Origin of the sequence: Amycolatopsis sp. CA-161197 (assembly GCF_050942255.1) — a bacterium.
Taxonomy (GTDB): domain Bacteria; phylum Actinomycetota; class Actinomycetes; order Mycobacteriales; family Pseudonocardiaceae; genus Amycolatopsis.
This window is the reverse complement of the sequence record NZ_CP192059.1, coordinates 5,742,566-5,797,331: the sequence shown is the minus strand read 5'-3', so window position 1 is coordinate 5,797,331 and position 54,766 is coordinate 5,742,566. Positions and strand designations below refer to the sequence as shown.

The window sequence follows — 54,766 nt, the reverse complement described above, 5'->3', positions numbered from 1 at the left end:
CAGCTGCGGGTTGGCGCCCGCGTCGACGGCGCGCAGACCCTCGCGCACGATCGCCTGCGCCAGCACGGTGGCGGTGGTCGTGCCGTCGCCCGCCACGCCGTTGGTCTTCATCGCCACCTCCTTCACCAGCTGCGCGCCCATGTTGGCGAACGGGTTGCGCAGCTGGATCTCCTTGGCGATGGTGACGCCGTCGTTCGTGATCGTCGGGGCTCCGGTGAGCTTCTCGATCACGGCGTTGCGTCCCTTGGGGCCGAGCGTCACCTTCACCGCGTCGGCGAGCGCGTTCACGCCCGACTCCAGCAGCTGGCGCGCTTCGACGTTGAACCGCAAGTCCTTGGCCATGTCTGTCCTTTCCGTACGGAGGTCGTGGTCGCGGCTGAACCTGCCGGCGGTCAGGGCACGAGGATCGCGCGGCCGCGGACGAGGCCGCGGTCCAGATCGTCGAGCGCCTTCTCGAAGTCGGTCAGGGCGTACGTGCTGGTGTGCAGCGCGACTTTTCCGCGCGCGGCGAGCACCATCAGCTCGGCGAGGTCCGAATAGGACCCGACGAGGTTGCCGACGAAGTTGATTTCGGTGGAGATGATGTCGATGGTCGGCACCGCCAGCGTCCCGCCGTAGCCGACCACGTAGTAGTTCCCGGCGCGCCGCAACATCTGCACGCCGGCTTCGATCGCGCCGCCCTCGCCCACGAAGTCGACGACGGCTTCCGCGCCTTCGCCGCCGGTGAGCTCGAGCACCGCCTGGGCTTCCGAGCCGTCGGCCACCACGAGGTGGTCGGCGTCGAGCTCGCCCGCGAGCTTCAGCGCCTCCGGCGACCGGTCGACCACGATCAGCTCGGCGGGGCTGATCGCCTTCAGCACCTGGATGCCGATGTGGCCCAGCCCGCCCGCGCCGATCGACACCACGCGCTCACCCGGGTGCAGGTGAGCCGCCGCCTTGCGGGCGGCGTGGTACGCGGTGAGCCCCGCGTCGGCCAGCGCCGCCACGGCCGCCGGTTCGAGCGAGGAGTCCAGCTTTACCACAGCCCGCGCGTTCGTGCGCAGGTATTCCGCGTAACCGCCGTCGCGGTCGATACCGGGGAACGCCGACTGTACACAGTGGACGTCGTCGCCCGCGCGGCACGCCTTGCACAGGCCGCACGTGGCGAGCGGGTGCAGGATCACCGGGTCGCCCACGGACACCGACGTGACACCCTCGCCGATCTCCGCGACCCAGCCCGCGTTCTCGTGGCCGAGCGTGTAGGGCAGTGTGACGCCCGACTTCTCCGCCCACTGGCCCTCGATGATGTGCAGATCCGTCCGGCACACGCCGGCGCCGCCGATCCGCACCACCACGTCCAGCGGCCCCTGCACGTGGGCGTCGGGCACCTCGACGAGCTCGGGGGTGCGGTCGTAACCGCGCAGCTGCACCGCTTTCACGACGGTACCTCCTCTCGCACCTCGTCGCCGGTCCGGTAGTACCGCGGTTTCGCAGTGTCCTCGAGGGATACCCGCACGCCCTTGGCGAACCGCAGCAGGCTCTCGCGCTCGGGGGACTGCTGCGCGTCGACCCGCCACCCCTCGTCCACCAGCTTGCGCACCGCGCGCTCCATGCAAGCCAGGTGCGCCTCGCGCCGGAACTCCGGCGGGAGCTCGGCCAGCTCACTGCCGGCCTGTTCGGGCACCGGGCCGCCGAACCCGGCGGCGGTGACCTCCTCGCCGGCGCGGCGGCCCTCCAGCACGATGTCGACCGTGTCGACGCTCGGCAGGCTCAGCACCGCGTCGTGCGCGTCGGCCACCATCAGGTACGCGAAGTTGGGCGCGCAGTAGTACGCGGGCAGCCGCAGCCGCACCGAAACCGAGTGCCCGCGGTCGTTGTGCAGGCGCACGTGGACGCCGGCGACGAACCCCAGGTCCGTGATCGGCTCGTGGAACTCGGGGTCCACGACGTCGGCCAGGGCGCGCCACACCCTGCTGGTCAGCGTCTCCGCCGTCGCCGCGGTCATGCCGGGACCTTCGAACCCGACCCGGCGGACGCGCGGGCACCGGCCATCCCGGCGGTCACCTCCGCGGGCACTTCCAGGTCGTAGAGCTGCGCGGCGTTGAGGCCGAGGATCTTCTTCTTCGCGTCGGTGGACAGCGTGCCGTAGTCGCCCTGCATGTCCTCGGGGAACTCGAAGTCCACGAAGGACTCGACGAGCCACTTCGGCTGCCAGATCGCGTAGTCGCTGGCGAAGGTGATGCGGTTCTCCCCGAGCCAGTACAACAGCTCGCCCACGACCTGCGCGAAGTAGCGCGGTCGCGTGTGGATGAACGGCATCGCCACCGCGAGGCAGGCGTAGACGTTCGGCTCCTGCGTGGCGATCCAGCAGAAGTCCTCGAACCGGGGCAGGCCCACGTGCTCGACGACGAAGTTCAGGTTGGGGAACGCGCCGGCCGCGTCGTCGATGTCGGCGACGTCGGCCGAGGCCCGCTCGCTCCGGTCGATCGAAGGTCCTTTGTGGACGTGGACGTTGCGGATCCCCAGCTGCTCACACTTCTCCAGGTAGCGGTAGGACCACGGGTCCGACAGCTGCCAGCCCTTCGACTCGCCCTTCCACTCCGCCGTGTACAGCTTCACGCCCTTGAGGTCCCACCGCTCGGCCAGCGCTTCGAGCTTGTCCAGCCCGGCCTCGCCGTCGCGAGGGTCGAAGGCGCCGTTGACGATGAACTTCCCGGGGTTGTTCTCCGCGACGGCCCCGTCCTGCTCGGTCGTGTTGAACCCGTTGACGTAGAACTCGGTGAGGTAGGTCGGCTGGAAGATGGCCTTGTCCACGTAGCCCGTCGTGAACAGGTCGTCGATCAGCGTCTCCTCGGAGTACTTGCCGAACTTCTCCAGCGACCACAGCCACTCGGCGGGGCTGAGGGTGCGGTGGTGGTCGTAGAAGTCCTCGATGAAGCCCTTGCCGTACCGGTTGGCCTGGTTGGCGGGCGAGCCGTCCCAGAAGTGCACGTGGCTGTCGACGATGAAATAGCTCTCGCCGTCCTTGCGGTACATGGGAGTCCTTTCGCGGAAGGGCGCCCGGGGGCCGGGGCCGGGACGGGTGTGCTCCGTCCCGGCCCGACCCCCCTCGGCGCGAACCGGTGGTCGTGCGCGGGCTACTCGACCGGTTCGAGATCGAAGTCGATGTACTCCGCGGCGTCCTCCGGGTTGGCGAACAGGACCGTCTCGTCGTCGAGGTGGACCATGCGGCCGTAGTGCGTCGACATGATCTCCTCGAAGTCCGGCTGCTCGAAGTCGAAGCCGATCGCCTCGGAGATCTCGTCCCAGTTGAAGACGATCTTGTTCGTGCCGTCCACGCGGATCATGGACGGGTACTCCGCCACCGTGACACCCGGCTTGCCGCGCATGACCTCAGCCACGACGTAGCCGTTCTGGTTGTTCATCAGGGTGACGCCGCACATGTTCGACGCGGTGCGGTCGACGGTAAACTGCCTGCTCGCGGTCATGAAAGCAGCCCTTTCGGTTCGTCGAGGGAGAGGTCGGACAGGAGGCTGCGCAGGTTGGTCACCGACGCGTCCCAGGACTCGGCGAAGGTCACGACCTTCTCCTGCGGCTGCGACCAGATCGGCTGCAGCGTGCGGGCGGCGGCCACGGAGACCGGCACCCACTTCTCGAGCCACGACGTGAGCACCTGCTTGTTGTGCGCGGAGTGCTCGGCGTCGCTGGTGAGCATGCTGAACAGGGCCCGCGTGTAGCTGCGGTCCCGCTCGTAGTCGTGCTCGCCGGCACCGACGACGGTCGGCGTGACGTAGTCGCCGTTGCGGGCGGCCACCTGCATCACCAGGTGGCTGCGGAAGAGCACGCCCACCAGGGACTCGAACACCACGTTGGCGGCGAACAGCGACTCGGCCCAGTCGCCGATCGCGGTCAGGCGCTCCACGTTCTCGCGAACGCCCTGCCACGCCGGGTCCTCGTGCCACACCGAACGGTGCACGGCACCGTCGAACTCGATGCCCGACTCCGTCAGGTCCAGGTTGTAGAGCGCCAGGTCCTGGGCGAAGCGCAGCTTGTGCGCGGTGTTCACGGCGATCGCGTTGTTGATCATGTTCGTCGGGGCCGACCGCTGCTCCGAGCAGAACACGTGCATGCCGAGACCGTGCTCGGCGTGCATCCACGCACCCAGGTGCCGCTCCACGAACTTGACCCAGCTCGGCGCCCAGTTGTCGTAGGCGCCGGCCTTCTTGGCGTTCTCGAGGTTGAGCTGGATCTGCCGGACGACGTTGGAGTTGTTCCGGTAGATCGTCTGTTCCCACTCCTCGTTGGGGTCGAGGAACTGGTGCCAGTTGCCGGACTTGAGCTCCGTCCACTCCTTCGGGTAGCCGCCCGGGCCGTTCGCGAAGCCGTAGATCCAGCCCTGCGAGAGGTGCCGCTCGGGGTCGGGCTGGACGTCGAAGGTCACGTCCTCGTACATCGTCGCGCGCAGCTTGCGCGGCTTGAAGTAGTTGTAGCTTCGGCTCTTCGAGCTCGGGAAGTCCAGCAGCCCGGCTTCGGCGCCCGTGAACTCCGGCTTCGGGAAGCTCTGCTGGGGCTTTTCCGTACTGACCATGAGCACACCTCTCTGTGTGTGGTGGCCTGCTTCGGGTGGGATCGGCGCGCGGTGGTCAGTCCTCCGCCGCGGCCGTGATCGTGAACTTGTCGTAGAAGACCTGATCTGACGGCACGCCCAGGCTTTCCAGCAGGGGCAGGGCCGCGTCGATCATCGGCGGCGGGCCGCACAGGTACACGTCGCACTCGGCGAGGTTGTCCTCCCGCCGTTCGAGCACCTGGGTCACGAGCCCGAGCTCGCCTTCGCCGTCACCCGGCCAGCCTTCGGGAGCGGTGTCGGACAGGCACGGCACGAACCGGAACTTCGGCAGCTGCCGGGCGAGCTCCGCCATCTCTTCGAGGTGGAAGAGGTCCCGCTCGGTGCGGGCGCCGTAGTAGTACACGACGTCGCGCTCGTTGCCGCTTTCCGCCATCTGCCGCAGCAGCGCCAGGATGGGGGACATCCCGGCCCCGCCGCCGACGAAGACCAGCCGACGGTCGGAGCTGACCCGCAGCGTGAACGTGCCGTACGGCCCGGTCACCTCCAGCGGGTCGCCGGCGGACAGGGATCCTTCGAGCAGTGAGGAGAACTTGCCGCCGGGGTAGCGCTTGATGATGAACTCGAGGATCCCGTCGGCCACCGTGACGTTGGCCATGGAGAACGAACGGTGCTCGTCCGTTCCCGGGATCTTGATGTCCACGTACTGCCCCGGGTGGAACCGGATGCCCGCGTCCTCGTCCACCTTCAGGCGGACGAGCGAGATGTCGTGGGTCAGGTCGGTGATGGACTCCACCGTGGTTCCCGCCGTGACGACCGGCAGGCCGGACCGGATCATGTCCTCGTCGTAGTTGGTCAGCTCGATCTCGAGGTCGGAGTACGCGTGCCCTCGGCAGAGCAGCACGAACCCTTCTTCGCTTTCGTAGTCGGCCAACGCGAACGTGGAGTACCGGTCCATCTGCAGGTCGCCCTCGAGCAAGAAGGACTTGCACGCCGAGCACTGCCCCTCCTTGCAGCCGTGCATGAGCATGACGCCCTGCCGGAAGGCCGCATCGAGGATGGTCTCGTCCTCGTCGGCCTCGATGTCGATGCCGACCGGTTCGAACCGGATCTTGTGCTTGTCGCCCATGGACGCCGCTCCTGGGGATGGGGGCACCCACCGGGGCACCCGGGATTCGAACCCGGGCACCCCGGCGGGAACCGTTTCGGGGTGCGGCCTCAGGCCACCGTGACGTTCGGGTTCGCCTTGTACGCGGCGATGTGCGCCTCGCGCTCGGCGTCCGACATCTTGTTGAGGGCGATGTTCGGGCTGCCGAAGGTGATCCCGCGGACGTCGTTGAGGGTCCACAGCTTCTTCGGGTCGTCGAGGTCGAGGTGCGGCTGCGGGATGAGGGTCTTCCCGTCGTCGCGGACGTAGCCGAGGTCGGAGATGATGTCGGCGAGGTCCATGCCGTCGTAGAGCGTCTCCCACTCGCGCTTGCCCGTGAGCCGGCCCATGTTCGGGGTCTCGCGGCCTTCGTACTCGCCGCGGAACGCCGTGGTGTCGGTCCAGGCGCAGGTCTCCGAGCAGTAGGTGCGCCACTGGCCGTCGACCTTCTCGGTCACCATGTCCTCGCGGATGAGGGCGGGGACCATGCAGGTCCAGCAGCGGTGCGGGTACTCGTAGCCCACGTTCTCGAACGCGATCGGCTTGTTCTTGCCCGGGTAGCGCAGGCGGTTGTACGCCTCCCACCACTTGCCGAACTGGTTGTACCAGCCCGGGTACTTCGACTCGAACCACTCGAAGTCGGTGTCGGTCATCGGGTCGATGCGCCAGTAGTTCACCGGCCAGCCGGTGGCGAAGAACTGCGCCACGCGGTGCACGTAGTGCTTGTTGATGATCCGGTTCCAGGCCTCTTCGACGAGGTCGTGGGGGATCTTCAGGCCGTACTTCTCGAGCGGGATGAGGTAGCTGCGGTAGTAGTCGTCGTAGATCCACCGGCGCCACATCTCCGCGTAGCTGTCGCGGTCCTTGCGGCGGTCCTTCGTGCCGTACTCGATGAAGGTGCCGATGGCCGCGTCGACCACGCAGTGGTTGTTCCACCACGCGTAACGCAGGTCGCGCTCGAGCAGCTGCCGGTTGTCCTCGTCCGCCAGCGCCATCAGCAGGATGGAGTAGCCGTTGCTGATGTGGCGGGACTCGTCGGACTGCACGGAGTGGAACACCGTGGGCAGCAGGTAGTCGCCGTTGGCCGCCGCCTCCGAGGGCATGGCGACGAACAGGGTGTTCGTGAACGCGGTCTCGGCCACCACCGTGAGGTAGATGTTGGCCGCGGTGATCGCGTCACCGGTGATGAAGCCCTCGCCGAACTGCCGGCCGATGGTGCCGGCGTAGTTGTTGGAGAACGCCTTCTCCGTGATGTCGAACCCGGCGGGGTCGATGTAGTGGTTCATGTAGAGACGCTTGAGGTTCATCTGGATCGTCGAGTGGCGAACCTCGTCGATCATCTGCACCGCGAGGCCGTTGTGCACCTCGGGGTTCGGCACCGCGTCGATCGCCATCGGCATCGCGCGGGCAGCCGAGATCTCCGGGAACGGGATGATGGACAGGAACAGCTTCTGCCACTCCATCCAGCGTTCCTGGACCTGGCGGAACATGTTGCCGCGGATGGCGCCGTCCATGGCACCGAACACGCGGTTGTCCTTTTCCTCCTCCATCGGGAAGTAGGACCGAAGGATCTGCTTGAGCGGGTCCTTCTTGGGGGCCTTGTCGAACTTGTAGTCGGTCCCGAAGCGCTTCGCGGGGGTCGCGAAGGTCGGTTCCCACGACAGTTCCGTGATCTTCTTGTGCGCCTTGCTCAGACTTTGTCGACTCACGCCGTGTACCTCCACCTGATCGGTCGTCGGCAGTTCCTGGCTCGGCTTGGTTCGCGCCGCTCGCGGGTGATGATCCGGTTCCCGGCCGCCTGGCCGCCGGGCACCGGATGCAGCTCGCACGTCGCCGTCCGGATGCAGGGAATGACACCGCGAGTACCCTGTGATGGTGGTCTCAATATGAGACAGGCAGTGGTCGACGCTGCGGTTATGGTGACTGGCACACGACGTCGTGTGCCTGGCCGGGGCGCACGACGCCCTACTGCCGGGAGGTGAGGCTTTGACCGACGCAGGCGCCTCCATTTCGTCGCCGGACAGGCTGGCGAACGCCAGGGAGCAGTTCTTGTCCACGGAGGAGGTCGACGCGGAAAGCGTCCGCAAGACGATCCTCGCTTCGTGGTGGCGGTCCCGGACGCACCGGGTGGCCGCCGACCACGTGAGAACTCCGTACGTGGCGGATCCCGACCTCGAGACGCCCCTGCTGCAGAGCGCGGGCGCGGTGCTCGACGCCCTGGAGGACAAGCTCAGCGACCTCGCGGTGAGCGTGGTGCTCACCGACGACCAGGCGCTGGTGCTCGATCGCCGGACCGAAGACCGCGCGCTCGAGCGGTACCTCGACGGGGTGCAGCTCGCGCGCGGGTTCAGCTACGCCGAGGAGTTCGTCGGCACGAACGGGATCGGCACGGCACTCGAAGGCAGGCAGCCGACCGCGGTGTTCGGTCACGAGCACTACGCGGAGAACCTCGACACGCTCGCGTGCGCCGGCGTGCCCATCCGCCACCCGATCTCGGGCCAGGTCCTCGGGCTGCTGGACCTCACGTGCTGGAAGAAGGACGCCGGCCCGCTGCTGCTGGCCCTGGCCAAGGCGACCGCGCACGACATCGAGACGGAGCTGACCAACCAGGTCGGCCTGCGCGAGCTGAGCCTGTTCTCGGCGTACCTGCGGGCGTGCCGGCGTGGGCAGGGCATCGTTCTCGCGGTCAACAACGACCTCGTGATGCTCAACGACCACGCCCGCCAGCTGCTCGTGCCCGAGGACCAGGCCGCGCTGCTGGCCCGCGCCGTGGAGGCGCTGAGCTCGCAGTCGGACCGCTCGCTGTCGATGGACCTGCCCAGCGGTGCCCGCGCGCGGTTGTCCTACACGCCGGTCTCCAGTGACGTCGGCCCGGCCGGCGGCGTCGTGCGGGCCCGGCTGCTGCAGGAGCCCGAGGTCGTGTCGGCGCGCACCGACACACGTCAGCCCGTGCTGCCCGGCATCGTCGGCACGGGGGCGCTGTGGGTGCGGGCGTGTCACTCGGTCGGCCGCTTCGCGCGCAACCGCAAGTGGACCGTGGTCGAGGGCGAACCCGGCAGCGGCAAGCTCGCCATGGCCCGCGCCGCGCACTCCGGCTCGACGGCGAGCGCGCCGTGCGAGGTCGTGGAGCTCGACGGCGTCAAGGCGGGGGAGTGGGAGGCCCCGGTGCGGCGGGCGCTGCGCAAGGGCCCGGGCACCGTGGTGTTCCGCCACCTGGACAAGCTTTCGCGGGACGAGCAGCGCGCGCTCGCCGCGGTGCTGGACGACGCGCGGCTCGACGCGCGCGTGTGGGGCGTCGCGACGGTGTCGGAGGGGGAGCAGGACGGACTCGACACCGACCTGATGCGCCACTTCCCGACGTCGGTCACGGTGCCGCCGCTGCGGCACCACATCGAGGACGTGCGCGTGCTCGTGCCGTTCCTGCTCGCGCAGCTGGGCAAGGGCCCGCTGCTGCACTGCTCGCCGGCCGCGCTGCAGCTGCTGCTGCGCAACGAGTGGCCGGGCAACGTCGCGCAGCTGCGGCAGGTGCTGCGCAAGGTCGTGCACACCCGCCGCGCGGGCGTGATCGAGCCCGAGGACCTGCCGCCGGAGTGCCGGACGGTGGTCAAGCGCGTGCTCAACCCGCTGGAGTCGCTGGAGCGCGACGCGATCGTGCGCAGCCTCCTGGACGCCGACGGGAACAAGTCCCGCGCGGCCCACTCCCTCGGCATGTCGAGGGCCACGATCTACCGCAAGATCCGCGACTACGGCATCGACATCCCGTCGTGAGCCGTCTCGCGCGGGACGCTGCGATCGGGTGCGGGGAGGACGGCGCATGATCGACCTGGAGCACGACCACGGCGTCGCGGTGGTCCGGATGCACGAGAACCCTTGCGGGAGCATGGTTCCCGAGACGCTGGACCGGATCACCGCCGCGCTGGGTTACATCGGCGGCTCCTACGCGGTCGTCCTCACCGGCGGGGACGACGTGTTCGCCCGCGGCTTCGCCGGCGCGGCCGACCGGCTGGAGCGGGCCGTGCTCGCGATCGCCAACCACCCGAGCCCGGTCGTCGCCGCGATCGGCGGAGACGCGCTGGGTGCCGGTTACGCGCTGGCGGCCGCCGCCGACCTGCGCGTGATGGCGCAGGGGCGGCTCGGGCTCGGCGCGGCCGCGCACGTGCCGCCCGCCGTCGAGACGGTGCTGCGCCGCCACGCCGGCCCGGTCTGGCGCACGGTCCGCTCGGGCGAGCGCACGTTCACGGCGGAGGCGGCCCTCGTCGCCGGTCTGGTGGAAACGTGTTGCGCCCCCAGCGATCTGCTGCACGTGGCGGTGGAGCGGGCGGCGCGGCTGGCCGGCGGGGCGAAGCAGTTCTGCTGAGCCTTCACGCCCGCCCGGGCGTCAGCCGAACTCCTTGCGGATCTGCGGGAGCACCTCGGTGCCCAGCAGCTCGATCGCCTTCATCACCTTCGCGTGCGGCACGCCCGACCAGTCCATCTGCATGGCGTAGCGGTCGGCGCCCGTCAGCTTGCCGACGGTGATGATGCGCTCGGCGACCTCGTCCGGGCTGCCGACGAACAGCGCGCGGGCGCCCTCGGTGTACTGGTCGTACTCCCGGCGCGTGGGCACGGCCCAGCCGCGCGAGCGCGCGCCCCACTTCATCGTCTCGAGCCAGTACGGGTAGAAGGTTTCCTTGGCGTCCTGGGACTTCTCGGCGATGAAACCGATCGCGCCCATGGTCACGTCGTGCTCGTCGTCGGTGTGCTCGCCGGCCGCGGCCGCGCGGCGGTAGAGGTCCACCAGCGGCGCGAACCGCTCCGGCTCACCGCCGATCACGGCGTAGACCACGGGCAGGCCGAGCAGCCCGGCGCGGATCGAGGACTCCGGGTTGCCACCGGTTCCGACGGAGATGCGCAGGCGCCGGCCGTACGGGCGCGGGTAGATGTGCGCGTCGGTCAGCGGCGGGCGGAAGCGGCCCGACCACGTGATCGGGTCCTCGCGGTCGATGCGCAGCAGGAGGGCGAGCTTCTCTTCGAACAGCTCGTCGTAGTCGCCGAGGTCGGCGCCGAAGAGCGGGAACGACTCGGTGAACGACCCGCGCCCGGCGAGCAGCTCCGCGCGGCCGCGGCTGAGCTGGTCGAGCGTGGTGAACTGCTGGTAGACGCGCACCGGGTCCTCGGTGGAGAGCACCGTGACCGCGCTTGCGAGCGTGATGTGCTCGGTGACGCTCGCCGCCGCGGCCAGCACGGTGGCGGGGTTCGAGATGGCGTAGTGCTCCAGGTGGTGCTCGCCCAGGCCGTAGAACCCGAGCCCGAGCTCGTCGGCGAGCTTGATGCGCTCCACCGTCTCGGCGAGCCGCTGCGCGACCGACACCTGTTCACCGGTCACCGGGTCGGGCGTCCGGTCGCCGAAGCTGTAGATACCGAGTTCCATGTCCACTTCCTCGCGAGGTCCTGGCGTCGAACCTACCAGGCTTTGCTGACACGTCAACATTCCCTGCCGGTAGTGTCGGCGGTCACGGACTCAACCTTCCCGTCCGCTCACCCGTTGATCACGGGGACCGGACGACAGGAGTTGTCGATGCAGGCGAAGACCTTCGCGACGGGAGTGCTCGTGGCCGCCGCGGCCACACTGACGGCGTGCGCCGCACCGCAGGCGGCCACCACCACCCCCACGCCGCTGGCCGAGACGTCGCACCTCACGCCCACCACCACCGGGACCCCGCCGGCGCCGACCACCCCGCCGCCGCCTCCGCCCCCGCCGTGCGCGGTGACGACCGGCGCGTGCGCGAGCCTGTCGCTGCGGCTCGCGTGGCTGCTCAAGGACGGCGTCGTCGTGCGCGGCCCGGTCGCGATGGAGCCGGGCGACGCGAGCCAGCCGACGCCCGTGGGCAGCTTCAAGGTGGCGTGGAAGGACAAGGTGCACACGAGCAGTGAGTACGGCGACCCGATGCCGAACTCGGTGTTCTTCGCGGCCGGCGGGATCGCGTTCCACGCGGGGCCGTTGGACAAGCCCTCCCACGGCTGCATCCACCTGACCGACGCCGACTCGGAGGCGTTCTTCGCCGGGCTGCCGGTGGGCGCGGCGGTCGAGGTGAAGGCCTGATCAGTCCACAGTGGACTCAGGATCGGCGGTGCGGTACCTCCGGGGAATCCGTGTCCAGTGGCACGGACGAGCCCCGGACGAGTCCCAATTGGACGGTCGGGCGGCGGCTCACCGTCGCGAGCCCCCAGCCGGTGGCGGTGCGCAGGCGGTTGCCCGGCATCGCCAGCAGGTGGTAGGCGCGGGTCACGATCTTCGCGGGCCAGCCCGAAAGCGGCACGTGCAGCGGGTTGGCCGCGGCGCGGCCCGCGCCCAGGTCGACCACGAACCCGAGGTCGTGGTGGCGGTAGGTGCCGGGGGTGCCGTACCCGAGTGACGCGGCGACGTTGGTCCCCGCGAGCTTGCCCTGGCGTTCCGCGTGCTGCGCGGTCATGGCCGTGTACTCACCCGGCCGCGTCAGGTCGGGCACGGCCGCGACGTCGCCGCACGCGAAGACGTCCGGGTAGCCCGGCACGCCGAGCCGCGCGGTCACCACGACACGGCCCTTGGCCGTGGGCAGGCCGACGTCGGCGACGAGCGGATCGGGCCGCACCCCGACGCACCACACGAGCGTCCGCGTCGGGACGCGTTCACCGGTGGTGAGCGTGACAGCGTCGGGGGTGGCGTCCTGCACCGACGTCTTCGTCAGCACCTCGACGCCGCGTTCGCGCAGCACTGCGTCGGCGGTCCGGCCCAGGCGTGGCGACAGCTCGGGCAGCACCCGGTCGGCGATGTCGAGCAGCAGCCAGCGCACCGGCTGTCCGCCCAGCTCGGGGTGGCGGGCGACGAGCGCGCCGGTGAACGCCGGGCCCTGCACCGCGACCTCGGTGCCGGTGTAACCGGCGCCCACGACCACGAACGTGCAGCGAGCCGCGCGTTCCTCGGGGTCGTCGGTCGCGGCGGCGAGCTCGATCTGACGGGTGATGTGGTCGCGCAGGTAGAGCGCCTCCGGGACCCCGCGGAACCCGTGGGCGGTCTCCGCGACGCCGGGGATGGGCAGGAGCTTGTTCACGCTGCCGGCGGCGAGCACGAGCCGGTCGTAGGACAGCTCGTGGGCGCGGTCCTCGGGATCGGTGTAGCCCACGGTGTGCCCGTCGAAGTCCACAGTGGTCACCGTGCCGAGCACGAGCCGCACGCCGCGCAGGGTGCCGGGGATGGAGACGGTGATGCTGCGCGGGTCGAGCAGCCCGGCCGAGACCTCCGGCAGCAACGGCAGGTAGAGGAAGTAGTCGGTGGGGTTGACCACCACGACTTCCACGTCGTCGCCCGCGGTTCTGCGCAGCCGCTTGGCCGCGTTGTACCCGGCGAACCCGCCCCCGACGATCACGACCCGCATCACATCTGCTCCCGGTACGGCTGCGCGGACACGCGGTGGTCGCCCGGCGGCGGCGCGCGGCGATCCGCGCACCGCCGCCGGACGGGCTCAGGCCTGCGGCTGCGTGATGTTGACCATCCAGCCGATGCCGAACTTGTCGACGCACATGCCGAACTCGTCGCCCCACATCTGCTTTTCCAGCGGCACCGCGACGGTGCCGCCGTCGGAGAGCTTGGCCCAGTAGCCGCGCAGCTGGTCGACGTCGTCGCCGCTGAGGCTCACCGAGATGTTCGTGCCGGGGTTGTGGTCCATGCCCGGCGGCGTGTCGGCCGCCATCAACGTGAACCCGTTCTCGGTCTCGAGCTGAGCGTGCATGATGTTGTCAGCCGCGGGGGAGTCGGGCATGCCGGACTCCCCGAACGTGTTGACGGTCAGCGTCCCGCCGAACACGTCCCGGTAGAACTCCATCGCCTGCCGGGCGTCGTCGCGGAAGCTGATGTACGGGTTGAGGATCGAAGCCACCGGACACTCCTTCGTCGTGGACGGGAATGAATCCTTGCAGAAGACGAAGGGGTGGACAACGGGGTCGCTCCGGCGGGTGAAGAAATCGTTTTTCCGTAACGGGTGCGGCTGCGCTGACCGCGGAGATTTCCGTTGCCGCGTGGCGGTTTCCGGCGTGTCCGGTGAAAAGATTTCGATTATTGCCGTGCTCACGGGTCGGTGGTGAGTTTTCCGCGAAGTTGTTCCAGGGTCTGTGACAGCAGGCGCGAGACGTGCATCTGGGAAATGCCCACGCGGTCGGCGATCTGGGTTTGCGTGAGACCGCCGAAGAAGCGCATCACGAGGATCGCGCGTTCGCGCTGGGGCAGTTCGCGCAGCAGCGGTTCCAGTGCCTCGTGGTTTTCGATGTGCTCGAGTTCCGCGTCTTCCTCGCCGAGGGTGTCCGCGAGCGACAGGGGTTCCGCGTCGTCGTGCACGGGCTTGTCGACCGACAGCGTCTGGTAGGCGTTGCCGGCGATGAGACCTTCGTGGACTTCGGTGACATCGAGTCCCAAGTGCTCGGCGAGCTCGGTCGGAGTGGGTGCGCGGCCGAGGGTCTGCGACAGCGCGCTCGAGCCGTGGCTGAGGGACAGGTGCAGTTCCTTCAGCCGGCGCGGCACGCGCACGGACCAGCCCGTGTCGCGGAAGTGGCGGCGGATCTCGCCCATGATCGTGGGCACGGCGAAGGACAGGAAGTCGGGGCCGCGGTCCGGGGTGAACCTGTCGATCGCGTTGATCAGCCCGATCCGGGCCACCTGCACGAGGTCTTCGCGGGGCTCGCCGCGGCCGGTGAAGCGCGTGGCGATGTGCTCGGCGACGGGGAGGAACTCCGTCACGAGCTGTTCGCGCAGGCGCGGGCGGTGCGGATCGTCCGCGTCGAGGGCGGCGAACTCTTCGAACAGCGGCACCGTGTGGGCGTACTCGTCACGGCGCCGGGTGACCGGCGGCTTGTTCACCGGGCCGTCCCCGGGGCCAGCTCCAGCCGGATGGCCAGGGTGTTGCCCGCGGTGTCGGCAGCGGGGGCGCTGGTGGCCGACACGGCGGTGGCCAGCGTCGTGAGCACGTGCCAGCCGAAGCTGCGCTCGCTCGGCAGCCGGGCGTGCCCGGTGCGGGTCTCGACGGTGATCGCGATGCCCTCGGGTGCCACGCGGAAGCGGCACGTCATCATCTCGCCGAGGTCGGCGAGCTCGACGAGCTGCGCGCAGGCCTCGTCCACGGCCATCTTCGCGTCGGCGATCGCGTCGAGCCCGTAGTCGGCGCGCGCGGCCACGGCCTGGGCCAGCATCCGCACCAGCGGGATCTGCCCGGTCTCGGCGGGCAGGCGCAGCTCGATCACCTCGTCGAGCAGGTGGTCGACCGCCGGCATCCCGTGGCTCGGCGAGCTGCCGGCTGCTTCGTTCTCCATGCCCCCCGCATACCCACTCGGCCGGGCTTCGACACCTCGGTTCTTTTCACCGACCGGGCGGTGCGGAGGGAGCGGCACCGCGTGTCGGACAGGTGATCGGGATGCAGTAATGTCGCCCGAGGACCCGTTAAAGCGCTAGCGGCCAGTGGTGGCGCGCGCCCGGGTCTCGCCTGGTCAGCAGCGCCCTTCAAGTACCCAAGAGAAGGGGCCTGGGAAACATGACCGGCGGCCAGGAACGGCTATCCGCGCGGCTTGACGAAGTCACCGTGGCGATGGAGTCGCTGACCGCGATGCTCGACCACCAGGAACTCGATCTCGGCCAGATGCTGCAGGCGGTCTGCGAGCACGTGGTCGGTGTGGTCGCCGGAGCGGACATGGCCAGCATCACGCTGGTCCGGGACGGCGTCGGGGAGACCGTCGCCAGCACCGACCAGCGCGCGGTGAACTTCGACCGCGAGCAGTACCGCATCGGCGACGGGCCGTGCCTGCGCGCGGCCGAGACCGGCGCGCCCGTGCGGGTCGGGGTGGGCGCGGTGGCCGACCAGTGGCCGCAGTTCGCCTCGGCCGCCGAGGAGCTCGGCGTGGCGAGCTTCCTCGCCGCCCCGCTCACCGTCGACGGCGACATGAGCGGCGCGATGAACCTGTTCGGGTTCGGTGAACACGGGTTCAGCGACCTCGAGGTGAAAATCCTGGAGCTCTACACCGCCACGGTGGTGTTCGGCCTGCGCAGCGCGCGGCGCTACTTCGACGCGCAGGAGCTGGTGGCGCAGCTCAACCGCGCGCTCGAGACGCGAGCCGTGATCGACCAGGCCAAAGGCATCCTGATGGCCGCGCACCGCATCACCGCCGAAGAGGCTTTCCAACGGCTCGTGAAGCGTTCGCAGGACGGAAACCGCAAGCTCTACGACGTGGCGGCCGAGTTCGTGGCCGCCGTGTCCAGTTTTACCTGACCCCACCCCGCGCGGGTACGCGTGCCCGCGCGCGACACTGGGTATGTCCCCGAGGGGGATCTCAGTCCGGAAGCGGGTGAACCACATGGTGCAAGTGCGGGTCCAGGGCCTCGCCGTCGTCGCCCAGGAGGTGGCGCCGGTGGTGCTGCTGCGTGAGGAAACGGGGCAGCGCCGCTGGCTGGCCATCACCATCGGCGCACCGGAGGCACAGGAACTGGCCGCCGCGCAGGAACAGGTGACCTCCGCCCGGCCGGGCACGGTCGAGCTCATCCTCGAGGTGGTGTCGGCGTTCGGGCGGCACGTGACGAGCGTCGAGGTCACCGAGCTGCGCGACAGCATCTTCCACGCCGACCTGGTGCTCTCGGACGGCGTGCGCGTCTCGGCGCGGCCCAGTGACGCGATCGCGGTGGGGCTGCGCGCCCACGCACCCATCGACGTCGCCGAGGCCGTGCTGGCCGAGGCCGCGGTGGACGTGACGGTGGCCGGCGGCGAGGACCCGGCCGAAGCGCTCGGCGGAGAGCCGGGCGTGGGCACCGAGGACGAGATCCGCCAGTTCCGCGACCTGCTCGACGAGGTCAGCCCCGACGACTTCCGCGACCCCGGATCCGGGCCCGCCTGAGCGGGAATAGCGATCGCCGCTCGTGATGTTGAACGAGGTGGTCGATGCGCTCGTGTCCGCCGGGCTCACCCCTCGTCGAAGCGGTGCTCGGTCCGGCTGCGCAAGGCATCCGGCCGGCGCCGCGTCGTGCGAACCGCCGAGAGGCGGGCACGGCGCACCGGCCCCGAGACGATGGCCCCCGACCTGGCTCCGGTCGGGGGCCATCCTCGTGCCCGGGGACGATCTTGGCTCAGTCGCGCAGCTGCGGCGGCTCACCGTCCACGCCGAGGTCGACCTCCGCGTCGAAAGCGTTGTGGTCGTGCCCGGCCACCGGCTGGGCGATGTCGGTCCCGAGGTCGAAGCCGGCGCGCCGGGCGGCTTCGGCGAGCCCGTCGTTCTCGTCGGACTCGTGCCGGTGGTGGTGGCGCTCGATCATCCCGACATCTTCGACACTCCGGACCCCGGCGGGCAACCAACGGAGGGTGAACGCGTCACGCGGGCTCGTGCGACGTCTGTCCCAGGATCGTCTCCACCAGCTCCAGCGCGTGGTCGGTGCTGCGCGCGGTGAAGGTGAGATCCACGAACACGTCGTCCAGTTCGGTGTCCTGGGCGGTGCGCTCGATGGCCGTGACCACGTCGGCCACGCCGGCGTCGGCCCGCGGATAGACGCGCAGGATGGCGCCCAGCTCCGCGGGGTCGCGGCCGGCGTCGGCGGCCAGCTGCCGCAGGTTGGCCAGCGGAGCGAGGATCGCGGTCGCCGGGTCGTACTCGGCCGGCGGTGTGATCACCGGGAGCCAGCCGGCCGCCCGCCGCGCGATCCGGCGCATCGCGGCCGGTGCGTACCCGGCCAGGTACACCGGTGGCGTGCGGACGGGCTTGAACGAGTCGTGGGTCTCGGGCACGGTCCAGTGCCGGCCGCGGTACTCGGCGGGATCGGTCGTCCACAGTGCTTCGAGGGCGTCGAGGCATTCGTCGAGCCGCGCGCCGCGTTCGGTCATCGGCACGTTCACGGCCTCGTACTCCTCGGGAGACCAGCCCGTGCCGAGCCCCGGGACCAGCCGGCCGCCGCTGAGCGCGTCGATCGTGGTGAGCGAGCGCGCCAGCAGGGCGGGCGGGTACCAGGGCGCGTTGAGCACGTTGGTGCCGAGCCGCACCCGCTCGGTGACCGCGGCCGCGGCGGCCAGCAGTGCGAACGGGTCGAGCCGCACGGAGAACTCCGCCGGGATCGCGTCGGAGCCGCCGTACCCGACCTTCGGGTGCACCGGTGCGAGCAGGCGGTCGCCGACCCAGAGGCTCGCGGCGCCGAGCTCCTCGGCGCGCCGGGCGAAGCGGGTGACGCCCGAGCCGTCTCCGGCGAACGGGCCGAACTGGGGCAGGGTGAAACCGATGCGCATGGTGCTCTCCCGGCGTCCGCGGTGGTGGTCCCCGTGGAGATCTTGCCACCGGGGCCCGGGTTTCGCGGGGTGCGGCGGGAAACCCTCAGGGGGTGAGCCGCCGCTGGCCGGGGACGTCGACCGGCGAGAGGCCCGCGGCGGCGCCCGGGCGTTCGCAGCCGAGCGGCATGAGCTCGAGCAGGCGGCGAGCGGGGTGCGAGTCGCCGGGATCGACGTAGAAGTCGGTGTCGAACAGCTGGGCCAGCAGTTGCATGCGACGCAGGACCTTGAGGCCGGCGACGGCGAGGAACGTGGTGCGGCTCAGGTCGATGATCACCACGCCGACCGTGCTGCGGATGCGGGCCTCGACGACTTCGGCGAGGTGGGGCGCGGTGCAGAGGTCGACCTCGCCGACCACCTCCACCACGGAAGCTCCGGGGACAGGCCGGTGGACGTGCAGGGTGAGCAGGTGTTTCGGGTCGACGTGGCCGACTCTGACGGACGGGGCTTTCGTGCGGCGTAGGGCGCTCATGGCGGCCCGCCTCTCGTAGGCCGCGCACCCGGGTGACGGCCGACCCGGACCGGAGTTCAGGCTTCCAGCCGATCGGCGCCAACGCTCCCGGAGCGCGGTGAAATCGCGGCGGCTGGTGGCTCAACCGAACACCCAGAATAGTGCACGTGCACTAGAGCCGCCAGCCACCGCCGGAGTGGTTACCGCCGAACCTGCCTGCCAGCCGCGATGTAGGCGTTGGAGTCGCCGAGGAACGAGAACACGACGCCGATCACGGCCGCGAGTGCCGAGAGGTAGCTCAGCCAGGTGCCGCCGCTGCCCGCGATTAGCGACAGGACCTGCAGCACCGTGAGCACGGTCAGCACGATCCGCGCCCAGTTGCGCCCGGCCCGCAGTTTCACCGCGAACAGCAGGTACAGCAGCGCGATGATCACCGCGATCACGACCGCCACGATGAGCGCGATGTTCGCGGCCTGGTCGAGCTGGGCCTGGCCGAGGTTCGGGTTGGTGCGGCGCGCGGCGTCGATGAGGTCGTCCTTCTGCCCGAACAGCAGCAGGGCGCCGACGATGCCGATCACGGTCGAGACGACGAACGCCCAGAACGCGACCGTGATGGTGCTGGGCACGGCCGGACGTGGGGGTTCGTTGGAGGGCGGCGGCTGGTTGGGCTCCTCGGGAAATCGTGGCAGATCGCTCATGCGAGGACATTAGGCCCGCCGCAGCGGCCTCGCACTACGACGTGGCCGCCTCCAGGTCCGGGTGGATCTCCAGCACCGAGTCGAGGTGCAGCAGCCCGATCGGCCGCAGCAGGCCGCGCTGCTGCGTCACGATGCGGAACGGGATCCCGGCCTCGGTCGCGCGGCCCCGCACGTCGATCAGCACCGACAGGCCGCTGGAGTCGCAGAACGGCACTTCGGACAGATCCACGACGAGCACGCCGGGGCGGGCTTCGAGGGCCGCGACGAGCTGGTCTCGCAACGCGTCCGACACCGCCGTGTCGATCTCCCCGGCGGCGGTGACCACCGTCGTGCCGCCGGCGGTCGTGGTGGTGATGTCGAGCGTGGGCAGGCGCCGCGCGCCGGCCGCTCTGAGGTCGTCGGTCACGACAGGTTCCCTCCGCGGTCACGGGCCCGCCAGACAGCCGCTGACAGCAGGCCCGGTGCCCGGCCTCGAGCCGGGACACGGTCTGGTGACGGCTGGGTGCTCAACCGTGGTCGTCCCGAAAGTATCAGCCCCGGCCCACCCTGGCAGGCCACGCCCTCACCGGCGTGGCGGCCCGGCGTCGACGACCGTCATCGAGAGGTCGAGAGCGCGGTCGGCTTTGGTGAGAGCGCCAGGTTGCCGGCCGGGGTGCTCGGCGTCGACGACGGTGCGGGGCCCGGGGGCGGCGTGGTGAACGTGCCGGGGTCGATGGTGGCCTCGTTGCGACTGCGGGCCGGGGGCTCCGGTGTCGAATGCGGGGTCGCGTTCGGCTGGAGGTCTGACCGGCGTGGCGGCCCGGCGTCGACGACCGTCATGGAGAGGTCGAGGGGGTCGAAGTGGATGAGCGATTCGAGCCACCACGTCAGGCCCGCCTCGGTCAGTGCGCCGAGGTCGACCGGTGAGGGGTGGTCCCAGGCGGGGCTGGCGTTGCCGGCCACCGCGACGGCGAAGGGGCGGCCCGGTGGGCGCGTGGCGGTGACCAGGCGGGCCAGCTCGTCCGGTGCCGGCGGGTGGGGGCCGGCGAGGGGGAAGATGCCGTCGCCCCTGGTGGCGCGGGCGAGGACGCGCGGGTGGTCGGTGGACAGGGCGGTCCAGACGGGGATGGGGTGGGGCTCGGGTGCGCCGGCGTCGAGGTCGACGTGGAAGTGGGTGCCGCGGTGGTGCACCTCGGCGCCCGACCAGACGGCGCGCATGATCGCCAAGGCCTCGTCGAACTTCGCCGAGCGGGGGCCGAGGGGCTCGCCGAAGCGGCTGAAGTCGCCGGTCTCGTCAGAGCCGAGGCCGGTACCCAGGACGAGCCGCCCGCGCGAGAGGCGGCTGACGGTGGAGGCCTGGCGGGCGAGCACCCACGGCCGGCGCCGCGCCGGGGGAGTGACCATCGGGCCGAGCAGGATCGTGCTCGTCGCCTGGGCGATCGCGGCGAGCGTGGTCCACGGGTCCGCGATCGGCGGCTCGCCGGGCACGACGTGGTCCCACAGGAACACCCCGTCCCAGCCGGCGGCCTCGGCTCGCACGGCGAGCTCGACCAGCACCGCCGGGTCGCCGAACGGTCCGAACGGCGGCAGGTACAGGCCGTGGCGAAGTTTTCCCACCGGGGATCTCCTCACGTGAGTTGATTCGGGCCACCGTAACGAGTCCGCGTTCAGCAGGCTGAATTGCCTTGCCCGGCAACGGGAACCGGCGCGGGCGGTTGCCGGTCAGTGGCACGGGAAAGGGCCGGACGTGCGGACAAACCGCCTGAACGAAGGGAAACCGGAGCGGGGATCTTGTCACGGCGCCGGCGGTTTGGTTGTGTCGGTGCGGACCCCCGGTCGCGGCCGCCAACGCGGGCCCGGGTTCCCCGCGGTGCCGATCAGGTGCCGTGTCCGCTGGGTTTTCCCCGTGAAACGAAGGAATCTGCATGCCGCGCTTGCGAAGAGTGCTGTGTTCGGTGACGGCCGCGGCGGCCGCCGTGACCGTGGCGGCCGGGTCGGCGACCGCCGCCTCCGGGCCCGAGATCGCGCCCGCCGCCGCAAACCCGTCCGCGCCGGCCGCCGTGTCGCGGACGGTCCACGAGTGGCTCACGAACCCCGGTGACGCCACGCCCGTCGACACGCAGCTGAGCTGGCAGAGCCCGGCCGCGGCGGCACCCACGACGGTCCGCGTCGACGGCGGCGTCAAGTTCCAGACCGTGTCCGGCTTCGGCGCGGCCATCACCGACTCGTCGGCCCAGGTGCTCTACGGCCTCACCCCGGTCAACCGCGACGAGGTCATGAAGAACCTCTTCGACCCGCGCGCCGGCGCGGGCATCAGCTTCCTGCGCCAGCCCATCGGCGCGTCGGACTTCGCCGTCGGCCAGGACTACAGCTACGACGACCTGCCGGCCGGGCAGACCGACTACGACATGAAGCACTTCTCCATCGCCCACGACGAAGCGCAGATCCTCCCGCTCGTGCGCCAGGCGAAGAAGCTCAACCCGCAGCTGGAAATCGTCGCGAGCCCGTGGAGCATGCCGGGCTGGATGAAGACGTCCGGCTCGATGATCGACGGCAAGCTCATCGACTCGCCGAAGATCTACCGCGCCTACGCGCTGTACCTCGTGAAGTTCCTGCAGGCCTACCGCAACGCCGGCGTGCACGTGGACTACCTGACCGTGCAGAACGAGCCGCAGGCACTGGAGCGCAACAACTACCCGGGCACCGATCTGCCGTGGCAGCAGGAGGCGAAGGTCATCGAGGCGCTCGGCCCCGCCATCCACGCCGCCGGGCTCGACACGAAGATCCTCGGCTTCGACCACAACTGGAGCGAGCACCCCGGCGACATCGCCTCGCACCAGCGGGCCGGTGAGGACCCGCAGCCGGAGTACCCGTACGACCTGCTGTCCACCCCGGCCGCGAAGTGGATGGCGGGCACCGCCTACCACTGCTACTACGGTTCGTCCGACGCCCAGACGCCGCTCAAGGCTTCGTTCCCCGGCAAGGACATCTTCATGACCGAGTGCGAGGGCGGCGACTCGTCGACGATCCTCGGCGTGATGCGCAACTGGGGCCGCAGCTCCATCGACTGGAACATCGCGCTCGACGAGAACCACGGCCCGCACCTGGGCGGCTGCGGCACCTGCAACGGCACCATCACCGTGAACTCGCAGACGAAGGCCGTGACCTACAACGACCAGTACCGCGACATCGAGCACTTCTCGAAGTTCGTGCCGCCGGGCTCGGTGCGCATCGCCTCGTCCGTGGTCTACACCAGCGGCAGCAGCACGCCGATCGAGGCGGTCGCGTTCACGACCCCCGACCGCTCGACCACCGTGGTCGCGCTGAACACCGCGAAGACCGAGCAGAAGTTCACCGTCGTCTCGGGTGACCGCTCGTTCGACGCGACCGTGGGCCCCGGCGCCACCGTCACCTTCCAGTGGAGCGGCCGCTGACCGACCGGGTGGTGCGGGGCGGGGGAAAGCCCGCCGCCCCGCACCGCGCGCGGTACGTTCGGGTTCCCGGACGAAGGAGCGGCGATGACGGGACTGCCGGCCACCATGCGGTCGTGGCGCGTCACGGCGCCGGGGCCGATCGGCACCGCGCCGCTGACGCCCGCGAACGGACCGGTGCCCGAACCGGCGCCCGGTGAACTGCTCGTGCGGGTGCTCGTGTGCGGCGTGTGCCGCACGGATCTCCACGTGGCGGAAGGGGATCTGCCGGTGCACCGGCCGGCGGTGACCCCAGGGCACGAGGTGGTCGGCGAGGTCGCCGCCCTCGGTGAAAGCGCGAGCGGCACCTTCGCCATCGGTGACCGCGTCGGGATCGCGTGGCTGCGCCACACGTGCGGCACGTGCAAGTTCTGCTTGCGGGGCACGGAAAACCTGTGCCCCGCATCGCTTTACACGGGCTGGGACGCCGACGGCGGCTACGCGGAGTACGCCGTGGTCCCGGCGGACTACGCCCTCCCCCTGCCCGCCGGTTACGGCGACGACGAGCTGGCGCCGCTGCTGTGCGCCGGGCTCATCGGCTACCGCGCGCTGCTGCGGGCCGAAGTGCCCGAAGGCGGGCGCCTCGGCGTGTACGGCTTCGGCGGCAGCGCGCACCTCGCCACGCAGGTGGCTCTCGCGCGGGGCGCGACCGTCCACGTGGTCACGCGCGGCCGCGCGGCGCAGCGGCTCGCGCTCGACCTCGGGGCTGCCTCGGCGGGCGACGAGCCGCCGCCCGAGCCGCTCGACTCGGCGATCCTGTTCGCCCCCGCCGGCGGGCTGGTGCCCGGCGCGCTGGCCGCGCTGGACCGCGGCGGCACGCTCGCGATCGCGGGCATCCACCTGTCCGATGTGCCCGTGCTGAACTACCAGCGGCACCTGTTCCAGGAGCGGCAGCTCCGCAGCGTCACGGCCAACACGCGAGCCGACGCCCGGGAGTTCCTCGCCTTCGCCGGCCGCCACCACCTCGAAGTGACCACGCGTCCGTACGCGCTGGCCCGCGCGGACGAGGCGCTGGCGGACCTCGCGGCGGGCCGGTTCACCGGCGCTGCCGTCCTGCGCGCCTGACGGAGATTTTCCGCCGACGTGACTCGTTCGGCCGTTGTTGGGTCACGATAACCTAGGTTACGGTGACCTAGATGTGGATCGACGTCCTGCTGCTCGCGAGCCTCGCCAAGCAGCCCATGCACGGCTACGAACTGCGCCGGAAGGTCGAGGAGTCCAGCGGCCGGGCGCTGTCCAACAACTCGCTCTACCCGGCGCTGCGCCGCTTCGCCGAAGCCGGCGCCGTCACGCGCAGCGCCGAGACGCAGGAGGGCAAGCCGCCGCGGCACGTCTACACGATCACCGACGTCGGCCGTGAACTGCTGCACGACCTGCTCGCGGATCTGCCGCCCGACCTGGCCGGCGATGCGACCGAGTTCCTCTCCCGGCTCGCCGGGTTCGGCTGGCTCGAGCCCGCGGAACGGCTGCGGGTGCTCGACGCGCGGGAGACCGCGCTCGTGGCTCAGGGCGAGCGGCTGGGGAAGCTCGCCGAGGCGCAGGAGAACCCGTGGAGCCGGCTGGTGCTGGCCGAGGTCGGCCGCCGGGCGGAGCAGGAACTGAGCTGGCTCGCGACGGTGCGTGCGCGGGCCCGGAAACCGTCACCCGAGGAGGAGACCCGATGACCACCACCGAGCGTGCGCCACGGCTGCCGTTCGACCGGCCGAACGTGCTCGAGATCGCGCCCCTGTACCAGGTTCTGCGCCGCGAAGGCCCGATCGCGCGGGTGACGACGCCGGCCGGCGACCCGGCCTGGCTCGTGACGCGGTTCGAGGAGGCTCGCGCGGTGTTCACCGACCCGCGCTTCGGCCGTTCGCACCCGAAGCCGGAAGAGGCCTCGGCGGTGTCCGACGCCGCCTTGCTGAGCGGACCGCGGGGCGACTACGAGACCGAAGAGGCCGAGCACGCACGGCTGCGGCGCCTGCTGGTCCCGGCGTTCTCGGCCAACCGGATGCGCAAGCTCGGCGAGCACGTCCAGGAGCTCGCCGACCGGTGCCTCGACGAGCTCGAGGCCGCGCACGACGCCGCGGGCGGCGAACCCGTGAACCTGCACGACTTCCTGTCGTTCCCCTTGCCGGTGCTGGTGATCTGCGAGCTGCTCGGCGTGCCGTACGCCGACCGGGACAAGTTTCGCGACCTGTCCGACCGCATCGGCGTGCTCGACAGCGGCGGCGACGCGAAGCTCGCGATGGACGAGTTCGCCGCGTACATGGGCGAGCTGGCCGACAAGAAGCGCGCGGAGCCGGCGCAGGACGTCGTGTCCGACCTCGTCGCCGCGCAGGCCGACGATCCGACGTTCACCGACGACGACCTCGGCCGGCTGGCCGCGGGCCTGCTCTTCGCCGGCCACGAGACCACGTCGAACCGCATCGACCTCGGCGTGCTGTTCCTGCTCACCGACCTCGCGCGCCGCGACGCGCTGGCCGCCGACCCCGAGGGCCGCGTGCACAGCACCGTCGAGGAGATCCTGCGGATGTCCGCGCCGGGCGGCCTCGGCCTGCTGCGCTACGCCCACGAGGACGTGGAGATCGGCGGGGTCGCGATCCGGCGGGGCGACGCCGTGATGATCTCGACGTCGTCGGCCAACCGCGACGCCGGCGTGTTCGCCGACCCCGAGGAGTTCGACGCGGACCGCAAACCCAACTCCCACATCGCGTTCGGCTACGGCGGGTTCTTCTGCATCGGCGCGAGCCTCGCGCGCACCGAGCTGCGCGTGGTGTTCAGCGCGCTGTTCCGCCGCTTCCCGAACCTGCGCCTGGCAGTGGACGTCGACGACCTCGAGGTCCGCTCCAACCGCGTCACGGGCGGGGTTTCGAGCGTGCCGGTCACCTGGTGACCGCGCCGGGCCGCACTCCTTCCGGGGGTGCGGCCCTATCGTTGATAGGGATGAACCGTAGCGACGCTATGACGTGCGTAACAATGCTACGCGAATGAGTTATCTGAGCTACACTGGCTGCATGGACATCCGCACCCAGATGCTGGAGGCCGCCGAGAAGCTGCTCGACGCCTCGCCCGACCGCGACATCTCCACGCGCGCCGTGTGCGAGGCGGTCGGGGTCGGCGCGCCGATGCTGTACCGCCTGTTCGGCGACAAGAACGGCCTGCTCTCGGCTGTCGTGGACCACGGGTTCGACCGCTACCTGGCCACGAAACGCGCGGCCGAGCCGTCGACCGACCCGATCGCCGACCTCAAGAACGGCTGGGACACCCACATCGCGTTCGCGCAGGAGCACCCGGCCGTCTACCGGCTGATGTACTCCCCGGCGTTCACCGAGATCCCCAGCGCCGCGCAGGAAGCGCTGCGGCTGCTGCGAGAGGTGCTCGTGCGCTGCGCCGCCATCGGCCGGCTGCGCGTCGACCCGGACGCCGCCGCGCAGCGCGTGATGTCGGCGAACATCGGGGTCGCGCTCAACATGGTCACCCAGCCGCAGGTCTACACCGATCCCGAGCTGTCGCGGCGCGTGCGCGACGCCGTGCACGACAGCCTGCTCACGCCCGAGAACGGCACCGAGGAGGCCGACAGCTCGACCGCCCCGCTGCCCACCGCGGCCCTGCAGCTCGCCGCGCTCCTGCGCACCGAGGACACCACTCTCGGCACCGAGGAGACGCAGCTGCTGCTGAAGTGGCTCGACGGCCTGGCCCGTGACTGAAGAGTCCGAAGTGGACGGATGCCCGGCCGGGCCTCAGGGCTCGGTGAGCACCAGGTCCAGCAGGCCGGGGAAGCGCGCGTCGAACTCGGAGCGGCGCAGCCGGTTGTAGCGGCGGGGTCCGCGGTCGAGCTGTTCGAGCAGCCCCGTGGACCGCAGCACCGCGAAGTGGTGGCTCGCCGTCGCTTTCGACACCGGCAGGTCGAAGGTGCCGCACGCGCGCGAGAAGTCCGGGCCGTCCGAGAGCTCGCGCAGGATCGTGCGGCGCACCGGATCGGTCAGCGCGTCGAGCGCCTGCTGCAACGTTACCTCGGCCGGATCCGTGTGGGTCAGCGTCCGCGCCATGCCGCCTCCCGGCGTTCTCGTGTCACTCCGGCGTCGGGTTCGATCGTACCCGCGTCCGGCGAGTGGCTCAGACCGCGGAGATCGTGGCCGTTCCCGCGTCCAGAAACGGATGCGACGCGGTCACGGTGATCGTCCCCGGCGTGTCGCGCATCGAGCGGATCCACACCGCCGCCGCGCCGCCGAGCGCGCCGAAGTCCAGGAACTGCTCGCCGATCAGGACTCCCGGCCCGTCGACCGCGACGCTGAGCACCCCGCGGGCGTGCGGGCGCGGTGCGCCGTAGCGGTCCACGGACCGCAGCGTGACGCGTGTGGTGTCCTGGCCGTCGGCGGTGATGGCGCCGTCGTCCGCGGCCACGGCCAGCGTGTCGAACGTCGGGTCGGCGCTGAACCTGCGGCGCAGCACCGTCTGCCCCTTCACCCGGCCCTCGATCGTCAGGTCCGGGCGCGCCTTCCCGGTCACGGTCAGGTTCACCACGAACGGCGGGTGCTTCAGGTGCGGGAACCGCGCGTGGTCGGGCTGCACGGTGACCGGCCGCCGGCCCGCGACGGTGACCACGAGCTGGTCGCAGTTCGACCAGATCAGCGCGTTGCGGCCGGGTCCGCCGCGCGGAGAGCCGGGCCCGAAGTCCCAGTAGAACGCGGGCTCGATCACCGCGCCGCGCGACGGGGCCCGTTGCGCGCGGTAGAAACCCGCGCCCAGCTTGGGAATCCGGAAGAAGTCGACCACGCCGGGGTACTTCACCCCGCGCAGCGAGTGGTACCAGCCGGACGGGTAGTCGAAGCCGCACCACGCGATCAGCCCGCAGTAGCGCGGGTCGGCCGCCGCGTGCTCGTGCACCCACGCGTGGAGCATGCTCTGCTCCCGCTGCACGTCGGCGGCGTCGGTGCGCCGGAAGTACGGCGCGCCCACGAGCGTGCCGACGGCTTCGCTCACCAGGTACGGCACGCCCCGGCGCGGCGGGCGCAGCGGCGGCGGCGCGTTGCGCGAGGGCGGGCGGCTGTAGTCGTTGAACGAGAAGACGCCGCCGTTCTCCTTCACCGGGTACAGCGGCGAGACGTAGCCCTTCTGCCCGGCGACCGCGCCGGTGCACGGCCGCATGGGGTCGAGCTCGGCGGCCAGCTGGTCGGTCTTGCCGTAGAGCGTGTACTGGCCCAGCGTCTCGTTCACGCGCGTGCCCCACACGATGATCGACGGGTGGTTGCGGTCGCGCACGATCATGTCGTGCACGTCGCGCACCGCGAGCTCCTGCCACGCCGTGTCGCCCACGTGGTCCCAGCCGGGCAGCTCCTCCCACACGAGGAGGCCGAGCTCGTCGCACGCGTCGAGGAACGCGGGCGACTGCGGGTAGTGCGAGCAGCGCACCATGTTGACGTTGAGCTCGTTCTTGAGGATCTCCGCGTCGCGCCGCTGCACGCGCTCGGGCATCGCGCCGCCGACGAACGGGTACCACTGGTGGCGGTTGAGCCCGAAGAGCTTCAGCGGCCGGCCGTTGAGGCGGAAACCGTCCACAGTGAACTGGGCGTCGCGCAGTCCGGTCCGCACGGGGTAGGTGTGGACCTTGCGCCCGCCGACCGAGAGCGTGACCAGGATGTCGCACATCGCGGGCTCGTCGACGTCCCACAGCTTCACCGCGTCGAGGCCTTCGAGCGTGACGGTGGTGTTCGTCTCGCCCTTGCGCAGACCCGTCCGGTCGGTGACCGCGGTGGCGATCTCGGTGCCGGCCTGGCTCAGCGTCGCCGTGAGCCGCACGGGCCCCTTCACCGCCTTAGCCGCGTCGACGGTGCAGTGCACCACCACGGCGCGGTTCGGCGTGAGCACGGCGATCTGCTGGGCGTACACATCGGACAGGTAGGCCTGTGGGGTGCCGTACAGGTTGACCGTGCGGTAGATCCCGGCGGGCTGGTAGAAGTCGATGGCCGTCGGGTTCGGGTATTCGGGCAGGTCCGGGGGAGTGTCCTGCTGCCAGCGGCCGTCGACCGCCACGGCGAGCACGTTGTCGGAGTCGGTGAGCAGCCCGGTGACCTCGCACGTGAGCGGCAGGTACCCGCCGCTCTGCGAGGCGACGCGCCGGCCGTTGAGGAACACGGTGGTGGCGCTGAGAACCCCGTCGAACCGGAGGAACGCGCGGTTCTTGCGCAGCTGCGGCGGCACGAAGAAGTGCTGGCGGTACACCCACAGGTGCTGCCAGTCGTTCGGGTGCCAGCCCTCCCACGACAACGGCGTGACGCAGTGGGGCACCGACACGAGCGTCATGGACCGGTCGTCGAAGTCCACTTCGGTGCAGCCGGGCACGAACGGGCCGAACAGCCAGTCGGCGCCGAACCCGCTCGTCGCTTCCACCGGCTCGGGGTGGTGCAACGCGGCCGACAGCGCGCCGGAGGCGGCGATGGCGGCACCGGCGCCGAGCAGGAACGTGCGCCGGGCGTGACCGGTCCTCGGGACAGCCGTGCCCCCGGGTTCTTCCTCCGCCATGCCTACGCGCTCTGCCGGCCGCCGGACTCGTCGTACCCGGACTGCGTGGCGAGGATGTCGACGGCGTGGTCGCGCAGCCAGGAGAAGAGCGTCGACAGCTGGTCGCCGGTGCCGCGGCCGAGCGGCGTGAGGCCGTAGCTGACCTGCGGCGGCGTGGTGGGCTCGACCCGGCGCCACACGAGGCCGTCGCGCACGAGGGTGCGCAGCGTCTGCGCCAGCATCTTCTCGCTCACGCCTTCGATGCTGCGGCGGAGCTCGAAGAACCGCAGTTCCCGCTCCCGCAAGGCGATCAGCACCCACACGCCCCAGCGGCTGGTGACGTGGTCGAGCACCGTCCGCGCCGGGCAGTCGGTGTGAAACACCTCATACCCGTCACGGGTCGACCGGCCCGCGAACTGCGTCCATTCCTCCATGTCGTGAGCTTACTTAAAGGTGCGTCCTTCCGGCCGGGGGACGCGCACGGCACCTTCGTGACCACTGTGGATCGTAAGATTGGGGTAACGAAGATGATCGTGGTGACGGGGGCGACGGGCAACATCGGCCGTCCGCTCGTGGCGGCACTGGCGGCCGCGGGGGCACCGGTGACGGCGGTGTCGCGGACGGCGCCGGCCGACCTGCCCGACGGCGTGACGCACCAGGTGGCGGACCTGGCCGCGCCCGATTCCCTGCGCGAGGTGCTGGCCGGGGCGCACACGCTGTTCCTGTTCCCGGGCGGGCCGGCTCCGGCGGAGCTGGCCGACGTCGCGAAGGCCGGGGGAGTGCGGCGGCTCGTGCTGCTTTCCTCGCAGGGCGCGGCCACCCGGCCGGAGGCTTACGCGTTTTTCACGGCGTACGAACAGGCCGTGCGCTCGGCGGTGCCGGCGGCGACGATCCTGCGGCCGAGCGGGTTCACGACCAACACCCTGGGATGGGCGCCTTCGGTCCGGGCTTCACGGCTCGTCGAAGCTCCGTTCGGTGACGTGGCGCTCCCGTTCGTCGACCCGGCGGACATCGCGGCGGTCGCCGCCGCGGCGTTGCTGGACGACTCGCACGACGGCGCCGAGTACGACGTGACCGGTCCGGAGGCCCTGACGCCGCGCGAGCGGGCTGCGGCGATCGGCGCCGCGCTCGGCGAGCCCGTCCGGTTCGCCGAGCAGACGCCGGACGAGGCCCGCGCGCGGATGCTGGAGTTCATGCCGCCGCCGATCGTCGAGGCGACGCTGGGTGTACTGGGTTCGCCGCTGCCCGCGGAACGCCGGGTGAGCCCCGACGTGCAGCGGGTGCTGGGCCACCCGGCCCGGACGTTCGCCGAGTGGGTGGCGGGTTCCGTCGCCGCGTTCCGCTGAGGGACGGGCGGACATGCCGACCACTGCTGTGCTGGGTTCGACCGTGTACCACCGCGAAACCGGCCACGGCGCGCCATTCGTGTTCCTGCACGGCAACCCGACGTCCTCCTATCTCTGGCGGCACGTACTGCCCGCGGCCGGGGGCGGGCGCCTGCTCGCGCCCGACCTGATCGGCATGGGCGATTCGGGAAAACCGCCGCTGGCGTACGGGTTCGACGACCACGCCCGCCACCTCGACGCGTGGTTCGACGCCCTGGGCCTCGACGACGTGGTGCTCGTCGGCCACGACTGGGGCGGCGCGCTCGCGTTCGACTTCGCGGCGCGCCACCCGGGCCGCGTGCGCGGGGTCGCGTTCACCGAGACGATCGTGAAACCCCTGACGTGGGCGGAGTTCCCGGCCGCGGGCCGGGAGCTGTTCCGGGCGCTCAAGACCCCGGGCGAAGGCGAGCGGATGGTGCTCGACGACAACGTGTTCCTGCGCGAGCAGCTGCCCGGCTCGGTGTCCCGCGCGCTCGCGCCGGCGGACTTGCGGGAGTACCTGCGGCCGTATCCGACCCGGGAGAGCCGGCTGCCGCTGCTGCAGTGGCCGCGCGCGATGCCGCTCGACGGCGAACCCGCCGACGTCGTCGCCCGGATCGAGCGCTACGACGAGTGGCTCGCGGCGAGCGCCGATGTGCCGAAGCTGCTCGTGACGTTCGAACCCGGTCCCGGGGTGATGCTGGGGCCGCAGCTGCAGAAGTGGTGTGCCGACACCGTCGCCGGGCTCGACCATGCGCACCACGCGGTCCCGGCGGGCCACCACACGCCGGAGGACCGGCCCGCCGAGCTGGCCGCGTCGATCTCCGCGTGGGCCGGCGCGCGCGGGTTGCGGTAGGCCCGCGTCAGGCGAGGCGCGCGGGGCGGCCGACGCGGTCGACCAGGTCGACCAGGTCGGTCAGCGCCTCGCCCAGCGGCAGGTCGACGCGAACCCGCGCGTGGGCGTCGCCGCGGGTCTGGCCGAGGTTGACGATCAGGACGGGTTTGCCGGTTTTCGCGGCGTGGCGGACGAAGCGCAGGCCGGACATGACCGTGAGCGACGAGCCCAGGACCAGCACCGCCGAGGCCTCGTCGACCAGGCGGTAACAGCGCTCGACCCGGGCGCGGGGCACGTTCTCGCCGAAGAACACCACGTCGGGCTTGAGCACGCCGGCGCACGCGGTGCAGCCGACGAGCGTGAACGTGCGCACGGATTCCTCGGCGAGCTCGACGTCGCCGTCGGGGTTGATGCGGGTGGCGGTGCCGCCGAAGTCCGGGTTGGCCGCGCGCAGGCGGTCGTCGAGCTCTTCGCGCGGCGTGGTGCGGCGGCAGCCGAGGCAGATCACGCGGTCGAGGTTGCCGTGCAGCTCCACCACGCCGCGCGTGCCCGCCGCGCGGTGCAGGCCGTCGACGTTCTGCGTGATCACGCCGGACAGCAGGCCCGCTTCGCGCAGGGCCGCGACGGCGTGGTGCCCGGAATTGGGTTCGGCGCGCGCGATGGTGCGCCAGCCCAGGTGGCTGCGGGCCCAGTAGCGGCGGCGGCCCTCGGCGCTGGTCGTGAACTCGTCGTAGGTCATCGGGGTGTGCCGGCGCAGGCTGCCGGACTCGCCGCGGTAGTCGGGAATGCCGGACTCGGTGGAGATCCCGGCCCCGCTCAGCACCACCACGCGGCCGCGGGAGACGACCTCGGCCACTTCGGCGACGCTTCCGGTGCGCGGGAGCGGTTCACCCGTGCCGGTCCAGGTCAGGGTCGGTCGTGTCCGCACCCGATCAGCTTACGCACCCACGAGCTGGCGTTCGAGATCCTCGAGGCTGCGACCCTTCGTCTCCGGCATCAGGCGCCACACGAAGAGGAACGCGAGCGCCGTCATCACGGCGAAGAACAGGAAGTTCAGCCCGGCGCCGAAGGCGTCCAGCAGCGGCGGGAACACGAGCGCGACCGCGAGGTTGAACAGCCAGTTGAAGACCACGCAGACACTCACGGCCGCCGCGCGGATCCGCAACGGGAACAGCTCCGGCAGCGCGACCCACTGCACCGGGCCCCACGACACCGAGAACGACGCGACGTACACCGCGATCCCGGCCAGCGTCAGCCCGAGCAGCAGCGGTCCCTTCGTCATCCCGCCGAGGTTGACCACGGCCAGCAGCACCATCGCCGCGCACATGCCGAGCGCGCCCACGAGCAGCAGCGGCCGCCGGCCCGCGCGGTCGATCAGCCGCATCGCGGGCAGCGTCATGAGCATGTTCACCGCGCCGATGCCCACGTTGGCGAGGATCGCCCCGGACGAGCCGAACCCGACGTTGGTCAGCAGGGTGGGCGCGTAGTAGATGATCGTGTTGATGCCCACGAAGTTCTGGAAGAACACGAGCAGCATCCCGACCGTGAACACCTTCCGCAGCCGGCCGCCCGCGAGCATCCGCAGCCGCAGGGGTTCCGCGCGTTCGGCTTCGTCGCGGGCGCCGGCGCGGATGTCGGCCAGCTCGGCGTCGGCGGCGTCCTCGCTGCCGCGCAGGCGCGTGAGCACCGTGCGGGCCGTGCGTTCGTCGTGCTTGTTGACCGCGAGCCAGCGCGGGCTCTCGGGCTGCGTGTAGATCCCGGCGACGAGCAGCACGGCCGGCACCACGCCCAGCCCGATCATCCACCGCCACGCGCCCCAGCCCGACAGCGCGTAGTCGGCGATGTAGGCGACCAGGATCCCGACGGTGACCAGCAGCTGCATCAGCGAGGTGAGCTTGCCGCGCACTTCCTTCGGCGCGAGCTCCGACAGGTACATCGGCACCACCACCGACGCGATCCCCACGCCGATGCCCATCACGAACCGGAAGGCCACGAGCATCGGCGCCGCGCCCGACAGGGCGGCGCCGACCGTGCCGACGATGAACACCACCCCGGAGCCGAGGATCATCCGGCGCCGGCCCAGCGAGTCGGCCAGCCGGCCCGCGAGGCCCGCGCCCGCCATCGACCCGGCCAGCAGCCCGGAGACGACCATGCCCTGCACGATGGGGCTCAACGGGATGTCGCGGCCGATGTAGAGCAACGCGCCGGAGATGACCCCGGTGTCGTAGCCCCACAGGATCCCGCCCAGTGCGCCGAAGAACCAGATGCCGAAGTTCGCTGCCCGCCGCCCGCTCACCGGTCGATCATGACCCGGGCGGCGAAGATCGGCAGCGTGAACACCGTTTTCCTTGCCCGGTAACGCGAATCCCCCGGACGGGGCAGAAGCCGGTTCGGTCGCGGCGCGGCTGGGTACCTCAGGATGCATGTGGTTCGCGCTGGGTACACCCGTGGTCCTGATGGTCGCCGCCGTGTTGATGGAGCGGTTCGAGCAGCATTGCACGCGGGCCCCGGCGAGAGTCGAGGCGAGCGAACGCGCGCCGGAAAGGCTTGCGCCTGAACGGACAACGCTTCGCGCGGCCACGGAACGCGAAGTTCCGCGGCCGGCGATGGCGCGGCAGGTGGCGCTGCCGCACTGATTTTCCGCCTTTTCCGCTTGGCGCGGACCACCGGGCAACGCCGGGAACGTGGTGCGGCGCCGGTCACGGCGGGCCGAGACGCCCGCCAGGGACGGTGATCGGCGTGGGCACTTGCGGGGACAGGGCCGGGCTCCCACCGTCGGGGTGCGGGAGCCCGGCCCGTCGCGCGCTTGTGGCGCCCGGCTACTGGGCCGCGCCCGAGGTCAGCGTCTGGTACCACGCGTCCCACGGGTGGTTGGTCGCCGCGTAGTTCGCCGGCGGGTTCGTGGCCAGCCCCGCCGAGTCGATGTCCCAGCCGCGGACCAGGTGCCCGCTCTGGCGGGCCGAGGTGATGAACGCCGACTCCGTGGCGGGCGCGCCGTAGAACAGCGCGTCCTGCTGCAGCTCCGCCGGGTCGCCCTTCTGGTACTCGTCGAAGGCGACCTGCGGGTAGCGCACGCGCTGGCCGCTCACGCGGTCGGTGGCGTAGCGCAGGGTCTGGGCGGGCGTCGGCCCGTCGGCACCGGTCGACACGGTCACCCGCCGGGTGCCCGACGTGCCGGTGGCCTTGGGGAACAGCGCGTCCGAGGTCTTCGCGTTGCCGCTCCAGGTCACCGCGCCGGACGCGTCGAGCGTGCCCTGCCACTGCCAGTTCTGGGTGGAGGACTGGCTGCGGTGGATCTCGCGCACGCCGGTGCCGGTGAAGGCGACGGTGGGGGACACGCCGTTGTCGTACTGCCGGCTGGCCGACCAGGTCAGCTCGCCGTCGGCGCCGAGTTGCGCCGTGTGCGACCAGAGCGTGGTGGCGGTCTGCGACTGGTGGACCTCCACGAGCCGGCCCGAGTCGTCGAGCGCGATCGCCGGGGTCTGGCCGCTGTCGTAGCGGCCGTGGCGGTTCCACGTCACGAAGCCGTCGGCGCCGTAGGTGCCGGTCCAGTACCAGAGCGCGCCGGCGCCGGAGTCGTGCACCTCCACGACCTGGCCGCGGCCGTTGATCGCCACCGCCGGGTGGTAGCCGACGTCGCGGCGGTACTCGGCGCGCGTGCCGCTGTCGCCCGAGAGCAGTGTGAGCACCTTGCCGCGCAAGGAGTCCGTGGTCGCGCCCGCCGGGTAGTCCTTGGCGAGCAGCAGGCGCGGGCCGAAGGCGGTCTGCACCTCCTGGTTCACCGCGGCCAGGTTGCCGGCGGCGAACGACGGGTTGTCGGTGAGGTCGTCCTTGAGGTCGAGCATCACCACGATCGGCGCGGCCGTGGGGTGCGCGGCCGACCAGGTGTTCACCACGGCGAGCCAGTCGCGCAGGTTGTTCGACGCGGGGTTGCCGGCGTGGTCGACGAGGTCGCCCGGGCTGCCGTGCCCGATGCCGTAGTCGTGGGCGGTGGCGTAGCCGTTGTCGTGGATGTCGAACTCGACGAAGCGCACGCCGTGGTCGAGCTGGTAGGTGATCGAGCCCTTCGCGCCGTCCACGTCGCCGGAGTAGCTGTTGTGGGTGGCCTTGAAGATCGTCGAGGTGAACGGCGTGGCGGCCGCGGTGGCGGGTGCGGTGACCAGCGCGAACGCGGTGGCGGCCGCGGCGAGCGCCACGGGCGCGCGGAAGCGGTGCATGTGCGGGGACCCCCAGGTCGAGTGCGGAAAGTGGCGAAATCGTAGCGATCATCCGCCGGGTTCATGGCATGTTCGGACGATGCCGGACAACAACGGGAAAATCTTTGCCGACCAGGTGGCCGACGTGCTGGGCGCACTGCCCGGGGTCGAGGCGGTCGCGCTGGGCGGGTCGCGCGCCCAGGGCAGCGCCGGCCCGGACAGCGACTGGGACGTGGCGGTCTACTACCGCGGTGCCTTCGACCCCGGTGACCTGCGCGCGCTCGGCTATCCCGGCGAGGTGTCGGAGCTCGGCGAGTGGGGCGGTGGCGTGTTCAACGGCGGCGCGTGGCTCACGATCGACGGCCGGCGGGTCGATGTGCACTACCGCGACCTCGGCTCGGTGGAGCACGAGCTCGCCGAGGCGCGGGCCGGGCGGTTCCACTGGGAGCCGCTCGCGTTCCACCTCGCCGGCATCCCGAGTTACCTCGTGGTGGCCGAGCTCGCGATCAACGAGGTGCTGCGCGGGATGCTGCCGCGTCCGGAGTACCCGCCGGCGTTGCGGGAGAGCGCGCCGAAGTTCTGGCGTGCTTCGGCGGAGCAGACGCTCGGCTACGCGAAGAGCGCACACGTCGAGCGCGGGCACACCACCGAGACCGCGGCGTCGGTCGGCGTCGCGGCGCTGCAGACCGCGCACGCCGTGCTCGCCGCGCAGGGCGAGTGGGTCACGAACGAGAAGACCCTCGTCGAGCGGGCGGGGCTGCGCGGGATCGACGACGTGCTCGGCGGCCTCGTCCACGACCTCGAAGGCGCCTTCGCGACTGCGGTCGCGCTGCTCCGCGCGGCCCGCTGACAGTCGAACGAAGTGGCTAGTGTCGACAGTTGAGGCCTCGCTCGTGATGACACCTCGATAACGGGACGATCCGTACCGAGGGGAATCGACGCGCCGCTTCCCTTGCGTGACCAGGAATTTCCCTTACCGGGAGAGATCTTTTTCCCGGTGGATGATGGCGATCGTCTCACTGCGACCCTTGACACAGCCTGGGCTGGGGCAGAGACTCTCCCGAAGTGTCGACACCTTGCGAATAGCAGTGCAGCCATCAGCAAGGAGGAGCAGTAGTGAGCAACCCAGAAGTCCGACCGGTTGGGGTGGCGGTCGGCCGATGACCTCGTCGAATGTATGTCTGGACGCGCGTGACCTGCTGCTGGGCCACAAGGCCCGGCGCGGCAACGCGTTCTCCACGGCGGTCCTCGACCTCAACCTCCAGATCATGGACGAGGAGTTCGTGGTCATCGTCGGACCCAGCGGGTGCGGCAAGACCACGTTCCTCGAAGCCGTCGCCGGGCTGGTCCCGGTCGCCGGCGGTGCGCTCGAGGTGGGCGGCAAGGCCGTCAAGGGACCCGGCCCCGAACGATCGCTGGTGTTCCAGCACGCGTCGCTCTACCCCTGGCGCACGGTGCTGGACAACGTCCTCTTCGGACCGCAGGTGCAGGGCCGGCTCACGCCGCAGGTCCGCGCCCGCGCCGAGGAGCTGCTGGAGATCGTGGGCCTGTCCCACGTGACCGGCAAGTACCCGCACGAGCTGTCGGGCGGCATGAAGCAGCGCGTGAACCTCGCGCGGGCGCTGGCCACCGACCCCACCCTGCTGCTGCTCGACGAGCCCTTCGGTGCGCTCGACGCGCAGACGCGCGAGAACCTGCAGGACGAGCTCCTGCGCATCTGGCAGGCGGACACCGTCAGCGCCAAGAAGACGGCGATGTTCGTGACCCACGACGTGAACGAGGCGGTGCTGCTGGCCGACCGCGTGCTCGTGTTCTCCCCGTCGCCGGCCCGGGTCGCCCTCGAGGTCAAGATCGACGCGCCCCGCCCCCGGAACGCGGCCTGGCGGCGCAGCGCCGAGTTCCTCGCCTACGGCGACCGGATCCTCGAGGCGCTGCACCACAAGCCGGCCGAGAAGACCGAAACCCCCGCCCCTGCCCCGGAATCCGCAGCTTCGGAAGACTCAGCGAGGAACCATGACAACGGCGTCAACTCTGACCAGGCCGCCGAGCACGCCCGGGCCGGCCGCGGCAGCGCAACCCAGGGGACTGTCCGCCTGGGTACAGCGCAGGCGTAGCGGCCTGCTCGGCGCGGCCGGGCTCGTCATCGTCCTGGTGCTGTGGCAGGTCTGCACCGCCACCGGGATCGTGGACGTCTCCTTCAGCAGCAGCCCGACGCGCATCATCGGGTCCGAGATCGACCTGTTCGGCTCGGGCGACATCTGGCCCGCGCTCGGCGCGACCGGCCTCGAGCTCCTGTGGGGCCTGCTGATCACGTTCGTGGTCGGCATCCCGGTCGGGCTCGTGCTGGGCCGCAGCAAGATCCTGCACGACATGACCGAGCCGATGGTCAACATCCTCTACTCCGTGCCGTACGTGATGTTCCTGCCGATCATCATCTTCTGGTTCGGCATCGGCGACGTCTCGCGCATCCTGGTGATCATCTGGGCCGCGATCCTGCCGCTCATCATCAACATCACCGCCGGCGTGCGGAACCTCGACAGCGACTACACCCGCGTGGCCACCGTGTTCTGCACGCCGCGGCTGCGGTTCTTCTACGCCATCGCGCTGCCCGCGACGCTGCCGTACATCCTCGCGGGTGTGCGCCTCGCCGTCGGCCGCGCACTGGTCGGCGCGATCGTCGCGGAGCTGTTCCTCGCGAGCCAGGGCCTCGGGTACTTCGTCCAGACCCAGACCTCGAACTTCAACATGGACAACGCCATGGCCGGCATCGTCATCCTCGCCGTCGTCGCGCTGCTGCTCAACGGCGCCGTGCGGATGATCGAACGCCGCTTCACCCACTGGGCAGGTTCGCAGTGAACAAGAAGATCCTCTCGGCGGTCGCGACCGCCGCGGCGCTGGCGCTCGCCCTCACCGGCTGTGCCGCCAAGGGCGGCGGCACCGCCCCCGTCAAGGCCGACGCCAACGGCGCCCTGCCGATCACCATCGGCTACACCGCGCTGGGCGCGGGGTACTCGGACTTGTACGTGGCACAGGACGAAGGCATCTTCGCCAAGCACGGCCTCAAGGTCACGCTCAGCCGGCTCAACGACAGCTCGCAGCTCGTCGCCGCGCTGTCGAGCAACAGCGTGAACATCGGGGTCGGCGTCGCCGCGGACTCCGCTGCCGCGATCATGAAGGGCTCCGACCTCAAGTACGTCGCGATGTCGGAGCCGCACTACAACCTCGAGATGTGGGCCAGCCCCGACATCAAGACGATCAAGGACCTCAAGGGCAAGAAGGTCGCGATCTCCTCGCCGGGGTCGCAGAGCGACTTCGGGCTGACCGACCTGCTCGAGGCCAACGGCATGAAGCGCGAAGACGTGCAGGCGGTGTTCGTGAAGAGCGTGCCCGCCGAGGTCGCGGCGCTCGGCAGTGGCGCGGTGTCCGCGCTGCTGACCCAGCCGCCGAACGGCACGCAGAGCCGCGAGAAGGGCGCGCACCGCCTGGCTTCGCTGGCCGACCTGCAATTCCCGCTCGGCGCGTACACCGTGCAGAACAAGTTCCTGCAGAACAACCGCGAAGCGGTGAAGCGGTTCTACGCCGCGGAAGCCGAGTCGCTGCAGTACTTGCGCTCGCACAAGCCCGAGACCGTGAAGGCGATCAAGAAGTACAGCGGGGTGCAGAGCGACGACCTGGCCAACTACGCGTACGACTTCTTCCTCACCGTGTGGTCGCAGACGCCCGAGGTGGACCCCAAGGTGATCAAGCAGGCGTTCGACGAAGCGGCGCACAACGCGAAGTCGACTCCGCCGGCGGACGTCACGAAGTACATCGACAGCACGCTGGCGGCGGCATGAGTGTGCCCCGGACCGCGGCCGCCGTGTTCGAGGACGGCTGGGCGCCCTACCTGACCGAGCGCGACCGGGCCGTGCTCTCGGCGACGTCGTGGGCCAAGCAGGTGCCGTTCGGTCTCGGCTCGCGCCCGCTCGTGGTCGCCGTCGACCTCTACTACGCGGCGCTCGGCCTGCCGCGCGCCGACATCGTGGAGTCGGTCGCCGACTGGCCCAGCTCGTGCGGCGACGCCGGCTGGGAGGTCGTCGACCGCACGGCGCCGTTCCTGCGGGCGGCCCGGGACGCGGGCGTGCGCGTGGCGTACTTCCACGCCACGCCACCGGAATTCGGGCGCTGGAACCGCAAGCCGGCTCCGGCGCTCGCGCCGAAGCCGCGCGCGGTGGACGGCAACGCCATCGTCGCGGAGGTGGCCCCGGCCGACGGGGACATCGTGCTGCGGAAGATCGGCCCGAGCTGCTTCTTCGAGACCCCGCTCGACACCATCCTCCGGGCGGGGGGCTACGACACGCTGCTCGTGGTCGGCGAGGCCACCAGCGGCTGCGTGCGCTCGACCGTGGTCGACGCGTGCAGCCGCGGCTACCGCGTGGGTGTGGTCGGCGACCTGTGCTTCGACCGGTTCGAGTCGTCGCACTGGATGAGCCTGTTCGACCTCAACCAGAAGTACGCCGACGTGATCACCGCCGACGCGGCCACCGAGTACCTCCAGGCCGACTCGCGACGAGGAGCAGCATGAACGACACCGGTCCCGACCTGCGGCGCTGGCTCGCCGAAGCCGAGCGCGAAGGCGAGGTCCAGCCGATCGAGGGCGCCCACTGGGAGCTGGAGATCGGCGCGCTCTCGCAGGTCAACTACCGGCGCAGCAAGCCGAAGGCGATGCTGTTCGACTCCATCAAGGACTACACCGCGGGCTCGCGGGTGCTGTCCGGCTCGGTCAGCAACCCGCGGCTGCTCGGCTCCGTGCTCGGCCTCGGCTGGGACAACACCGACGAGGACCTCATGGAGACCCTCGCGGTGAAGCCGGGCGAGTGGGCGGCCAACGCGTCCGAGTTCCGCGCTGTCACGGTGACCGACGGCCCGCTGCTGTCCCATGTGGACGACGAGGTGGACCTGCTGAAGTTCCCCGTGCCGCGCTGGCACGAGGGCGACGGCGGGCGCTACATCGGCACGGGCTGCGCCGTGGTCACGCGCGACTACGACACCGGCCGGATCAACCTCGGCGCCTACCGCATGCAGGTGCAGGACGAGGGCCGCTCGGCGACGGTGAACATCGAGGCCGGCAAGCACGGCGCGCAGCACCTGCGCCGCTGGTTCGAGGCCGAGGGCCGCGCGCCGATCGCCGCGTCGCTCGGGCACCACCCGGCGTACCTGGTGGCGGCGGGCGTCGAGGTGCCCGGCGACGTGTCGGAGTACGACTACGTGGGCGCGATGACCGGCTCCCCGGTGCGCACGATCGCGGGCCTGGCCACGGGCCTGCCGCTGCCGCACGACGCGGAGATCGCGATCGAGGGCTGGGTTCGCCCCGCCGACACCCGGCCGGAGGGGCCGTTCGGCGAGTGGACCGGGTACTACTCCGGTTCGAAGGACCCGATCCTCGCGATCGACATCGAGAAGGTCTACTACCGCGACGACCCGATCCTGCTCGGGGCGCCTCCGGGCAAGCCGCCGCACGACTACTCGTACATGCGCACCGTGATGAAGTCCGCGATCATCACCGACTCGCTGCGCAAGACCGGGCTGCCCGGCGTGCGCGGCGTGTGGGCGCACGAGGCCGGCGGCGGGCGTTCGCTGCTGATCGTGGCGATCGAGCAGAAGTACCCGGGGCACGCGCGCCAGGCCGCGTACCTCACGGCGCAGCTGCCGAACGCCGCGTACATGAACCGCTTCACGGTGGTGGTGGACCACGACGTGAACCCGCGCGACCTCGGCGAGGTCGTGTGGGCGATGTGCGGGCGCACCAACCCCGAGCTCGACATCGAGGTCATGAAGCGGACGTGGGGCAGCCGGGTCGACCCGCTCACGCTGCCGGGCGAGATCGCGTTCAACAGCCGCGCGGTGATCGACGCGTGCCGGCCGTTCGAGCGGCTCGCGGACTTCCCGGCGGTGGCCGAGTCGACCGAGGACCTGGTCGCTTCGGTGACCAGGCGCTGGCCCGAGGTGCTCGGCTAGTGACCGACGCGGGCGTCGAGGACCTGCGGAAGGAGCTGTTGTTCAGCGCGTTGCGCGGGTCCGACGGCGACTCGTCGCTCGCGTTCACGATCTTCCGCGAGCTCGCCACGAGCATCGTGGAGGGCAGGCTCCGGCCCGGCCACGAGGTCAACTCGGCCGAGCTGGCCCGGCGGTTCAGCACCTCCCGCACCCCGGTGCGGGAGGCGCTGCTCCTGCTGGAACGGGAGTCGCTGGTGATCGTGCCGCCGCGGCGGCGGCCGTACGTCTCGCCGGTGGACATGCGGCAGGTGCGGGAGATCTACGAGATCCGGGGCAGCCTCTACGGGCTGGTCAGCGAGCTGGTGGTCGCCCGCGCCACGGACGAGGAGATCGACGGCCTGCGGGCCTGGCAGAAGGTGCTGGCCGACGACGCCGAACGCGGCGACGTCCACGGCTACTTCTGGCACAACGTCGGCTTCCGCAACGCCGAGGCGAGCCTCTCGCAGAACGGCGAGCTGCAGCGGCGGCTGAGCTCGCTGGGCCTGCAGATGCACCGCTTCCGGCACCTGAGCCTGTCGCTGCCGGGCCGGCTGCTGCACTCGGTCGCCGACCACGAGCGCCTCGTCAACGCCTACGCCGACCGCGACGCGCCGCTCGCCGCCGCGGTCAGCCGGTCGCTGGTGCTGCGGGGTTACCGGGCGATCGAACGGTCCGGTCAGGTGTGAGGCAGTGCCGGCTTCCCGGCCGGGCGCGCGTAACCGCCGTCTGTGCGCGCGAGGCCCCGACCCGCGCACAGGCGCCGGTCACCCGCGTCCGGCCGGGACGTCCGGCGGCACGCGTCAGGCGACGGGCCCGGGGGAACGCTCGACCTGCAGGCCGGACCAGCCGGACTCCTCTATCGCCTGCAGCCCGGCCGTGATGATGGACTTCGTCAGCGCCACGGCCAGCGGGGCGTCGCGGTCGCGGTAGGCCTCCAGGAGCCGTTCGTGGTCGTCCACCGAGCGCGTCAGGCGGCCGGGCAGCGACAGGCTGACGTGGCGCAGCTGGAGCGTGCGCAGGCCCAGGGAGCCGAGCAGGCGGGTGAGCTGGTGGTTGCCCGCGACCTCGGCCTCGGCCTGGCGGAACGTGACGTTGTGCCAGAAGTAGGAGTCGACGTCGCCGCGTTCGGCGTCGTCGCGCAGGTGGGCCTGCCACCGGTCCAGCACGTCGAGCGCGCTGTCGGGGGCGTTGCGCACGATCAGCTCGCTGACCAGGCCGTGCAGGCTCGCGCGGATCTCGTACATCTCGCGTGCCTGGCTCAGCGTCACCGGCGCCACGCGCGGGCGCCGGCGGGCGGGGATGTCCACGAGGCCTTCGCGCTGCAGCGTCAGCAGCGCTTCGCGCACGGGCGTGCGGCTGCTGGTGTAGCGGCGGGCGAGTTCGACGGAGTTCACGTCGGCTCCCGGCGGCAGGCGGCCGTCGATGATCTGCACCGCGAGGTCCTCGACGATGCGGTCCACGAGCGAGATCTCGGTGCGCCCGTCGCGCAGGATGCGGCGCAGGACGTCGGTTCCGGGCCGTTCGCCGGTTTCGTCCGGCACGGTCACGGGGTCTCCTCGGGGGTCGTGGCCGCGCGCAGCACGTCGAGCATCTGCTGGGCGGCCGGCGGGTGGCTCGCGTTGAGCAGCCGGACGGCCGCGATGCGCCGGCGCGGCGCGGGACCGGCGATGTCCACGGCGACGACGTCGGGCCGCAGCGCCACCAGCGCGAGCCGCGGCGCCGCGCTGATGCCGACGCCCGCCGCCACCAGGCCCTGTGCCGACAGGTAGTCCTCCGTGGCGAAGCCGATGTCGGCCTCGAACCCGGCGAGCCGGCACAGCGTCGTGAACGCCTCGTCGTACGGCGGGCGGTGGCTGCGCACCACCCAGCTCTCGCCCGCGAGCTCGCGCAGCTCCACTTCGGACTCGCCGGCCACGGGGTGGTCCACCGGCACGAGCACGCACAGCGGGTCGTCGGCCAGGTGGATCCACTCGATGTCGGCGGGCACCGAGCGCGGGTCGAAGTCGTAGTCCCAGGCCAGGCCCAGGTGGATCGAGCCGTCGCGCAGGTTCGCGGGCATGTCGGACGCGTGGGCCGAGCGCAGCACGATCTTCGTGTCCGGGTAGCGCTCCTGGTACGTGCGCACCACGCGCGGGATGAGGTCCGCGCCGGCCGTGGGGAACGCGCCCAGGCGCACGTAGGACTGCTGCGCCTTGAGGTCGGCCATCTCCTGCTCGATGTTCGCGATCGTGCCGAGCAGGCCCGTGCTGCGCTCGGCGAGGATGCGCCCGGAGTCGGTGAGCTCGATGCCGCGCGGGCCGCGGATCATCAGTGTCACGCCCAGCTGCCGTTCCAGCAGCGCCATCTGCTGCGACACGGCGGAATGGGTCATGAACAGGGCTTCGGCCGCCGCGGTGAACGAGCCGCGTTCGGCCACCGCCGAGAAGATCTGCAGTCGCCGAGCTTCGAGCACCCGAGTCCTTTCCCGACCGCTCGCGCGGTCCCGCCGTCAGCCACCTTGGGTGAGAGCGTCTTTGCGCCTGGTCACGTCACCGTCCCACGCCGGGGGCGCGAGCTCCCACAGGCCCACCCGGGCGAGCGCGCGGCGGGCGGTGAAGTCCACCAGGTCGTCGATCGTCTCGGGTCGAGAATAGAAGGCCGGGACCGGGGGCGCGATGATGGCGCCCGCTTCGGCCGCGGCGGTCATCGACTTGAGGTGCCCGAGGTGCAGCGGCGTCTCGCGCACCATCAGCAGCAGCGGCCGGCCCTCCTTGAGGCACACGTCGGCCGCGCGGGCCACCAGGTCGTCGGTGTAGCCGGTGGCGATGGCCGAGAGCGTCTTGATGGAGCACGGGGCGATCACCATGGCCTCCACGGGGAACGACCCCGACGCGATGGTCGCGCCGATCTCGCCCGGCCGGTGCGTGACGTCGGCCAGCTCGCGCACGTCCTCGGCGGACAGGTCGCACTCGTGGCGCAGCGTCACGATCCCGGCCTTCGACAGGATGAGGTGCGTCGAGAAGTCCGGGCGCTCGCGCAGCAGTTGCAGAATGCGCACGCCGTAACACGCACCGCTCGCCCCGGTGATGGCCACGACGACGTTGCGCCGCGGAAGTCCTGTCCCCGTCAACGGGCACCCGCCTTTCGTTCTCACCCGGTGGTGGTGCCGGGCTCCGGTCATCGCATCACGCCGGGCCCCGCTCGCGCGAGGGGGCCGCTGTAAGAACTGCTTACCGGGGCCGACAGCAAAGCGCGCTGGTTGCCTCTGTCCTGGCCACCTAGCGTCGAGCACCAGCGAGTTTTCCCACACGTGGTCTTCGGCACTGAGAGGTGAGTCGGACGGACAGCGACGAGATCGTCCCCTACCCGGTTCTCGACACGCACGCGCACATCGTCCCGCCGTCGCTGCTCGCGGCGCTCGAGAAGGCGCCCGCGTGCGGCTTCAGCGCCCGGCGCACGGAGAAGGGCTGGGTCGTCGACGTGCCCGGCATGGGCGAGACGCGCCCGATCGGCGCGCGGATGAACGAGACCGGCCCGCGGGCCGGCTGGCGCGCGCAGACGGGGGTGGCCACCCAGGTCATCTCGCCGTGGATGGACATCCAGTCGGCGTTCCTCGAACCGCCGGCCGCGCGCGACTGGGCCCGCACGGTCAACGACGCGATGGCGGAGTCCGTGGCCGAGCTGGGCGGCGGCACGACCGCGCTGGCGTCCGTGGCCACCGACGACGGCGAGCAGGCCGCCGCGGACCTGCTTGAGGTGTGGAAGCGCCCGGAGTTCACCGGCGTCATGCTGAGCACCGACCCGCTCACCGGCTCGGCGCCGCACGAGGAGAACTTCGAGCCACTGTGGACGGTCGCCGCGCGCGAGGAGATCCCGGTGGTGCTGCACCCGCCCACGTACGGGCCCTCGGGCGAGCTCGCCACGCTCGGCACCATGGGCAACGTCCACGGCCGGCTGATCGACAACACCGTCGCCGTGACCGAGCTGATCCTCCACGGCCTGCTCGACCGCCACCCCGGCCTCAAGCTGATCCTCGTCCACGGCGGCGGGTTCCTGCCGTACCAGGCGAGCCGGCTCGACGGCGGCTACCGCACCAAGGAGGCGTTCGCCGGGGAGCTGGAGCGCGACAAGCCGTCGGACTACCTGCGCGACTTCGTCTACGACACCGTCGCGCTGTCCGCGCCCGCCATCCGCTTCCTCACCGGGCTCGTCGGCTCCGACCACGTGGTGCTGGGCAGCGACTACCCGTTCGCGCTGGGCGACCCGCGCCCCGTGCACACCGTGCTGGACGCCGGACTGTCCGAAAGCGACACCGAGGCGATCCTGCGCACCAACGCCGAGAAGATCTTCCGGAGGCCCGCATGATCCCGTCCACCTCGACCGCGGGCCCGCTGGCGGTCCGCCGCTGGGGCGCGGGCGAGCCCGTGGTGCTGCTGCACCCGCTCGCCACCTCCGGCGAGCTGTGGACGCCGCTGGCCGAGGCGCTCGCCGACGAGTTCCAGGTGTTCGCGTTCGACCTGCGCGGCCACGGCGAGTCGGCGTGGGACGGCAAGCCGTTCTCGATCGCCGACCTGGCCGACGACCTCGGCGTCGCGCTCGACTCGCTCGGGCTGGAGACCGTGTCGCTGCTGGGCCTGTCGATGGGCGGCAGCGTCGGCGTGAACTTCGCCGGCCGCTTCCCGGCCCGGGTGCGTTCGCTCGTGCTCGCCGACACCACGGCGTACTACGGCGACGACGCGCCGGAGGTGTGGGCCGAGCGCGCGGAGAAGGCCGTGTCCGTACCGCGCTCGAAGCAGGTCGCGTTCCAGCTGGACCGCTGGTTCTCCCCGGAGTTCCGCGAGGCGAACCCGAACGAGGCCGACCGGATCGTGAAGATCTTCCTGCGCACCAACAGCGAGGCGCACGCCGCGGCGTCGATCGCGATGGGCGAGATGGACTCCCGCTCGCTGCTGCCGTCGGTCACCGCGAGCACGCTCGTGCTCGTCGGGGAGCACGACTACGCGACGCCGCCGGAGATGGCGGCCGCGCTCGCCGACGGCATCCCCGGTGCCGAGCTGGAGGTCCAGACCGGCCTGCGGCACATGTCCCTGATCGAACGGCCCGCGCTCGCCGAGCGCGTGCGGGCGCACCTGAAGACCGGTTCGGAGAGCCAGTGAAACCCGGAAAGTTCACGTACCACTCGCCGCGCAGCCTCGACGAAGCACTCGCCGCGCTGCAGGTGTACGGCGACGACGCGAAGGTGCTGGCCGGCGGCCAGAGCCTGATGCCGATGCTCAACTTCCGCCTGGCCCGCTTCGAGCACCTGGTGGACGTGAACCGCCTCGGCGCCGAGTACGCCGAGCCGACGTTCGGCGACACGCGCATCACGATCCCGCTGCTCGTGCGGCAGCGCCGCGTCGAGCGCTCGGCCGAGGCCGCCGCCGTGCTCCCCGTGCTCACCGAGGCGCTGGCGCAGGTCGCCCACCCGCAGATCCGCAACCGCGGCACGATCTGCGGCAGCCTCGCCCACGCCGACCCGGCGGCCGAGCTGCCGAGCGTGCTCTCGGTGCTCGACGCGACGTTCACGATCGCCTCGTCGCGCGGGGTGCGCGAGGTGCCGGCAGAAGAGTTCTTCCTCTTCCACCTCACCACCTCGCTCGAACCGGACGAGCTGCTGCTGCAGGTCAGCGTGCCGCGTCCGCCGGCGAACCAGTTCTCGGCGTTCCGCGAGTTCGCGACGCGGCGCGGGGACTTCGCGCTCGCCGGCGTGGCCGCGGTGTGCGAGGTCGACGCCGCCGGCGTCGTCACCACCTGCCGGATCGCCGCGGCGGGTGTCGCGCCCACCCCGCACCGGCTCACCGACGTCGAGGCGCTGGTGACCGGCGCGTCCCTGACCGACGAGCTGTGGCCCGAGGTCGAGGCCGCAGCCCGCGCGCAGGTCGACCCGACCGGCGACATCCACGCGAGCGCCGAGTACCGCAGCCGCCTCACCGGCGTCCTGGTCAAGCGCGCGCTCGCCGACATCCGAGGAAAGCTGGAGGCCAGCCGTGCGTGACCACGCGACGGAGTTCCCCGTCCGCACCCAGGACGAGACGCACACCGTGGGGTGCACGGTCAACGGCCGCGAGTACGAGGCCGTCGTCGATCCGCGGATGACGCTCGCCGACTTCCTGCGCGAGAAGCTGCGCCTCACCGGCACGCACCTCGGCTGCGAGCACGGTGTCTGCGGCGCGTGCACCGTGATCGTCGACGGCGCGGCCACGCGCTCGTGCCTCATGCTCGCCGTGCAGGCCGACGGCGCCGAAGTCGAGACCGTGGAGGGCCTGGCCGAAGACGGCGAGCTGTCGCCGCTGCAGTGCGCGTTCAAGCGCAACCACGCCCTGCAGTGCGGGTTCTGCACGCCCGGCTTCCTGATGAGCGTGACGGCCGCGCTGCGCGAGGAGAGCGTGACGACGGAGGAGCAGGCCCGCGAGGTGCTGTCCGGCAACATCTGCCGCTGCACCGGCTACACCGGCCTCGTGAAGTCCGTGCTGGAAGCCTCGGCCGGAAAGGACGGCAACGCATGAGCGACACCCTGGTCCCCGAAGGCACGATGATCGGCCGGCGTGTGGAGCGCCGCGAGGACGAGCGCCTGCTGACCGGGCACGGCGGTTACCTCGACGACCTCGATCTGCCCGACGCGCTCGCGGCCGCGTTCCTGCGCTCGCCCCACGCCCACGCGAAGATCCTCTCCTTCGACGCCACGGAGGCCCTCGCGCTGCCCGGCGTGATCGCGGTGTACTCCGGCGCCGACCTGATGGAGATCCAGAAGCCGCTGGCGCCGAAGGTGCAGCACCCGAAGCTGCGCGACTACCCGCGGCTGCCGATGCCGCCGCACGAACTGCACTACGTCGGGGAGCCGCTCGCCGTCGTCGTCGCGGAGTCGAGGTACCTCGCCGAGGACGCGCTGGAGCTCATCGAGGTCGACTTCGAGGTGCTGCCAGCCGTCGCGTCGACCGCCGTCGCGTTGCAGGAGAACGGTCCGCTGGCCCACTCCGGCGACGAGAGCAACGTCGCCGTGCTGCTCACCCAGAGCGCGGGCGACGCGGCGAAGGCGCTCGCCGACGCGCCGAACGTGCTGTCCGAAGAGTTCTTCGTGATGCGCGGCGGCGGCCACTCGATGGAGACGCGCGGCGTGGCGGCCCGGTTCGAGGCGGCGACCGGCCAGGTCACCATCTGGGACACCACGCAGGCCCCGCACTACGCGCGTCAGCAGCTGTCGGTCATCTACGAGATGGCCGAGGACGACATCCGCGTGATCGCGCCGGCCGACGTCGGCGGCGGCTTCGGCCCGAAGGCGCAGTTCTACGGCGAAGAGGTCGTGATCCCGTGGGTCGCGATGAAGCTGGGCCGCGCGGTGAAGTGGGTCGAGGACCGCCAGGAGAACATGGTCACCTCGATGATGGAGCGCTCGCAGACCCACCGCGTCGACGTCGGGTTCGACGACAACGGGCTGCTGCTCGCGGTCAAGGACGTGATCGAGCACGACCAGGGCGCCTACTGCGCGGGCCTGCAGGTCCCGTCGATCACCACCTCGACCGTGCCCGGCCCGTACCACGTGCCGAACATCGCGATCGAGCTGCGCGCGTGCTACACGAACATGGTGCCGACGTCGTCGGTCCGCGGCGCGGGCCGCCCGCAGGCGGTGTTCGTGATGGAGCGGATGATCGACCGGATCGCCGAGCACCTCGGGCTCGACCCGGCGGAGGTGCGGCGCCGCAACCTGATCCAGGCCGACGAGTTCCCGTACAAGGTCGGCATCATGTTCCGCGACGGCAGCCCGCTCACCTACGACAGCGGCGACTTCCCGACGCTGCTGGAAGGCACGCTCGAACGCATCGGCTACGACGAGGCGCGCGCGCTGCAGGCCAAGCTCCGCCAGGAAGGCCGCTACCTCGGCATCGGCCTCTCGGTGTACATCGAGGGCTGCGGCCTCGGCCCGTACGAGGGCGCGAAGATCCGGCTGACCAACAAGGGCCGCATCCTCGTCACGCTCGCGGCGGCCGGGCAGGGCCAGGGCTACGAGACCGTCTACGCGCAGATCGCCGCCGACGGCATCGGGCTCGACATGGACTACATCGAGGTCAAGACCGGCGACACGGCCCGGATCCCGTTCGGCCAGGGCACGTTCGCCTCGCGCATCACGGCCACCTGCGGGCCGGCCGTGCTGGACGCGGCGAAGCAGATGCGCGAACGGCTGCTCGACACCGCGTCGGTCCTGCTCGGCTGCGATGCGTCCGAAGTGGACTTCGTGGGCGACAAGGCCTGTCTCGGCGGCGACCTGGAGAAGTCCGTTTCCCTGCAACAGCTCGCGCAGACGGCCAACATCGGCAAGCACGGCATCACGATGCCGCGCGGCATCAAGGCCGGCATCGAGACCTCCAGCTACTTCTCGCCGGAGCGCGCCGCCTACGCCAGTGGCGCGCACGCCGCGCTCGTGGAGGTCGACCCGGAGACCGGCGAGATCGAGATCCTCAAGTACGTGATCGGCCACGACTGCGGCAACGTGATCAACCCGCTGCTGGTCGACGGCCAGGTGCTCGGCGGCTTCGCCCACGGCATCGGCAACGCGATGTACGAGGAGCCGGTGTACGACGTCGAAGGCCAGCCGCAGGCCACGAGCTACCTCGACTACGCACTCGTGTCGGCCACCGAGGTGCCGCCGGTCGAGCTGTTCCACATCCAGACTCCCAGCCCGCTCAACCCGCTCGGGGTGAAGGGCGCGGGGGAGGGCGGCACGATCCCGGCGCCCGCCACGATCGCGAACGCCGTGGAGGACGCGCTGCGGCCGCTGCGGGCCCGCGTGACGCGCGCGCCGATCACCCCGGCGCGGATCGCCGAATCCATCGCAGCCGCCGCGGACCAGGACTGAGAGGCACCGCATGCTCATCGAAAACTCCTTCGACGTCGCCGCCGACCCGGACGAGGTCTTCACCTTCCTGCAGGACGCGCACAACGTGGCCGCCTGCTTCCCGGGCGCCGAGCTCGTGGAGGACCTGGGCGACGACTCCTACCGCGGCAAGGTGAAGATCAAGGTCGGCCCGGTCACGGCGGCCTACCAGGGCGTCGCGAAGATCGTCGAGAAGGACGGCGCCGCCCGCGTCGCCGTGCTGGTGGCCGACGGCAAGGACACCCGCGGCGCCGGCACGGCGAAAGCCAAGGCGACCATGCGCGTGACCCCGGCCGACGGGGGAGCGCACGTCGCCCTCGAGACCGACCTGACCATCTCCGGCAAGCTCGCGCAGTTCGGCCGGGGCATCATGTCCGACGTGTCCGGGCGGATGGTCGGCGAGCTGGCTTCGCGGGTGCGGCAGCGGATCGAGGCCGGGGAAGAAGCCCCGGCCCCGGCTGCCGCTCCCACCCCGGCGGTCAACGGTTCGGCCGCTCCGGCCGCGGCGGCTGCGGCTTCCGCCACGACCGCCACGGCGACCGCGACCCCGCCCCGTCCCGCTCCCCGGTTCGACGACGCACCGCCGATGAAGGCGTCGGTGCTGATCCGCATCGTGCTCGCCGGCTACCTCGAACGGTGGGCCGCGCGCCTGCGCAAGTCCACCGAAGCCTGACCCGTCCCTCGTTCGACCGCTCGCCGCTCCGCTCCCCGTCCCCCCGCTCGATGGCCGTCACCGCCGTCCGTCATCGCTTGGAGCTACCTCCATGGCCGTCACCGCCGCCGCCACGGCTCCTGCTGCCACCCCCGAAACCGAACCCGTGCCGATCTTCGACGTCGGGATCGACGACAAGGTCAAGCTCTCGAGTTCGATCGGGCTCGGGGTCCAGAACATCCTCGGCATGGCCGGGCTGCTGATCTTCCCCGCCCTGATCGGCACCGCGTTCAAGCTGTCGGCCACCGACACCGCCTACCTCTACGGCGTCACGTTCATGACGTCCGGGCTCGTGGTGATCCTGCAGTCGGTGTTCCTGCTGCGGCTGCCGATCGTGCAGGGCCCGTACGCGGGTTCGCTGGCCGCGCTGCTGGCCGTGGGCCACGGCAAGGGCGGGCTGGGCGCGGCGTTCGGCTCGATGGTCGTGGCCGGGCTGATCTGGTGCGTGCTCGCCATCCCGATCAAGAAGTACGGGCTGGTCACGTACCTGTCGAAGTTCGTGCGCGACCCGATCATCTGCGGTGTCCTGGTGCTGATCCTCGCCACCCAGCTCACCAGCACCGCGTTGCCGAACGTGCTGGGCACGCCGGGCAGCCCCGGGTTCCCCGGCATGAACCTCGTGTCGGGCCTGGTCACCGCGCTGGTCGTCATCCTGCTCACGTTGCTGCCCAAGGGAACCATCCTGCGCCGCGGTGCCGTGCTGGTCGCGGTGGTCGTCGGCACGGTCGTGTACGCGATCTTCGAGCCGACGCACTTCGCGGGCGTGGTGCACAACGTGGGCTTCACGGTGCCGCGGATCTTCCCGTTCGGCTTCTCGGTCGACGGCGAGCTCGTGCTGATCTTCTTCATCACGCTGTTCCCGGCGATCGCGGAGAGCATCGCGACCTACGACATCGTCGCCGGCTGGGGCGGCCAGGAGCTGTCCGGCTACCGCGTTTCGCAGGGTGTGTTCGGCGAGGTCCTGGGCAGCACCGTCGGCGCGGTCTTCGGCGGCATGTCCACGCTGGCCTACCCGGACAACATCGGCCTGCTGCGCGTGACCAAGGTCGGCTCCCGTTACGTGACGCTGGCGACCGGCGTCATCCTGCTCGTGCTGGGCGGCCTCGGCCCGTTCGACCACCTGCTGCAGGCCGTGCCGCTCCCGGTGCTCGCCGCGGCCGGCACCGTCCTGTTCGGAGTGCTGTTCGCGAGCGCCATCGACGCCCTCTCGGGCGTGCACTGGTCCCGCGACAACCTCATGCTCGCCGGGTTCCCGTTCATCACCGCGATCGGCGGGCTGTTCGTGCCGCCCGCGACGATGAAGGTGCTGCCGCAGGTGGTGCAGCTGATCCTGCAGCAGCCGCTGATCCTCGGCACGGTGCTGCTGCTCCTGATGAAGGCCGGGTACGGCTTGCGCCGCAAGGAGTCCTCGGCTTCCTGACACCCGGTCAGAGTGAGCAGGCGGTGGCCAGCTCCGCGGGAGTCGCACCCGCGGGGCGGGCCACCGTCGCCGAGACCGGCGGCCGCACCCCGCGCAGCCAGCCCGCGAGCGCGGTGAACGCGGTGCGGAAACACGGGGCCATCGGCCGCAGCCGGTCCGGGAACGTATCGACCAGGCCGTCGACGTGGTTGCCGTCCTCGATGCGGTAGTAGCGGTGCAGTGCGCCCCGGCCGGCGTGCTCGACCATGCGGTCGTAGACGTCGGAGTCGCGGCTGATCGGCAGGAGGCTGTCCAGCGTGCCGTGCAGGGTGATCAGCGGCCGGCCGATCCGCCCGGTGAGCGCCACCTTCGCGACCGCCCGGTGGACGGCGGCGGGCCGGGCCGCGTAGTCGTAGTCGGCGTCGCACGCCGGCGTTCCGTTGGGGCAGAACGGGATCCCGGCCGCGAGGGCGCCGTCGAACCCAGGGTCGACCTCGGCGCGGTAGGTGCGCTGCGTCAGATCCCAGTAGACCTGGTCGTGGTAGGGCCACAGGAACTCCGAGCCCGGCGCGAAACCCGCGGCCAGGATCGCCTGGTGCGCCTGGGGATCACCGGACGCGTAGGCGGGGTAGTTCCGCAGGGCGGGCGGCAGGAACGTGAGCAGGTTCGGTCCGTCGGCCGTCCAGAGCGTGCCCTCCCAGTCGACGCCGCCGTCGTAGAGCCACGGCCGGTTCTCCAGCTGCCAGCGCACGAGGTACCCGCCGTTGGACAGCCCGGCCGCGATCGTCCGTGCGGGCGGGCGGCCGTAGTGCCGCGCGGCGGCGAGCTTCGCGGCAACGGTCAGCTGGGTGACGCGATCGTTCCACTCGGCGAGCGCGTCGCCGGGGTTGCGTCCGTCGGAGTAGAAGTCCGTGCCCGTGTTTCCCTTGTCCGTGGCCGCGAACGCGTACCCGGCGACGAGCACCTGGTCGCCGATCGCGCGGTCGTTGGCGTACTGGCGGCGCGTGCCGGGGGAGCCGGAGACCACGAGACCGCCGTTCCAGCGGTCCGGCAGGCGCAGCACGAACTGCGCGTCGTGGTTCCACCCGTGGTTGGTGTTGGTCGTCGACGTGTCGGGGAAGTAGCCGTCGACCTGGACGCCGGGCACGCCGCTCGGCGCGGGGAGCGCGGCCGAGGTCAGGCCCGCCCAGTCCGCCTGGACGGTGTGGCCGGTGGCGAGGGTGCCGGTGGTGGTCAGGTCGGCGAGGCACGCCTGTTCCTGGTGTGCCGCACCGGGAACCCCGACCGGCGTGCACCGGGCCGCGGTCGCCGCAGGTGCCGCGAGGACGGTGCCGGCGAGCAGACCGGCGAGGACGAGGGGGAGCCGCCGCGTACGCATGCCGGAACCGTAGGACTGGACCACCGCGGGCGGTATCCGGCGTGACCACACAATCCGGGCGCGAGTTGTGGTGGTCCGCACCGTGGGAACGCGGAGTGCGGAGTTCCTACGCTGAGCGTGACGGTGCTCACCGAGGTCACGAGGAGGTGGTCGGTGTGCGGAAGGTCCTCACCGGGCTGCTGGTGTCGGCTCTGCTGGTGCTGCTGCCCGGGTTCGCGTCGGCGGCGGCGATCAGGGAGGTCACGGGGTTCGGGGCGAACCCGGGTGCGCTGAAGATGTACGAGTACGTACCCGACGGCCTGCCCGCCGGGCGGCCCGTGGTGGTGGCGTTGCACGGCTGCACGCAGAACGCGACCGGCTACGGCCAGGGCGCCGGCTGGGTCGAGCTGGCCGATCGCTGGCGCTTCGCCCTCGTACTGCCGCAGCAGCAGCTCGCGAACAACATCACCGGCTGCTTCAACTGGTTCCAGCCTTCCGACACCACCCGCGGGTCGGGGGAGGCCGAGTCGATCGCGCAGATGGTGCGCCGCGCGGTCGCGGACACGGGTGCCGACGTGTCACGGGTGTACGTCACCGGCCTGTCCGCGGGCGGGGCGATGACGTCGGTGCTGCTCGCCGCCTACCCGGAGCTGTTCGCCGGCGGTGCGGTGGTGGCCGGTCTGCCGTACGGCTGCGCGTCTTCGGCGCTCGACGCGTACTCGTGCATGTACCCGGGCAAGGACCTCACGCCCGCGCAGTGGGGCGCGAAAGTCCGTGCGGCGTCGGCGTTTTCGGGCCCGCGGCCCACGGTGAGCCTGTGGCAGGGCACGGCGGACTTCACCGTCGCGCCGGTGAACCTGCGTGAGCTCACCGACCAGTGGACGAACGTCGCGGGCGTGGCCGCCACACCGTCCACAACGGACACCGTCGG

57 protein-coding genes (2 of these 57 cut by a window edge) are annotated in these 54,766 nt (G+C 71.2%); 28 read left to right on the top strand and 29 right to left on the bottom strand.

The genetic code is table 11. From position 1 onward, the window contains the following. The 8 genes from groL to ACQPXB_RS26970 form a co-directional block, all read right to left on the bottom strand. A protein-coding gene (groL, locus tag ACQPXB_RS27005) for a chaperonin GroEL (RefSeq protein WP_366576685.1) crosses the window boundary here: on the bottom strand, window positions 1-342 show its 5' end (the start). Its footprint begins 1,308 nt before the window's first position; 342 of the gene's 1,650 nt are visible here — the first part of the coding sequence; it begins with the start codon at window positions 340-342; its stop codon lies off the left edge, out of view. A gap of 50 nt (window positions 343-392) precedes the next feature. Then, window positions 393-1,418: an NAD(P)-dependent alcohol dehydrogenase gene (locus ACQPXB_RS27000; RefSeq protein ID WP_432844868.1), complete on the bottom strand. Its 1,026-nt coding sequence runs from the start codon at window positions 1,416-1,418 to the stop codon at window positions 393-395. Continuing rightward, entirely contained in the window at window positions 1,415-1,984 is a 570-nt protein-coding gene (locus tag ACQPXB_RS26995; RefSeq protein ID WP_366576681.1) for an iron-sulfur cluster assembly protein, read from the bottom strand. The genes ACQPXB_RS27000 and ACQPXB_RS26995 overlap by 4 nt, the downstream gene beginning before the upstream one ends. Beyond that, window positions 1,981-3,015 (bottom strand): amidohydrolase family protein, encoded by a 1,035-nt coding sequence (locus ACQPXB_RS26990; protein ID WP_432844867.1) that lies wholly within the window; start codon window positions 3,013-3,015, stop codon window positions 1,981-1,983. Before ACQPXB_RS26990 ends, ACQPXB_RS26995 begins: the two co-directional genes overlap by 4 nt. Window positions 3,016-3,116: 101 nt before the next feature. Beyond that, window positions 3,117-3,467, bottom strand: a complete 351-nt coding sequence (gene mimD / locus ACQPXB_RS26985; RefSeq protein ID WP_360603108.1) for a propane 2-monooxygenase effector subunit MimD — start codon at window positions 3,465-3,467, stop codon at window positions 3,117-3,119. Continuing rightward, window positions 3,464-4,567, bottom strand: coding sequence for an aromatic/alkene monooxygenase hydroxylase subunit beta (locus ACQPXB_RS26980; RefSeq protein WP_386945108.1), 1,104 nt, complete (start codon window positions 4,565-4,567; stop codon window positions 3,464-3,466). Before ACQPXB_RS26980 ends, mimD begins: the two co-directional genes overlap by 4 nt. Window positions 4,568-4,622: 55 nt before the next feature. After that, complete coding sequence (locus tag ACQPXB_RS26975; RefSeq protein ID WP_366576674.1) at window positions 4,623-5,672, bottom strand: FAD-binding oxidoreductase; 1,050 nt, start codon at window positions 5,670-5,672, stop codon at window positions 4,623-4,625. An 89-nt stretch (window positions 5,673-5,761) separates the two neighbouring features. Beyond that, window positions 5,762-7,399 (bottom strand): aromatic/alkene/methane monooxygenase hydroxylase/oxygenase subunit alpha, encoded by a 1,638-nt coding sequence (locus ACQPXB_RS26970; protein ID WP_285966586.1) that lies wholly within the window; start codon window positions 7,397-7,399, stop codon window positions 5,762-5,764. A gap of 340 nt (window positions 7,400-7,739) precedes the next feature. Between ACQPXB_RS26970 and ACQPXB_RS26965 the strand changes: the two genes are divergently transcribed. Both ACQPXB_RS26965 and ACQPXB_RS26960 read left to right on the top strand, forming a co-directional pair. Next, on the top strand, window positions 7,740-9,458 hold the full coding sequence (locus tag ACQPXB_RS26965) for a sigma-54-dependent Fis family transcriptional regulator (protein WP_432844866.1): 1,719 nt from the start codon (window positions 7,740-7,742) through the stop codon (window positions 9,456-9,458). Between the two features lie 46 nt (window positions 9,459-9,504). Continuing rightward, complete coding sequence (locus ACQPXB_RS26960; RefSeq protein ID WP_366576669.1) at window positions 9,505-10,047, top strand: enoyl-CoA hydratase-related protein; 543 nt, start codon at window positions 9,505-9,507, stop codon at window positions 10,045-10,047. A 21-nt stretch (window positions 10,048-10,068) separates the two neighbouring features. Here ACQPXB_RS26960 and ACQPXB_RS26955 read toward each other — a convergent pair whose 3' ends face one another. Continuing rightward, on the bottom strand, window positions 10,069-11,100 hold the full coding sequence (locus ACQPXB_RS26955; protein WP_366576667.1) for an LLM class flavin-dependent oxidoreductase: 1,032 nt from the start codon (window positions 11,098-11,100) through the stop codon (window positions 10,069-10,071). Between the two features lie 147 nt (window positions 11,101-11,247). Here ACQPXB_RS26955 and ACQPXB_RS26950 point away from each other — a divergent pair, with 147 nt between their 5' ends. Next, the gene (locus tag ACQPXB_RS26950) at window positions 11,248-11,772 is read left to right on the top strand and encodes a L,D-transpeptidase (RefSeq protein WP_366576665.1); all 525 of its coding nucleotides are present in this window, start codon (window positions 11,248-11,250) and stop codon (window positions 11,770-11,772) included. 16 nt (window positions 11,773-11,788) lie between these two features. Here ACQPXB_RS26950 and ACQPXB_RS26945 read toward each other — a convergent pair whose 3' ends face one another. The 4 genes from ACQPXB_RS26945 to ACQPXB_RS26930 form a co-directional block, all read right to left on the bottom strand. Continuing rightward, on the bottom strand, window positions 11,789-13,084 hold the full coding sequence (locus tag ACQPXB_RS26945; protein ID WP_432844865.1) for an NAD(P)/FAD-dependent oxidoreductase: 1,296 nt from the start codon (window positions 13,082-13,084) through the stop codon (window positions 11,789-11,791). 87 nt (window positions 13,085-13,171) lie between these two features. Continuing rightward, complete coding sequence (locus ACQPXB_RS26940; RefSeq protein WP_432844864.1) at window positions 13,172-13,585, bottom strand: VOC family protein; 414 nt, start codon at window positions 13,583-13,585, stop codon at window positions 13,172-13,174. Between the two features lie 188 nt (window positions 13,586-13,773). Beyond that, window positions 13,774-14,559, bottom strand: coding sequence for a SigB/SigF/SigG family RNA polymerase sigma factor (locus tag ACQPXB_RS26935; RefSeq protein ID WP_366576659.1), 786 nt, complete (start codon window positions 14,557-14,559; stop codon window positions 13,774-13,776). Beyond that, window positions 14,556-15,008, bottom strand: coding sequence for an ATP-binding protein (locus ACQPXB_RS26930; RefSeq protein WP_432844863.1), 453 nt, complete (start codon window positions 15,006-15,008; stop codon window positions 14,556-14,558). Before ACQPXB_RS26930 ends, ACQPXB_RS26935 begins: the two co-directional genes overlap by 4 nt. A gap of 218 nt (window positions 15,009-15,226) precedes the next feature. Here ACQPXB_RS26930 and ACQPXB_RS26925 point away from each other — a divergent pair, with 218 nt between their 5' ends. Both ACQPXB_RS26925 and ACQPXB_RS26920 read left to right on the top strand, forming a co-directional pair. Continuing rightward, window positions 15,227-15,958: an ANTAR domain-containing response regulator gene (locus ACQPXB_RS26925; RefSeq protein WP_366576655.1), complete on the top strand. Its 732-nt coding sequence runs from the start codon at window positions 15,227-15,229 to the stop codon at window positions 15,956-15,958. 85 nt (window positions 15,959-16,043) lie between these two features. Beyond that, complete coding sequence (locus ACQPXB_RS26920; RefSeq protein ID WP_364058612.1) at window positions 16,044-16,577, top strand: bifunctional nuclease family protein; 534 nt, start codon at window positions 16,044-16,046, stop codon at window positions 16,575-16,577. 229 nt (window positions 16,578-16,806) lie between these two features. Here ACQPXB_RS26920 and ACQPXB_RS26915 read toward each other — a convergent pair whose 3' ends face one another. From ACQPXB_RS26915 to ACQPXB_RS26890, 6 genes are all read right to left on the bottom strand, one after another. Continuing rightward, window positions 16,807-16,992 (bottom strand): hypothetical protein, encoded by a 186-nt coding sequence (locus ACQPXB_RS26915; protein ID WP_432844862.1) that lies wholly within the window; start codon window positions 16,990-16,992, stop codon window positions 16,807-16,809. A gap of 55 nt (window positions 16,993-17,047) precedes the next feature. Then, window positions 17,048-17,950, bottom strand: coding sequence for a TIGR03619 family F420-dependent LLM class oxidoreductase (locus tag ACQPXB_RS26910; RefSeq protein WP_432844861.1), 903 nt, complete (start codon window positions 17,948-17,950; stop codon window positions 17,048-17,050). Between the two features lie 85 nt (window positions 17,951-18,035). Then, window positions 18,036-18,461, bottom strand: a complete 426-nt coding sequence (locus ACQPXB_RS26905) for an STAS domain-containing protein (protein ID WP_366576647.1) — start codon at window positions 18,459-18,461, stop codon at window positions 18,036-18,038. 179 nt (window positions 18,462-18,640) lie between these two features. Further along, window positions 18,641-19,138 (bottom strand): hypothetical protein, encoded by a 498-nt coding sequence (locus ACQPXB_RS26900; RefSeq protein ID WP_366576645.1) that lies wholly within the window; start codon window positions 19,136-19,138, stop codon window positions 18,641-18,643. Between the two features lie 34 nt (window positions 19,139-19,172). Continuing rightward, window positions 19,173-19,544: an STAS domain-containing protein gene (locus ACQPXB_RS26895; protein WP_366576643.1), complete on the bottom strand. Its 372-nt coding sequence runs from the start codon at window positions 19,542-19,544 to the stop codon at window positions 19,173-19,175. A gap of 188 nt (window positions 19,545-19,732) precedes the next feature. After that, a complete protein-coding gene (locus ACQPXB_RS26890; RefSeq protein ID WP_432844860.1) occupies window positions 19,733-20,734 on the bottom strand; it encodes an LLM class flavin-dependent oxidoreductase in 1,002 nt (333 codons plus the stop codon). 308 nt (window positions 20,735-21,042) lie between these two features. On the opposite strand from ACQPXB_RS26890, the gene ACQPXB_RS26885 reads away from it, so the two are divergent. The 5 genes from ACQPXB_RS26885 to ACQPXB_RS26865 all read left to right on the top strand — a co-directional run bounded on the left by ACQPXB_RS26885 (window position 21,043) and on the right by ACQPXB_RS26865 (window position 26,276). After that, window positions 21,043-22,551, top strand: coding sequence for a glycoside hydrolase family 30 protein (locus tag ACQPXB_RS26885; RefSeq protein ID WP_432844859.1), 1,509 nt, complete (start codon window positions 21,043-21,045; stop codon window positions 22,549-22,551). Window positions 22,552-22,656: 105 nt separating this feature from the next. Continuing rightward, on the top strand, window positions 22,657-23,652 hold the full coding sequence (locus ACQPXB_RS26880; protein ID WP_432856799.1) for a zinc-binding alcohol dehydrogenase family protein: 996 nt from the start codon (window positions 22,657-22,659) through the stop codon (window positions 23,650-23,652). Window positions 23,653-23,723: 71 nt separating this feature from the next. After that, a complete protein-coding gene (locus tag ACQPXB_RS26875; RefSeq protein WP_366576637.1) occupies window positions 23,724-24,251 on the top strand; it encodes a PadR family transcriptional regulator in 528 nt (175 codons plus the stop codon). Next, on the top strand, window positions 24,248-25,462 hold the full coding sequence (locus ACQPXB_RS26870) for a cytochrome P450 (protein WP_432844858.1): 1,215 nt from the start codon (window positions 24,248-24,250) through the stop codon (window positions 25,460-25,462). The genes ACQPXB_RS26875 and ACQPXB_RS26870 overlap by 4 nt, the downstream gene beginning before the upstream one ends. 121 nt (window positions 25,463-25,583) lie before the next feature. Then, window positions 25,584-26,276: a TetR/AcrR family transcriptional regulator gene (locus tag ACQPXB_RS26865; protein ID WP_366576633.1), complete on the top strand. Its 693-nt coding sequence runs from the start codon at window positions 25,584-25,586 to the stop codon at window positions 26,274-26,276. 33 nt (window positions 26,277-26,309) lie between these two features. Here the strand turns inward: ACQPXB_RS26865 and ACQPXB_RS26860 are convergent, their stop codons facing one another. The 3 genes from ACQPXB_RS26860 to ACQPXB_RS26850 form a co-directional block, all read right to left on the bottom strand. After that, window positions 26,310-26,618: an ArsR/SmtB family transcription factor gene (locus ACQPXB_RS26860; RefSeq protein ID WP_220241202.1), complete on the bottom strand. Its 309-nt coding sequence runs from the start codon at window positions 26,616-26,618 to the stop codon at window positions 26,310-26,312. 67 nt (window positions 26,619-26,685) lie between these two features. Continuing rightward, window positions 26,686-29,091, bottom strand: a complete 2,406-nt coding sequence (locus ACQPXB_RS26855; RefSeq protein WP_432844856.1) for a glycoside hydrolase family 2 protein — start codon at window positions 29,089-29,091, stop codon at window positions 26,686-26,688. Between the two features lie 2 nt (window positions 29,092-29,093). Further along, window positions 29,094-29,504, bottom strand: coding sequence for a winged helix-turn-helix transcriptional regulator (locus ACQPXB_RS26850; RefSeq protein WP_366576629.1), 411 nt, complete (start codon window positions 29,502-29,504; stop codon window positions 29,094-29,096). 93 nt (window positions 29,505-29,597) lie between these two features. Here ACQPXB_RS26850 and ACQPXB_RS26845 point away from each other — a divergent pair, with 93 nt between their 5' ends. After that, window positions 29,598-30,416: an NAD(P)H-binding protein gene (locus ACQPXB_RS26845; RefSeq protein WP_386945131.1), complete on the top strand. Its 819-nt coding sequence runs from the start codon at window positions 29,598-29,600 to the stop codon at window positions 30,414-30,416. Between the two features lie 13 nt (window positions 30,417-30,429). Then, entirely contained in the window at window positions 30,430-31,290 is an 861-nt protein-coding gene (locus ACQPXB_RS26840; RefSeq protein ID WP_432844855.1) for a haloalkane dehalogenase, read from the top strand. A 7-nt stretch (window positions 31,291-31,297) separates the two neighbouring features. Here the strand turns inward: ACQPXB_RS26840 and ACQPXB_RS26835 are convergent, their stop codons facing one another. Then, the gene (locus ACQPXB_RS26835; RefSeq protein WP_432844854.1) at window positions 31,298-32,197 is read right to left on the bottom strand and encodes an NAD-dependent protein deacetylase; all 900 of its coding nucleotides are present in this window, start codon (window positions 32,195-32,197) and stop codon (window positions 31,298-31,300) included. A gap of 9 nt (window positions 32,198-32,206) precedes the next feature. Then, complete coding sequence (locus ACQPXB_RS26830) at window positions 32,207-33,565, bottom strand: sugar porter family MFS transporter (protein WP_432844853.1); 1,359 nt, start codon at window positions 33,563-33,565, stop codon at window positions 32,207-32,209. 127 nt (window positions 33,566-33,692) lie between these two features. Here ACQPXB_RS26830 and ACQPXB_RS26825 point away from each other — a divergent pair, with 127 nt between their 5' ends. Further along, complete coding sequence (locus ACQPXB_RS26825) at window positions 33,693-33,905, top strand: hypothetical protein (RefSeq protein ID WP_432844852.1); 213 nt, start codon at window positions 33,693-33,695, stop codon at window positions 33,903-33,905. A gap of 183 nt (window positions 33,906-34,088) precedes the next feature. Here ACQPXB_RS26825 and ACQPXB_RS26820 read toward each other — a convergent pair whose 3' ends face one another. Beyond that, entirely contained in the window at window positions 34,089-35,486 is a 1,398-nt protein-coding gene (locus tag ACQPXB_RS26820) for a hypothetical protein (RefSeq protein ID WP_432844851.1), read from the bottom strand. Window positions 35,487-35,565: 79 nt separating this feature from the next. Here ACQPXB_RS26820 and ACQPXB_RS26815 point away from each other — a divergent pair, with 79 nt between their 5' ends. The 7 genes from ACQPXB_RS26815 (at window position 35,566) to ACQPXB_RS26785 (ending at window position 42,166) form a co-directional block, all read left to right on the top strand. Next, complete coding sequence (locus ACQPXB_RS26815) at window positions 35,566-36,315, top strand: nucleotidyltransferase domain-containing protein (protein ID WP_366576615.1); 750 nt, start codon at window positions 35,566-35,568, stop codon at window positions 36,313-36,315. Between the two features lie 310 nt (window positions 36,316-36,625). After that, window positions 36,626-37,579 carry an ABC transporter ATP-binding protein gene (locus ACQPXB_RS26810; RefSeq protein WP_432844850.1) on the top strand — a complete coding sequence of 318 codons (954 nt, stop codon included), beginning with the start codon at window positions 36,626-36,628 and terminating at the stop codon, window positions 37,577-37,579. Next, window positions 37,479-38,321: an ABC transporter permease gene (locus tag ACQPXB_RS26805; protein WP_366576611.1), complete on the top strand. Its 843-nt coding sequence runs from the start codon at window positions 37,479-37,481 to the stop codon at window positions 38,319-38,321. The genes ACQPXB_RS26810 and ACQPXB_RS26805 overlap by 101 nt, the downstream gene beginning before the upstream one ends. Then, on the top strand, window positions 38,318-39,301 hold the full coding sequence (locus tag ACQPXB_RS26800) for an ABC transporter substrate-binding protein (RefSeq protein WP_366576609.1): 984 nt from the start codon (window positions 38,318-38,320) through the stop codon (window positions 39,299-39,301). Before ACQPXB_RS26805 ends, ACQPXB_RS26800 begins: the two co-directional genes overlap by 4 nt. Then, entirely contained in the window at window positions 39,298-40,029 is a 732-nt protein-coding gene (locus ACQPXB_RS26795; RefSeq protein WP_366576607.1) for a cysteine hydrolase family protein, read from the top strand. Before ACQPXB_RS26800 ends, ACQPXB_RS26795 begins: the two co-directional genes overlap by 4 nt. Further along, a complete protein-coding gene (locus tag ACQPXB_RS26790; RefSeq protein WP_366576605.1) occupies window positions 40,026-41,462 on the top strand; it encodes a UbiD family decarboxylase in 1,437 nt (478 codons plus the stop codon). Before ACQPXB_RS26795 ends, ACQPXB_RS26790 begins: the two co-directional genes overlap by 4 nt. Then, window positions 41,462-42,166 (top strand): GntR family transcriptional regulator, encoded by a 705-nt coding sequence (locus tag ACQPXB_RS26785; RefSeq protein WP_220241180.1) that lies wholly within the window; start codon window positions 41,462-41,464, stop codon window positions 42,164-42,166. The genes ACQPXB_RS26790 and ACQPXB_RS26785 overlap by 1 nt, the downstream gene beginning before the upstream one ends. 114 nt (window positions 42,167-42,280) lie before the next feature. On the opposite strand, the gene ACQPXB_RS26780 is transcribed toward ACQPXB_RS26785, so the two are convergent. From ACQPXB_RS26780 to ACQPXB_RS26770, 3 genes are read right to left on the bottom strand one after another with little or no spacing between them, the layout of a single operon-like run. Further along, a complete protein-coding gene (locus tag ACQPXB_RS26780) occupies window positions 42,281-43,027 on the bottom strand; it encodes a GntR family transcriptional regulator (protein ID WP_366576603.1) in 747 nt (248 codons plus the stop codon). Beyond that, window positions 43,024-43,932, bottom strand: coding sequence for a LysR family transcriptional regulator (locus ACQPXB_RS26775; protein WP_366576601.1), 909 nt, complete (start codon window positions 43,930-43,932; stop codon window positions 43,024-43,026). Before ACQPXB_RS26775 ends, ACQPXB_RS26780 begins: the two co-directional genes overlap by 4 nt. 36 nt (window positions 43,933-43,968) lie before the next feature. After that, entirely contained in the window at window positions 43,969-44,589 is a 621-nt protein-coding gene (locus ACQPXB_RS26770) for a UbiX family flavin prenyltransferase (protein WP_432844849.1), read from the bottom strand. 200 nt (window positions 44,590-44,789) lie between these two features. Between ACQPXB_RS26770 and ACQPXB_RS26765 the strand changes: the two genes are divergently transcribed. The 7 genes from ACQPXB_RS26765 (at window position 44,790) to ACQPXB_RS26735 (ending at window position 52,499) form a co-directional block, all read left to right on the top strand. Next, window positions 44,790-45,824, top strand: coding sequence for an amidohydrolase family protein (locus ACQPXB_RS26765; RefSeq protein ID WP_432844848.1), 1,035 nt, complete (start codon window positions 44,790-44,792; stop codon window positions 45,822-45,824). Next, entirely contained in the window at window positions 45,821-46,615 is a 795-nt protein-coding gene (locus ACQPXB_RS26760) for an alpha/beta fold hydrolase (RefSeq protein ID WP_366576595.1), read from the top strand. The genes ACQPXB_RS26765 and ACQPXB_RS26760 overlap by 4 nt, the downstream gene beginning before the upstream one ends. Then, a complete protein-coding gene (locus ACQPXB_RS26755) occupies window positions 46,612-47,493 on the top strand; it encodes an FAD binding domain-containing protein (RefSeq protein ID WP_432844847.1) in 882 nt (293 codons plus the stop codon). Before ACQPXB_RS26760 ends, ACQPXB_RS26755 begins: the two co-directional genes overlap by 4 nt. Further along, on the top strand, window positions 47,486-48,004 hold the full coding sequence (locus ACQPXB_RS26750) for a (2Fe-2S)-binding protein (protein ID WP_386945151.1): 519 nt from the start codon (window positions 47,486-47,488) through the stop codon (window positions 48,002-48,004). Before ACQPXB_RS26755 ends, ACQPXB_RS26750 begins: the two co-directional genes overlap by 8 nt. After that, on the top strand, window positions 48,001-50,349 hold the full coding sequence (locus ACQPXB_RS26745; RefSeq protein ID WP_366576591.1) for a xanthine dehydrogenase family protein molybdopterin-binding subunit: 2,349 nt from the start codon (window positions 48,001-48,003) through the stop codon (window positions 50,347-50,349). The genes ACQPXB_RS26750 and ACQPXB_RS26745 overlap by 4 nt, the downstream gene beginning before the upstream one ends. A 10-nt stretch (window positions 50,350-50,359) precedes the next feature. Next, window positions 50,360-51,040 carry an SRPBCC family protein gene (locus ACQPXB_RS26740; protein ID WP_432844846.1) on the top strand — a complete coding sequence of 227 codons (681 nt, stop codon included), beginning with the start codon at window positions 50,360-50,362 and terminating at the stop codon, window positions 51,038-51,040. 91 nt (window positions 51,041-51,131) lie between these two features. Then, window positions 51,132-52,499 (top strand): uracil-xanthine permease family protein, encoded by a 1,368-nt coding sequence (locus tag ACQPXB_RS26735; RefSeq protein ID WP_432844845.1) that lies wholly within the window; start codon window positions 51,132-51,134, stop codon window positions 52,497-52,499. A gap of 7 nt (window positions 52,500-52,506) precedes the next feature. Here the strand turns inward: ACQPXB_RS26735 and ACQPXB_RS26730 are convergent, their stop codons facing one another. Further along, the gene (locus ACQPXB_RS26730) at window positions 52,507-53,856 is read right to left on the bottom strand and encodes a tannase/feruloyl esterase family alpha/beta hydrolase (protein ID WP_432844844.1); all 1,350 of its coding nucleotides are present in this window, start codon (window positions 53,854-53,856) and stop codon (window positions 52,507-52,509) included. A gap of 155 nt (window positions 53,857-54,011) precedes the next feature. Between ACQPXB_RS26730 and ACQPXB_RS26725 the strand changes: the two genes are divergently transcribed. After that, window positions 54,012-54,766, top strand: partial view of an extracellular catalytic domain type 1 short-chain-length polyhydroxyalkanoate depolymerase gene (locus tag ACQPXB_RS26725; RefSeq protein WP_432844843.1) — the 5' portion only. The gene runs 199 nt beyond the window's last position; the window shows 755 of its 954 coding nt (coding positions 1-755); the start codon lies at window positions 54,012-54,014; its stop codon lies beyond the right edge, outside the window.

What these genes read in the sequence shown, in the direction of transcription:
- ACQPXB_RS26995 (WP_366576681.1), bottom strand. Translation starts at nt 1,984, where the DNA reads ATGACCGCGGCGACGGCGGAGACGCTGACCAGCAGGGTGTGGCGCGCC.
- ACQPXB_RS26990 (WP_432844867.1), bottom strand. Translation starts at nt 3,015, where the DNA reads ATGTACCGCAAGGACGGCGAGAGCTATTTCATCGTCGACAGCCACGTG.
- mimD (WP_360603108.1), bottom strand. Translation starts at nt 3,467, where the DNA reads ATGACCGCGAGCAGGCAGTTTACCGTCGACCGCACCGCGTCGAACATG.
- ACQPXB_RS26980 (WP_386945108.1), bottom strand. Translation starts at nt 4,567, where the DNA reads ATGGTCAGTACGGAAAAGCCCCAGCAGAGCTTCCCGAAGCCGGAGTTC.
- ACQPXB_RS26975 (WP_366576674.1), bottom strand. Translation starts at nt 5,672, where the DNA reads ATGGGCGACAAGCACAAGATCCGGTTCGAACCGGTCGGCATCGACATC.
- ACQPXB_RS26960 (WP_366576669.1), top strand. Translation starts at nt 9,505, where the DNA reads ATGATCGACCTGGAGCACGACCACGGCGTCGCGGTGGTCCGGATGCAC.
- ACQPXB_RS26955 (WP_366576667.1), bottom strand. Translation starts at nt 11,100, where the DNA reads ATGGAACTCGGTATCTACAGCTTCGGCGACCGGACGCCCGACCCGGTG.
- ACQPXB_RS26950 (WP_366576665.1), top strand. Translation starts at nt 11,248, where the DNA reads ATGCAGGCGAAGACCTTCGCGACGGGAGTGCTCGTGGCCGCCGCGGCC.
- ACQPXB_RS26945 (WP_432844865.1), bottom strand. Translation starts at nt 13,084, where the DNA reads ATGCGGGTCGTGATCGTCGGGGGCGGGTTCGCCGGGTACAACGCGGCC.
- ACQPXB_RS26930 (WP_432844863.1), bottom strand. Translation starts at nt 15,008, where the DNA reads ATGGAGAACGAAGCAGCCGGCAGCTCGCCGAGCCACGGGATGCCGGCG.
- ACQPXB_RS26925 (WP_366576655.1), top strand. Translation starts at nt 15,227, where the DNA reads ATGACCGGCGGCCAGGAACGGCTATCCGCGCGGCTTGACGAAGTCACC.
- ACQPXB_RS26920 (WP_364058612.1), top strand. Translation starts at nt 16,044, where the DNA reads ATGGTGCAAGTGCGGGTCCAGGGCCTCGCCGTCGTCGCCCAGGAGGTG.
- ACQPXB_RS26915 (WP_432844862.1), bottom strand. Translation starts at nt 16,992, where the DNA reads ATGATCGAGCGCCACCACCACCGGCACGAGTCCGACGAGAACGACGGG.
- ACQPXB_RS26910 (WP_432844861.1), bottom strand. Translation starts at nt 17,950, where the DNA reads ATGCGCATCGGTTTCACCCTGCCCCAGTTCGGCCCGTTCGCCGGAGAC.
- ACQPXB_RS26905 (WP_366576647.1), bottom strand. Translation starts at nt 18,461, where the DNA reads ATGAGCGCCCTACGCCGCACGAAAGCCCCGTCCGTCAGAGTCGGCCAC.
- ACQPXB_RS26900 (WP_366576645.1), bottom strand. Translation starts at nt 19,138, where the DNA reads ATGAGCGATCTGCCACGATTTCCCGAGGAGCCCAACCAGCCGCCGCCC.
- ACQPXB_RS26885 (WP_432844859.1), top strand. Translation starts at nt 21,043, where the DNA reads ATGCCGCGCTTGCGAAGAGTGCTGTGTTCGGTGACGGCCGCGGCGGCC.
- ACQPXB_RS26880 (WP_432856799.1), top strand. Translation starts at nt 22,657, where the DNA reads ATGCGGTCGTGGCGCGTCACGGCGCCGGGGCCGATCGGCACCGCGCCG.
- ACQPXB_RS26875 (WP_366576637.1), top strand. Translation starts at nt 23,724, where the DNA reads ATGTGGATCGACGTCCTGCTGCTCGCGAGCCTCGCCAAGCAGCCCATG.
- ACQPXB_RS26870 (WP_432844858.1), top strand. Translation starts at nt 24,248, where the DNA reads ATGACCACCACCGAGCGTGCGCCACGGCTGCCGTTCGACCGGCCGAAC.
- ACQPXB_RS26865 (WP_366576633.1), top strand. Translation starts at nt 25,584, where the DNA reads ATGGACATCCGCACCCAGATGCTGGAGGCCGCCGAGAAGCTGCTCGAC.
- ACQPXB_RS26860 (WP_220241202.1), bottom strand. Translation starts at nt 26,618, where the DNA reads ATGGCGCGGACGCTGACCCACACGGATCCGGCCGAGGTAACGTTGCAG.
- ACQPXB_RS26855 (WP_432844856.1), bottom strand. Translation starts at nt 29,091, where the DNA reads ATGGCGGAGGAAGAACCCGGGGGCACGGCTGTCCCGAGGACCGGTCAC.
- ACQPXB_RS26850 (WP_366576629.1), bottom strand. Translation starts at nt 29,504, where the DNA reads ATGGAGGAATGGACGCAGTTCGCGGGCCGGTCGACCCGTGACGGGTAT.
- ACQPXB_RS26845 (WP_386945131.1), top strand. Translation starts at nt 29,598, where the DNA reads ATGATCGTGGTGACGGGGGCGACGGGCAACATCGGCCGTCCGCTCGTG.
- ACQPXB_RS26840 (WP_432844855.1), top strand. Translation starts at nt 30,430, where the DNA reads ATGCCGACCACTGCTGTGCTGGGTTCGACCGTGTACCACCGCGAAACC.
- ACQPXB_RS26825 (WP_432844852.1), top strand. Translation starts at nt 33,693, where the DNA reads ATGTGGTTCGCGCTGGGTACACCCGTGGTCCTGATGGTCGCCGCCGTG.
- ACQPXB_RS26820 (WP_432844851.1), bottom strand. Translation starts at nt 35,486, where the DNA reads ATGCACCGCTTCCGCGCGCCCGTGGCGCTCGCCGCGGCCGCCACCGCG.
- ACQPXB_RS26815 (WP_366576615.1), top strand. Translation starts at nt 35,566, where the DNA reads ATGCCGGACAACAACGGGAAAATCTTTGCCGACCAGGTGGCCGACGTG.
- ACQPXB_RS26810 (WP_432844850.1), top strand. Translation starts at nt 36,626, where the DNA reads ATGACCTCGTCGAATGTATGTCTGGACGCGCGTGACCTGCTGCTGGGC.
- ACQPXB_RS26805 (WP_366576611.1), top strand. Translation starts at nt 37,479, where the DNA reads ATGACAACGGCGTCAACTCTGACCAGGCCGCCGAGCACGCCCGGGCCG.
- ACQPXB_RS26795 (WP_366576607.1), top strand. Translation starts at nt 39,298, where the DNA reads ATGAGTGTGCCCCGGACCGCGGCCGCCGTGTTCGAGGACGGCTGGGCG.
- ACQPXB_RS26790 (WP_366576605.1), top strand. Translation starts at nt 40,026, where the DNA reads ATGAACGACACCGGTCCCGACCTGCGGCGCTGGCTCGCCGAAGCCGAG.
- ACQPXB_RS26760 (WP_366576595.1), top strand. Translation starts at nt 45,821, where the DNA reads ATGATCCCGTCCACCTCGACCGCGGGCCCGCTGGCGGTCCGCCGCTGG.
- ACQPXB_RS26745 (WP_366576591.1), top strand. Translation starts at nt 48,001, where the DNA reads ATGAGCGACACCCTGGTCCCCGAAGGCACGATGATCGGCCGGCGTGTG.
- ACQPXB_RS26740 (WP_432844846.1), top strand. Translation starts at nt 50,360, where the DNA reads ATGCTCATCGAAAACTCCTTCGACGTCGCCGCCGACCCGGACGAGGTC.
- ACQPXB_RS26735 (WP_432844845.1), top strand. Translation starts at nt 51,132, where the DNA reads ATGGCCGTCACCGCCGCCGCCACGGCTCCTGCTGCCACCCCCGAAACC.
- ACQPXB_RS26730 (WP_432844844.1), bottom strand. Translation starts at nt 53,856, where the DNA reads ATGCGTACGCGGCGGCTCCCCCTCGTCCTCGCCGGTCTGCTCGCCGGC.